57 protein-coding genes and 1 riboswitch (1 of these 58 only partly in view) are annotated in these 54495 nt (G+C 72.1%); of the genes, 29 read left to right on the top strand and 28 right to left on the bottom strand.

What is annotated here, in order from left to right; all coding sequences use genetic code 11:
- Window positions 1-661 carry the 5' portion of a histidinol-phosphatase gene (gene hisN / locus AC068A_RS27645; protein ID WP_478588954.1) on the bottom strand. It extends 146 nt beyond the left edge of the window, so the window shows 661 of its 807 coding nt (coding positions 1-661); it begins with the start codon at window positions 659-661; the stop codon falls past the left edge of the window.
- A 123-nt stretch (window positions 662-784) separates the two neighbouring features.
- On the opposite strand from hisN, the gene AC068A_RS27640 reads away from it, so the two are divergent.
- Window positions 785-1360 carry a TetR/AcrR family transcriptional regulator gene (locus tag AC068A_RS27640; protein ID WP_478588953.1) on the top strand — a complete coding sequence of 192 codons (576 nt, stop codon included), beginning with the start codon at window positions 785-787 and terminating at the stop codon, window positions 1358-1360.
- On the opposite strand, the gene AC068A_RS27635 is transcribed toward AC068A_RS27640, so the two are convergent.
- From AC068A_RS27635 to AC068A_RS27620, 4 genes are all read right to left on the bottom strand, one after another.
- Window positions 1326-1649 carry a DMT family transporter gene (locus tag AC068A_RS27635; protein ID WP_478588952.1) on the bottom strand — a complete coding sequence of 108 codons (324 nt, stop codon included), beginning with the start codon at window positions 1647-1649 and terminating at the stop codon, window positions 1326-1328. The two genes, AC068A_RS27640 and AC068A_RS27635, sit on opposite strands and share 35 nt — an antisense overlap.
- A gap of 101 nt (window positions 1650-1750) precedes the next feature.
- On the bottom strand, window positions 1751-2761 hold the full coding sequence (rsgA, locus tag AC068A_RS27630) for a ribosome small subunit-dependent GTPase A (RefSeq protein ID WP_478588951.1): 1011 nt from the start codon (window positions 2759-2761) through the stop codon (window positions 1751-1753).
- Window positions 2762-2768: 7 nt separating this feature from the next.
- Entirely contained in the window at window positions 2769-4106 is a 1338-nt protein-coding gene (aroA, locus tag AC068A_RS27625; protein ID WP_478588950.1) for a 3-phosphoshikimate 1-carboxyvinyltransferase, read from the bottom strand.
- A gap of 64 nt (window positions 4107-4170) precedes the next feature.
- Window positions 4171-4884, bottom strand: coding sequence for a M50 family metallopeptidase (locus AC068A_RS27620; protein ID WP_478588949.1), 714 nt, complete (start codon window positions 4882-4884; stop codon window positions 4171-4173).
- A 53-nt stretch (window positions 4885-4937) separates the two neighbouring features.
- Between AC068A_RS27620 and AC068A_RS27615 the strand changes: the two genes are divergently transcribed.
- The 6 genes from AC068A_RS27615 to def all read left to right on the top strand — a co-directional run bounded on the left by AC068A_RS27615 (window position 4938) and on the right by def (window position 9785).
- A complete protein-coding gene (locus AC068A_RS27615; protein WP_478588948.1) occupies window positions 4938-5756 on the top strand; it encodes an SOS response-associated peptidase in 819 nt (272 codons plus the stop codon).
- A gap of 56 nt (window positions 5757-5812) precedes the next feature.
- Window positions 5813-6478 (top strand): alpha/beta hydrolase family protein, encoded by a 666-nt coding sequence (locus AC068A_RS27610; protein ID WP_478588947.1) that lies wholly within the window; start codon window positions 5813-5815, stop codon window positions 6476-6478.
- Between the two features lie 296 nt (window positions 6479-6774).
- Window positions 6775-7419, top strand: coding sequence for a sigma-70 family RNA polymerase sigma factor (locus AC068A_RS27605; RefSeq protein WP_478588969.1), 645 nt, complete (start codon window positions 6775-6777; stop codon window positions 7417-7419).
- Window positions 7416-7718: a mycothiol system anti-sigma-R factor gene (rsrA, locus tag AC068A_RS27600; RefSeq protein ID WP_383504660.1), complete on the top strand. Its 303-nt coding sequence runs from the start codon at window positions 7416-7418 to the stop codon at window positions 7716-7718. Before AC068A_RS27605 ends, rsrA begins: the two co-directional genes overlap by 4 nt.
- 376 nt (window positions 7719-8094) lie before the next feature.
- Window positions 8095-9084: a tetratricopeptide repeat protein gene (locus tag AC068A_RS27595; RefSeq protein ID WP_478588946.1), complete on the top strand. Its 990-nt coding sequence runs from the start codon at window positions 8095-8097 to the stop codon at window positions 9082-9084.
- Window positions 9085-9149: 65 nt separating this feature from the next.
- Entirely contained in the window at window positions 9150-9785 is a 636-nt protein-coding gene (gene def, locus AC068A_RS27590; protein ID WP_478588945.1) for a peptide deformylase, read from the top strand.
- A 76-nt stretch (window positions 9786-9861) separates the two neighbouring features.
- On the opposite strand, the gene AC068A_RS27585 is transcribed toward def, so the two are convergent.
- From AC068A_RS27585 to AC068A_RS27575, 3 genes are all read right to left on the bottom strand, one after another.
- Window positions 9862-10875: a ribonucleotide-diphosphate reductase subunit beta gene (locus tag AC068A_RS27585; RefSeq protein ID WP_478588944.1), complete on the bottom strand. Its 1014-nt coding sequence runs from the start codon at window positions 10873-10875 to the stop codon at window positions 9862-9864.
- Window positions 10875-13277, bottom strand: coding sequence for a ribonucleoside-diphosphate reductase subunit alpha (locus tag AC068A_RS27580; protein ID WP_478588943.1), 2403 nt, complete (start codon window positions 13275-13277; stop codon window positions 10875-10877). Before AC068A_RS27580 ends, AC068A_RS27585 begins: the two co-directional genes overlap by 1 nt.
- A gap of 147 nt (window positions 13278-13424) precedes the next feature.
- Window positions 13425-13553, bottom strand: a riboswitch (cobalamin riboswitch).
- 60 nt (window positions 13554-13613) lie between these two features.
- The gene (locus tag AC068A_RS27575) at window positions 13614-14111 is read right to left on the bottom strand and encodes a GNAT family N-acetyltransferase (RefSeq protein ID WP_478588942.1); all 498 of its coding nucleotides are present in this window, start codon (window positions 14109-14111) and stop codon (window positions 13614-13616) included.
- A gap of 78 nt (window positions 14112-14189) precedes the next feature.
- Here AC068A_RS27575 and AC068A_RS27570 point away from each other — a divergent pair, with 78 nt between their 5' ends.
- Window positions 14190-14774, top strand: a complete 585-nt coding sequence (locus tag AC068A_RS27570; protein WP_478588941.1) for a Uma2 family endonuclease — start codon at window positions 14190-14192, stop codon at window positions 14772-14774.
- A 58-nt stretch (window positions 14775-14832) separates the two neighbouring features.
- On the opposite strand, the gene AC068A_RS27565 is transcribed toward AC068A_RS27570, so the two are convergent.
- The 3 genes from AC068A_RS27565 to AC068A_RS27555 form a co-directional block, all read right to left on the bottom strand.
- Entirely contained in the window at window positions 14833-15036 is a 204-nt protein-coding gene (locus AC068A_RS27565) for a YbdD/YjiX family protein (RefSeq protein WP_360630894.1), read from the bottom strand.
- Window positions 15033-17186: a carbon starvation CstA family protein gene (locus AC068A_RS27560; protein ID WP_478588940.1), complete on the bottom strand. Its 2154-nt coding sequence runs from the start codon at window positions 17184-17186 to the stop codon at window positions 15033-15035. Before AC068A_RS27560 ends, AC068A_RS27565 begins: the two co-directional genes overlap by 4 nt.
- 192 nt (window positions 17187-17378) lie before the next feature.
- A complete protein-coding gene (locus AC068A_RS27555) occupies window positions 17379-18143 on the bottom strand; it encodes a GntR family transcriptional regulator (protein ID WP_478588939.1) in 765 nt (254 codons plus the stop codon).
- A gap of 302 nt (window positions 18144-18445) precedes the next feature.
- On the opposite strand from AC068A_RS27555, the gene AC068A_RS27550 reads away from it, so the two are divergent.
- The 4 genes from AC068A_RS27550 (at window position 18446) to AC068A_RS27535 (ending at window position 23310) form a co-directional block, all read left to right on the top strand.
- The gene (locus AC068A_RS27550; protein WP_478588938.1) at window positions 18446-19732 is read left to right on the top strand and encodes an extracellular solute-binding protein; all 1287 of its coding nucleotides are present in this window, start codon (window positions 18446-18448) and stop codon (window positions 19730-19732) included.
- 153 nt (window positions 19733-19885) lie between these two features.
- Window positions 19886-20944 (top strand): carbohydrate ABC transporter permease, encoded by a 1059-nt coding sequence (locus AC068A_RS27545; RefSeq protein ID WP_478588937.1) that lies wholly within the window; start codon window positions 19886-19888, stop codon window positions 20942-20944.
- A gap of 32 nt (window positions 20945-20976) precedes the next feature.
- Window positions 20977-21813, top strand: a complete 837-nt coding sequence (locus AC068A_RS27540; RefSeq protein ID WP_478588968.1) for a carbohydrate ABC transporter permease — start codon at window positions 20977-20979, stop codon at window positions 21811-21813.
- A 6-nt stretch (window positions 21814-21819) separates the two neighbouring features.
- Window positions 21820-23310 carry a glycoside hydrolase family 3 protein gene (locus tag AC068A_RS27535; RefSeq protein WP_478588936.1) on the top strand — a complete coding sequence of 497 codons (1491 nt, stop codon included), beginning with the start codon at window positions 21820-21822 and terminating at the stop codon, window positions 23308-23310.
- Between the two features lie 155 nt (window positions 23311-23465).
- Here AC068A_RS27535 and nagB read toward each other — a convergent pair whose 3' ends face one another.
- Entirely contained in the window at window positions 23466-24251 is a 786-nt protein-coding gene (gene nagB / locus AC068A_RS27530) for a glucosamine-6-phosphate deaminase (RefSeq protein WP_478588935.1), read from the bottom strand.
- 154 nt (window positions 24252-24405) lie between these two features.
- The gene (locus tag AC068A_RS27525) at window positions 24406-25167 is read right to left on the bottom strand and encodes an SDR family oxidoreductase (RefSeq protein WP_478588934.1); all 762 of its coding nucleotides are present in this window, start codon (window positions 25165-25167) and stop codon (window positions 24406-24408) included.
- Between the two features lie 84 nt (window positions 25168-25251).
- On the opposite strand from AC068A_RS27525, the gene AC068A_RS27520 reads away from it, so the two are divergent.
- A complete protein-coding gene (locus AC068A_RS27520; protein ID WP_478588933.1) occupies window positions 25252-25845 on the top strand; it encodes a TetR/AcrR family transcriptional regulator in 594 nt (197 codons plus the stop codon).
- Window positions 25846-26196: 351 nt separating this feature from the next.
- A complete protein-coding gene (locus AC068A_RS27515; protein WP_478588967.1) occupies window positions 26197-27666 on the top strand; it encodes a sensor histidine kinase in 1470 nt (489 codons plus the stop codon).
- Between the two features lie 217 nt (window positions 27667-27883).
- On the opposite strand, the gene AC068A_RS27510 is transcribed toward AC068A_RS27515, so the two are convergent.
- A complete protein-coding gene (locus AC068A_RS27510; protein ID WP_003953983.1) occupies window positions 27884-28141 on the bottom strand; it encodes a WhiB family transcriptional regulator in 258 nt (85 codons plus the stop codon).
- Between the two features lie 323 nt (window positions 28142-28464).
- On the bottom strand, window positions 28465-29430 hold the full coding sequence (locus tag AC068A_RS27505) for a diacylglycerol/lipid kinase family protein (RefSeq protein WP_478588932.1): 966 nt from the start codon (window positions 29428-29430) through the stop codon (window positions 28465-28467).
- A 121-nt stretch (window positions 29431-29551) separates the two neighbouring features.
- Between AC068A_RS27505 and AC068A_RS27500 the strand changes: the two genes are divergently transcribed.
- Window positions 29552-29983 carry a hypothetical protein gene (locus tag AC068A_RS27500; protein ID WP_478588931.1) on the top strand — a complete coding sequence of 144 codons (432 nt, stop codon included), beginning with the start codon at window positions 29552-29554 and terminating at the stop codon, window positions 29981-29983.
- 88 nt (window positions 29984-30071) lie between these two features.
- Here AC068A_RS27500 and AC068A_RS27495 read toward each other — a convergent pair whose 3' ends face one another.
- The 3 genes from AC068A_RS27495 to AC068A_RS27485 all read right to left on the bottom strand — a co-directional run bounded on the left by AC068A_RS27495 (window position 30072) and on the right by AC068A_RS27485 (window position 31972).
- A complete protein-coding gene (locus AC068A_RS27495) occupies window positions 30072-31076 on the bottom strand; it encodes an RNA polymerase sigma factor SigF (RefSeq protein WP_478588966.1) in 1005 nt (334 codons plus the stop codon).
- Window positions 31077-31093: 17 nt separating this feature from the next.
- Window positions 31094-31507 (bottom strand): ATP-binding protein, encoded by a 414-nt coding sequence (locus AC068A_RS27490; protein ID WP_030291315.1) that lies wholly within the window; start codon window positions 31505-31507, stop codon window positions 31094-31096.
- A 204-nt stretch (window positions 31508-31711) separates the two neighbouring features.
- Window positions 31712-31972, bottom strand: a complete 261-nt coding sequence (locus AC068A_RS27485) for a UBP-type zinc finger domain-containing protein (RefSeq protein WP_478588930.1) — start codon at window positions 31970-31972, stop codon at window positions 31712-31714.
- 75 nt (window positions 31973-32047) lie between these two features.
- On the opposite strand from AC068A_RS27485, the gene AC068A_RS27480 reads away from it, so the two are divergent.
- A complete protein-coding gene (locus tag AC068A_RS27480; protein ID WP_478588929.1) occupies window positions 32048-33628 on the top strand; it encodes a Na+/H+ antiporter in 1581 nt (526 codons plus the stop codon).
- Window positions 33629-33644: 16 nt separating this feature from the next.
- Here AC068A_RS27480 and AC068A_RS27475 read toward each other — a convergent pair whose 3' ends face one another.
- From AC068A_RS27475 to AC068A_RS27460, 4 genes are all read right to left on the bottom strand, one after another.
- Window positions 33645-34583 carry a 1-aminocyclopropane-1-carboxylate deaminase/D-cysteine desulfhydrase gene (locus AC068A_RS27475; protein WP_478588928.1) on the bottom strand — a complete coding sequence of 313 codons (939 nt, stop codon included), beginning with the start codon at window positions 34581-34583 and terminating at the stop codon, window positions 33645-33647.
- Window positions 34584-34690: 107 nt separating this feature from the next.
- Entirely contained in the window at window positions 34691-35281 is a 591-nt protein-coding gene (locus tag AC068A_RS27470; protein ID WP_478588927.1) for an N-acetylmuramoyl-L-alanine amidase, read from the bottom strand.
- 152 nt (window positions 35282-35433) lie between these two features.
- A complete protein-coding gene (locus AC068A_RS27465; protein WP_478588926.1) occupies window positions 35434-36630 on the bottom strand; it encodes a globin domain-containing protein in 1197 nt (398 codons plus the stop codon).
- A 155-nt stretch (window positions 36631-36785) separates the two neighbouring features.
- A complete protein-coding gene (locus AC068A_RS27460) occupies window positions 36786-37244 on the bottom strand; it encodes an RrF2 family transcriptional regulator (protein WP_478588925.1) in 459 nt (152 codons plus the stop codon).
- Window positions 37245-37478: 234 nt separating this feature from the next.
- Between AC068A_RS27460 and AC068A_RS27455 the strand changes: the two genes are divergently transcribed.
- The 5 genes from AC068A_RS27455 to AC068A_RS27435 all read left to right on the top strand — a co-directional run bounded on the left by AC068A_RS27455 (window position 37479) and on the right by AC068A_RS27435 (window position 41728).
- Complete coding sequence (locus AC068A_RS27455) at window positions 37479-38885, top strand: family 2B encapsulin nanocompartment shell protein (protein ID WP_478588924.1); 1407 nt, start codon at window positions 37479-37481, stop codon at window positions 38883-38885.
- A 40-nt stretch (window positions 38886-38925) separates the two neighbouring features.
- Window positions 38926-39990: a family 2 encapsulin nanocompartment cargo protein polyprenyl transferase gene (locus AC068A_RS27450; RefSeq protein ID WP_478588923.1), complete on the top strand. Its 1065-nt coding sequence runs from the start codon at window positions 38926-38928 to the stop codon at window positions 39988-39990.
- A gap of 182 nt (window positions 39991-40172) precedes the next feature.
- Window positions 40173-40781, top strand: coding sequence for a GNAT family N-acetyltransferase (locus AC068A_RS27445; protein ID WP_478588922.1), 609 nt, complete (start codon window positions 40173-40175; stop codon window positions 40779-40781).
- Between the two features lie 70 nt (window positions 40782-40851).
- On the top strand, window positions 40852-41436 hold the full coding sequence (locus tag AC068A_RS27440) for a dihydrofolate reductase family protein (RefSeq protein WP_478588921.1): 585 nt from the start codon (window positions 40852-40854) through the stop codon (window positions 41434-41436).
- Window positions 41437-41497: 61 nt separating this feature from the next.
- A complete protein-coding gene (locus AC068A_RS27435) occupies window positions 41498-41728 on the top strand; it encodes a hypothetical protein (protein WP_478588920.1) in 231 nt (76 codons plus the stop codon).
- A 91-nt stretch (window positions 41729-41819) separates the two neighbouring features.
- On the opposite strand, the gene snpA is transcribed toward AC068A_RS27435, so the two are convergent.
- Window positions 41820-42491: a snapalysin gene (gene snpA, locus AC068A_RS27430; RefSeq protein WP_478588919.1), complete on the bottom strand. Its 672-nt coding sequence runs from the start codon at window positions 42489-42491 to the stop codon at window positions 41820-41822.
- Window positions 42492-42699: 208 nt separating this feature from the next.
- On the opposite strand from snpA, the gene AC068A_RS27425 reads away from it, so the two are divergent.
- From AC068A_RS27425 to AC068A_RS27415, 3 genes are all read left to right on the top strand, one after another.
- Window positions 42700-43635 (top strand): LysR family transcriptional regulator, encoded by a 936-nt coding sequence (locus AC068A_RS27425; RefSeq protein ID WP_478588918.1) that lies wholly within the window; start codon window positions 42700-42702, stop codon window positions 43633-43635.
- A 223-nt stretch (window positions 43636-43858) separates the two neighbouring features.
- On the top strand, window positions 43859-44776 hold the full coding sequence (locus AC068A_RS27420; RefSeq protein ID WP_478588917.1) for a DUF4097 family beta strand repeat-containing protein: 918 nt from the start codon (window positions 43859-43861) through the stop codon (window positions 44774-44776).
- A 1-nt stretch (window position 44777) separates the two neighbouring features.
- Window positions 44778-45719, top strand: coding sequence for a PadR family transcriptional regulator (locus AC068A_RS27415; protein ID WP_478588916.1), 942 nt, complete (start codon window positions 44778-44780; stop codon window positions 45717-45719).
- An 82-nt stretch (window positions 45720-45801) separates the two neighbouring features.
- Here AC068A_RS27415 and AC068A_RS27410 read toward each other — a convergent pair whose 3' ends face one another.
- From AC068A_RS27410 to AC068A_RS27395, 4 genes are all read right to left on the bottom strand, one after another.
- A complete protein-coding gene (locus AC068A_RS27410; protein WP_478588915.1) occupies window positions 45802-46362 on the bottom strand; it encodes a Clp protease N-terminal domain-containing protein in 561 nt (186 codons plus the stop codon).
- The gene (locus AC068A_RS27405) at window positions 46362-46571 is read right to left on the bottom strand and encodes a helix-turn-helix domain-containing protein (RefSeq protein ID WP_054220957.1); all 210 of its coding nucleotides are present in this window, start codon (window positions 46569-46571) and stop codon (window positions 46362-46364) included. The genes AC068A_RS27410 and AC068A_RS27405 overlap by 1 nt, the downstream gene beginning before the upstream one ends.
- An 85-nt stretch (window positions 46572-46656) precedes the next feature.
- Window positions 46657-47619 carry a zinc-binding dehydrogenase gene (locus AC068A_RS27400; RefSeq protein ID WP_478588914.1) on the bottom strand — a complete coding sequence of 321 codons (963 nt, stop codon included), beginning with the start codon at window positions 47617-47619 and terminating at the stop codon, window positions 46657-46659.
- A 478-nt stretch (window positions 47620-48097) separates the two neighbouring features.
- On the bottom strand, window positions 48098-49300 hold the full coding sequence (locus AC068A_RS27395) for an NAD(P)-dependent malic enzyme (protein WP_478588913.1): 1203 nt from the start codon (window positions 49298-49300) through the stop codon (window positions 48098-48100).
- A gap of 525 nt (window positions 49301-49825) precedes the next feature.
- Between AC068A_RS27395 and AC068A_RS27390 the strand changes: the two genes are divergently transcribed.
- The 4 genes from AC068A_RS27390 to AC068A_RS27375 all read left to right on the top strand — a co-directional run bounded on the left by AC068A_RS27390 (window position 49826) and on the right by AC068A_RS27375 (window position 53454).
- Window positions 49826-50788: an ABC transporter substrate-binding protein gene (locus AC068A_RS27390; RefSeq protein WP_478588912.1), complete on the top strand. Its 963-nt coding sequence runs from the start codon at window positions 49826-49828 to the stop codon at window positions 50786-50788.
- Between the two features lie 58 nt (window positions 50789-50846).
- Entirely contained in the window at window positions 50847-51788 is a 942-nt protein-coding gene (locus tag AC068A_RS27385; protein ID WP_478588911.1) for an amino acid ABC transporter permease, read from the top strand.
- Window positions 51788-52552, top strand: a complete 765-nt coding sequence (locus AC068A_RS27380; protein WP_308428408.1) for an amino acid ABC transporter ATP-binding protein — start codon at window positions 51788-51790, stop codon at window positions 52550-52552. Before AC068A_RS27385 ends, AC068A_RS27380 begins: the two co-directional genes overlap by 1 nt.
- Window positions 52553-52824: 272 nt before the next feature.
- Window positions 52825-53454 carry a CGNR zinc finger domain-containing protein gene (locus tag AC068A_RS27375; protein ID WP_478588910.1) on the top strand — a complete coding sequence of 210 codons (630 nt, stop codon included), beginning with the start codon at window positions 52825-52827 and terminating at the stop codon, window positions 53452-53454.
- On the opposite strand, the gene sodX is transcribed toward AC068A_RS27375, so the two are convergent.
- Complete coding sequence (gene sodX / locus AC068A_RS27370) at window positions 53358-53783, bottom strand: nickel-type superoxide dismutase maturation protease (protein ID WP_478588909.1); 426 nt, start codon at window positions 53781-53783, stop codon at window positions 53358-53360. The genes AC068A_RS27375 and sodX overlap by 97 nt on opposite strands.
- A gap of 183 nt (window positions 53784-53966) precedes the next feature.
- On the opposite strand from sodX, the gene sodN reads away from it, so the two are divergent.
- Window positions 53967-54362 (top strand): superoxide dismutase, Ni, encoded by a 396-nt coding sequence (sodN, locus tag AC068A_RS27365; RefSeq protein WP_403565683.1) that lies wholly within the window; start codon window positions 53967-53969, stop codon window positions 54360-54362.
- The last annotated feature ends 133 nt before the right edge of the window (window positions 54363-54495 follow it).

Genomic DNA, 54495 nt, shown 5'->3' with positions numbered 1-54495 from the left:
TGTCCCACAGGTTCAACTCCGGCTCGGCGCACAGGTCGAGCGAACCCTCCGCGACCATCATGTACGGCCAGAAGTCCCCGTAGCCGCGGGTCCGCCAGCACTGCCGGGTCAGCTCCAGGAACCCGTCGAGCCGGCCCTGCTCCTCCCAGCCGCCCAGCGAGGAGTACGCGAACGACGCGTCGCCCAGGGAGCCCACCTGCGACACCCCGATGCGCTGCGGCTCGCCGCCCAGCGCACCGCCCGCGTACGCGCCCCCGCCCTGCGCCGCCCACCAGCGACGGCCCAGCGCGGGCGCCGAGACCACCCCGACCACGGGCCGGAACACCCCGTCGGAGCCTTCCGCCATCAGCGAGATCAGGGTCGCCCAGACGGGCACCCCGCGCACGTAGTTCTTCGTGCCGTCGATCGGGTCCACGACCCAGCGGCGCGGGCCGGCCCCCTTCAGGCCGTACTCCTCGCCCAGGATCGCGTCCTCGGGCCGCGCGGCCTCGATGCCCGCCCGGACGACCTCCTCGGCGGAGCGGTCCGCCTCGCTCACCGGGGTCATGTCCGGCTTCGTCTCGACCTTCAGGTCCAGTGCGCGGAACCGCTCCATCGTGACGGCGTCCGCCGCGTCGGCGAGTTCCAGGGCAAGGCGCAGATCATCTTCATACTCGGGCATGCTCGAACAGTATCGGGACGCGCGGGGGGCGGGCGAGCGGCGTCCACAGTGCGACCGGCACGCGCCCTTGACAGGATCTGTCGACCCGTCAACTCTGGCGGGGAGTCGAGCGGGGAGGCGCGGATGCCGGCAGCCCGGGAGTCCTTGCTGGAAGCGGCATCGGTGGCGCTCTTGGCGCGCCCTTGGCCGTCCGTGCGGATGGTCGACGTGGCGGCCGCCGCCGGGGTGTCCCGGCAGACCCTCTACAACGAGTTCGGCGGCAAGGCGGGCCTCGGCCGCGCCCTCGTGCGCCGCGAGGCCGACTGGTACCTCGACGGGGTCGACCAGGTGCTGCGCACCCCGGCCGCCAGCGGGGGCGACCGGCTCGCCTCGGTCGCGGAGTGGACCGCACGGGCGGCCCGCGCGCGTCCCCTCGTACGGGCCCTGCTGACCGGGTCCTGGGACGGCAACCTGCCGGTGCCGCCCGGGCAGGGCACCCGGCCCGGCGTGCCCGCGCCCGCCCCCGGCGAGCTGGCCCGGGCGGTGCGGGAGCGGGCGGCGGCCGTGCTGGGCCCGGGCGAGGGGGCGCAGCGGTGCGAACTGGCCGTGCGGCTGGCGCTGTCCTACGTGATCGCCCCGGCGCGGGAGCCGGGGCTCGGGGAACTGCTCGGGCTGCTGCGGCTGCTCAGTGGGCCGACCCGGACAGCTGGAGGCCGATGACCCCGAGGATGACCAGCGTGATCGAGACGATCTTGAGGGTGGAGACCAGGTCACCGAGGAAGACCATGCCGTAGATAGCGGTCCCGGCCGCGCCGATGCCGGTCCACACCGCGTACGCCGGTCCCACGTCCAGCTTCTTCAGGGCGAGCGTCAGCAGGCCGAAGCTGCCGATTGCGAAGGCGGCGAAGGCGATCGTCGGCCAGAGCCGGGTGAACCCGTGGGACAGCTTGAGGCAGACCGCGAACCCGGTCTCCAGGAGTCCGGCGACCACGACCAGCAGCCACGCCATGGTGAATGCCTCCCCGCATCACGTGACATCGCGTCACTCGGTGCGAGTATGCATTCACCAGACCACGACCCCGGCAAACCCTCCCGGACTCCGCCGGACGATCAGTCGCCCTCGCGCCGCTCCCGCGTCCCCAGCAGCCGCCGCAGCGAGTCCAGCCGGGCCGGATCGGCGTGTCCCTCCGCCACCCAGGCGTCGAGCGCGCAGTCCTGCTCGTCGTGGCTGCACGCGCGCGGGCAGTCCTCCGTACCGGGCACCAGGTCCGGGAAGGCCAGGATCACCCGCGACGGGTCCACGTGGTGCAGGCCGAACGAACGGACGCCCGGGGTGTCGATGACCCAGCCGTCCCCCGACGGCAGCGGCAGCGCGAGCGCCGAGGTGGTGGTGTGCCGGCCGCGCCCCGTCACCGCGTTGACGCGGCCGGTCGCGCGCTGGCGGCCCTCGCCGACCAGCGAGTTCACCAGGGTGGTCTTGCCGACCCCGGAGTGGCCCACGAAGGCGGTGATCCGGCCGGCCAGCCGCTCGCGCACCCGCTCGGCGGCCTCGCCGGCCGCCAGCTCCTCGCGGTTGGTGACCACGTAGTTCAGGCCCAGCGCCGCGTAGACGTCGAGGATCTTGTCCGGGGACGTCAGGTCCGACTTCGTGAGCACCAGCAGGGGCTCCAGCCCGGCGTCGTACGCGGCCACCAGACAGCGGTCGATCATGCGCGGCCGCGGCTCCGGGTCCGCCAGCGCGGTGACGATCGCCAGCTGGTCGGCGTTGGCGACGACCACCCGCTCGTACGGGTCGTCGTCGTCCGCGGTGCGCCGCAGGACGGACTTGCGCTCCTCGATCCGCACGATCCGGGCGAGGGTGTCCTTCTTCCCGGACAGGTCGCCGACGAGCCACACCCGGTCGCCGACCACCGCGGCCTTGCGGCCGAGCTCGCGCGCCTTCATGGCGACGACCGTGCGGTCCTCGACCAGGCAGGTCAGCCGGCCGCGGTCGACGGTGAGGACGAAGCCCTCCGCCGCGTCCTCGTGCTTGGGCCGCTTGCTGGTGCGGGGCCGGTTGCCCTTCGGGTTGGGGCGGGACCGGATGTCGTCCTCGTCGGTGTGCTTGCCGTACCTGCGCATGACGGGCCTACGCTCCCGAGCCCGCGAGCATGTCCGCCCACATCCTCGGGAAGTCCGGCAGCGTCTTCGCGGTCGTCGCCACGTTCTCGATCTGCACGCCCCCGACCGCCAGGCCGATCACGGCGCCCGCGGTGGCCATCCGGTGGTCGTCGTACGTGTGGAACACGCCGCCGTGCAGCGGGCGCGGGCGGATGTGCAGGCCGTCGGCGGTCTCCGTGACCTCGCCGCCGAGCCCGTTGATCTCCGCGGTCAGGGCCGCCAGCCGGTCCGTCTCGTGCAGCCGGAGGTGCGCCACCCCGCGCAGGGTGGACGGGGAGTCGGCCAGCGCCGCGACGGCCGCGATGCCCGGGGTCAGCTCGCCGACCTCGCCCAGGTCCACGTCGATGCCGTGGATCTTGCCGGTACCCGTGAAGACCAGGCCCGCGTCGGTCAGCTCGCAGGAGCCGCCCATCTCCGTGAAGATCCGGCGCAGCTCGTCCCCCGGCTGCGTGGTGCGGCGCGGCCAGTCCGGGATGGTGACCGTGCCGCCGGTGATCAGGGCCGCCGCCAGGAACGGCTGCGCGTTCGACAGGTCCGGCTCCACCACCATGTCGCGGCCCAGCAGCGCGCTCGGCGCCACCCGCCACACGTTCGGCTCGCCGCCCGCCTCCGGCGTGTCGACCTGGGCGCCCGCCGCGCGCAGCATCTCCACCGTCATCCGGATGTGCGGCATCGACGGCAGGGTGGCTCCGACGTGCCGCACCTCCACGCCCTGGTTGAAGCGCGGGGCGGAGAGCAGCAGGGCGGAGATGAACTGCGAGGAGTTGCTGGCGTCGAGCTCGATCGAGCCGCCCTCCAGCGCCCCGCCGCCCTGGACGGTCATGGGCAGTGCGCCCCGGCCGCCGTCGTCGATGCGGGCGCCGAGGCCGCGCAGGGCCTGGATGACCTGGCCGAGCGGGCGCTCGTACGAACGGGGGTCGCCGTCGAAGCGGATGTCGCCGTCGGCGAGGGTCGCGACCGGGGGCAGGAAGCGCATGACCGTGCCGGCGTTGCCGACGTCCACGGTGGCCGGGCCGTGCAGGGCCGCGGGGATGATCCGCCAGGCCTCGCCGCCGGCGCCGTCGCCGGAGCTGGAGGAGACGGTCTCCTCGATGCCGACGCCCAGCGCGCGCAGCGCGTCCGCCATCAGCTGGGAGTCGCGCGAACGCAGCGGGCGGCGCACCCAGCCCGGCTCGGCGGCGAGCGCGGCGAGCACGAGGGCGCGGTTGGTGACCGACTTCGACCCGGGCACGGTGACGGTGGCGTGGACGGTGCCGTCGGCGTGCGGGGCAGGCCAGAGGGCAGGGAGCGCGGGGGTCTCGGTCATGGCCACCACTTTAGTGGCTCCCCGGGAACCCCGATCGTGATCGAGCCGCCGCCGCGGGCCGGTCTCAGAGGTTGAGAAGCCAGCGCCCGCCGCCGATGAGCGAGCACAGGGCGACCGCGTGGAAGAGGAACAGCCACAGCACCGGATGGGTGTGGGTGAGCCGCCCCAGCTGGTCCGCGTCCGAATCCGGCGCCCCGCCGTGCCGGCGCTTGGCCCCCAGCTCGAACACCGGCCGGACCCCGCCCAGCAGCAGGAACCACACGGCCGCGTACGCGAACGCCGCCTGCACCCCGGCCGGGGCGAGCCAGGACACCAGGACGAACGTGCCGCCGGCCAGCACCACCGTCAGGGCCCCGTACGCGTTGCGGATCATCACCAGCATCGCCAGCAGCAGCGCGGTCGCCGCCCACAGCAGCAGCGTGATCCGGTGGGCCGACAGCAGCGCGGCCCCGCCGAGCCCCAGCAGCGAGGGCGCCGTGTACCCGGCGGCGGCCGTCAGGATCATCCCGGGGCCGGTCGGCCTGCCGCGGCTGACGGTGACCCCGCTGGTGTCCGAGTGCAGCCGTATCCCGTCCAGGCGGCGCCCCGTCAGCAGGGCCAGCAGGCCGTGCCCGCCCTCGTGCGCAATGGTCACGGCGTTGCGGGACACCCGCCACACCGGGTGCGGCGCCACGAGCGCCAGCGCGGCCAGGGCCGTCACGATCACCAGCCACAGGGCCGGCGGGGTCTGTATGCCCGTGAGCCGGTCCCACAGGCCGGCCGGCGTGGTGCTGTCCATAGAGTGGCGGACTCCTTGCGGTGAGGGTCGGATGACATGGCAGTGTGGCAGCCATGTGCGGACGGTATGCAGCGGGCCGCGGGCCCGAGGACCTGGCCCGGATCTTCGGCGTCGAGCGGTGGGAGCCCGAGGAGACCCTGGCCCCCGACTGGAACGTGGCGCCGACGAAGGAGGTCCACGTCGTCCTCGACCGCCCCCTCAAAGACGCCTCGAACCCGCGTCCGGTTCGCCAGCTGCGCGTCCTGAGGTGGGGCCTCGTCCCGTCCTGGGCCAAGAGCCCCGACGGCGCCGCCCGGATGATCAACGCCCGGTCCGAGACCCTCGCCGAGAAGCCGTCCTTCCGCCGCCCCTTCATGCAGCGCCGCTGCATCATCCCCGCCGACGGGTACTACGAGTGGGTCACCGCCCACGACGAGCGCCACCTCGAGGTCGAGGGGAAGCGGAAACGGGCGCGCAAGCAGCCGTACTTCGTGCTCCCCGCCGACGGCTCCGTCTTCGCCATGGCCGGCATCTACGAGTTCTGGCGCGACCGGACCCTGCCCGACGAGCACCCGCAGGCCTGGTGGGCCACCTGCTCGGTGATCACCGCCGACGCCGAGACCGCGCCGCTGGCCGTCGCCCCCGCCGACGGGCCGCGCTCGCTCTCCGAGATCCACCCCCGGATGCCGCTGATGCTGACCCCCGACCGCTGGGACGCCTGGCTGGACCCGGCGAACACCGACGCCGACGGCTCGCTCCGGGAGCTGCTGGCGCCGCCGCCCGGCGGGCTGATGCGCGCCTTCCCGGTCTCCACCGCTGTGAGCAACGTGCGCAACAACGGGCCGGAGCTGCTGAAGGAGCTGGACGCGCCGGAGGAGGGCACCCTCTTCTGAGCGGCCGCCCGCCGCGCCGGGCGGGACGGGGGCAGGACGGCGGGCAGGATGGGGGCATGACCACGCTTGCGCGCACCGAGAGCGTCCCCACCCCGGCCGGCGAGGCCCGCATCACCTGGCACCCCGCGCCCGAGGCCCGACTCGTCCTGGCCCTCGGCCACGGGGCGGGCGGCGGCATCGAGGCGCGCGACCTGAAGGCGCTGGCCGCCGCCCTGCCCGCCCGCGGGACCACCGTGGCCCTGGTCGAGCAGCCCTGGCGGGTCGCCGGCAGGAAGGTGGCCGCCGCCCCCAAGGTGCTCGACGAGGCCTGGCACGGGCTGTGGCCGGCGCTGGCGCGGCCCGGACTGCCCGTGGTGGCGGGCGGGCGCAGCGCGGGGGCCCGGGTGGCCTGCCGGACCGGCGCCGTACTGGGCGCGGCCGGGGTGCTGGCGCTGGCGTTCCCGCTGCACCCGCCGGGCCGGCCCGAGAAGTCCCGGGCCGGGGAGCTGACCGGGGCCGGGCTGCCCACCCTGGTCGTCCAGGGCGGCCGGGACCCGTTCGGGCGGCCGGAGGAGTTCCCGCCGCCGGCCGGCCCCGAGCCGTACGAACTCGTCGAGGTGGAGCACGGCGACCACGGCTTCGCCGTGCCGAAGAAGGCGGACGTCACGCAGGACGAGGCCCTCGCCGTGATCACGGACGCCGTGGCCGCCTGGCTGGAGGCGCTGCCCCGCCCCTCCGCCTGATCCGCGCCCCCTGCGCCCGCCCGACCTGACACAGACCGCGGCCCCGCGCCCCCGGCGGGAATGCGCGGCCCGACGCTTCTGTTGTGCCCGATGTCGGAACGCACGGCATCTCGTCGGAGGAGAGGGAGCGCATGACCCGGGTCATCAGCCAGGACCGTCCGCAGGCTGCTGGGCTGGAATGGACGGTCCTGCCCGCGCCCAAGCGCAGCCCGCTCCGGGCGGCGGAGGGCCGGGATGGTCGACTATTCTCCGATTCGAGCGGGTCCGCTTTCGGAGCCGCCGCGCAGTCGGAGGAGGTGGGTCCTGTCGCTGGGACCGGGGAAGGCCACGCGGAGGAGACGACCGCCGAGCGCAACGCGCGCTTCGAACGGGACGCCCTCGGTTACCTCGACCAGATGTACTCGGCCGCGCTGCGCATGACGCGCAATCCGGCCGACGCCGAGGACCTGGTCCAGGAGACGTATGCCAAGGCGTACGCGTCCTTCCACCAGTTCCGCGAGGGCACCAACCTCAAGGCGTGGCTCTACCGCATTCTGACCAACACCTTCATCAACTCCTACCGCAAGAAGCAGCGCGAGCCGCAGCGCAGTGCGGCGGAGGAGATCGAGGACTGGCAGCTGGCGCGCGCCGAGTCGCACATGTCGACGGGACTCCGCTCCGCCGAGTCGCAGGCGCTCGACCACCTGCCCGATTCCGATGTGAAGGAAGCGCTTCAGGCCATCCCGGAGGAGTTCCGCATCGCGGTCTATCTTGCCGACGTAGAGGGCTTTGCGTACAAGGAGATCGCGGACATCATGGGTACACCCATCGGTACGGTCATGTCGCGACTGCACCGTGGCCGCCGTCAACTCCGCGGAATGCTGGAGGACTACGCCCGCGAGCGCGGGCTGGTCCCGGCGGGCGCGGGAGAGTCGAACGACCTGAAAGGCTCGGGCTCATGAGCTGCGGAGAGCCGCACGAGACGGAGTGCTCGGAGGTACTTGACCACCTCTACGAGTTCCTGGACCACGAGATGCCGGACAGCGACTGCACGAAGTTCGAGACGCACTTCGGCGAGTGCAACCCCTGTCTGGAGAAGTACGGTCTGGAGCAGGCCGTGAAGAAGCTGGTGAAACGCTGCTGCGGCTCGGACGACGTGCCGAGCGACCTGCGCTCCAAGGTGATGGGGCGGATCGAGCTGATCCGCTCGGGCCAGGCGGTGCCCGACCACGACGTCACCGCCGATCCCGCCACCGGCTGACACGACGACGTCCGAGGGTGACTCCGCCCCCGGGGAAGGCCCTTCGTTCACCCGAAGGCGCCAATCCCGGGGGCGTTCGTCTGAGCGCCCGCCCCCCGCCCGCCCCCCGCTTGCCCCCGCCCGGCCCCCGCCCGGCCGCGGTCGCGGCCCGCCGGAGCACGGGCCGGGCCGGAGGCCGCGGAGGGCCCCGCCCGGGTTCCGGCCGGGGGCGGACGTGACAGAGTTGATCCCGTCCCACCTGGGTAACCCATGGGTAATGAGCGGCCGTCCGAGTGGGCATGGTTGGATGCCAGTAGGAGCGTCCGTGAGGGTGTCCGCAAGGCTGCACCGTTGTCCCCCAGCCACCGCTGGGGGCGCCCCCAAGCAGGCGGGAATCGTGAGGATCTTCGGGAAGGTACGGCATAGGCCATCCGCCTCGTGGCGGCAGGCCACCGACCGCGCGTTCACGCTGATCGGCGACGGCCGGTACGAGGACGCGGGTGCGCTGCTGACCAGGGCCGCCGACCTGGAGCCCTGGCTGTCGGAGTCCTGGTTCAACCTGGCCCTGCTGCACAAGTTCCGGCACGACTGGGAGCAGGCGCGCGCCGCCGGCCTGCGGGCCGTGGCCCTGCTGGACCGCGAGACCGGCGCCCCGGACTGGTGGAACGTCGGCATCGCCGCGACCGCGCTCCAGGACTGGCCGCTGGCCCGGCGCGCCTGGCAGGCGTACGGGCTGAAGGTGCCCGGGGATCCGCACGGCAAGGGCGGCGAACCCGTCGGCATGGAACTCGGCAGCGCCGCCGTCCGACTGTCCCCGGAGGGCGAGGCCGAGGTGGTCTGGGGCCGCCGCCTGGACCCGGCCCGCATCGAGGTGCTGTCCATCCCGCTGCCCTCGTCCGGACGACGCTGGGGCGAGGTCGTCCTGCACGACGGGGTGCCCAACGGCGAGCGGGTCACCGCGGCCGGCCCCGCCTACCCCGTCTTCGACGAGATCGAGCTGTGGGCGCCGTCGCCGGTGCCGACCTGGGTGGTGCTGCTGGAGGCGGCCACCGAGACCGACCGGGACTCCCTGGAGCAGCTCGCCTCGGACGCGGGCTTCGCCGCCGAGGACTGGTCGTCCTCGGTGCGGCTGCTGTGCCGGACCTGCTCGGAGAGCGTGATGCCGAGCGGCGAGGGCGACGGCGAGCACCTGGACCCCCACGACCACAGCGAACCCGGCCACCCGGGCCCGCTGGGCCACCGCACGGCCGGCTCCGGCTCGCTGTGGGTCCCCGAGCGCGAGTGCGGGATCGCCGCCCCGGCCGGCCTGGTGCGCGGGCTGCTCGACGGCTGGGTCGCCGACAGCCCGGACACCCGGGAGTGGCGGGATCTCGAAGAAGTCTGCTGACGGGGCACCGTAGGCTGTACCGGCACATTGTGAACGGGTGGACTTACGGAAGGCGTACGGCGGAAATGGCGCAGCAGGAGAACGAGGTCATCGCGGTGGACGACGACGGCTACCTCGTGGACACCGAGGACTGTGAGGCGCGCGAGCTCGCCCACCGCGAGCGCGGCACCACCCGTCCGATCACGGTCGTGGGCAACCCGGTGCTGCACCGCGAGTGCAAGGACGTCACCGAGTTCGGCGACGAGCTGGCGCAGCTGATCGACGACATGTTCGCCAGCCAGCGGGCAGCGGAGGGCGTGGGCCTGGCCGCGAACCAGATCGGCGTGGACGCCAAGGTCTTCGTCTACGACTGCCCGGACGACGAGGGCGTCCGCCACACCGGCGTCGTGGTCAACCCGAAGCTCGTGGAGCTGCCGGCCGCGTCCCGCGTGCTCGACGACTCCAACGAGGGCTGCCTGTCGGTCCCGACCGCGTACGCCTCGCTGGCCCGCCCGGACTACGCCGAGGTCACCGGCCAGGACGCCAAGGGCAACCCGATCAAGGTGCGCGGCACCGGCTACTTCGCCCGCTGCCTGCAGCACGAGACCGACCACCTGTACGGGTACCTGTACATCGACCGGCTCTCGAAGCGGGACCGCAAGGACGCCCTGCGCCAGATGGCCGAGGGCACCCCGCGCTACGAGACCGTCCCGAACGACTGACACGCGCCGCACACGCCGAGGGGCCCGCTCCGGATCGCATCCGGAGCGGGCCCCTCGGGCGCTCGGCCGGTACGGCTCAGAAGTCCTCGTCCAGGTCGACCGTGCCCTCGACGGCGACCTGGTAGGCCGACGGGCGGCGCTCGAAGAAGTTCGTCAGCTCCTGGACACCCTGAAGCTCCATGAAGGAGAACGGGTTCTGCGAGCCGTACACCGGCGGGAAGCCGAGGCGGACCAGGCGCTGGTCGGCGACGCACTCCAGGTACTCGCGCATCGACTCGGTGTTCATGCCCGGCAGGCCGTCACCGCACAGGTCGCGGCCGAACTGCAGCTCCGCCTCGACGGCCTCCTTCAGCATGTCCGTGACCTGCTGCCGGAGCTCGTCGTCGAAGAGGTCGGGCTCCTCCTTGCGGACCGTGTCCACGACCTCGAACGCGAAGTTCATGTGCATGGTCTCGTCCCGGAACACCCAGTTGGTGCCGGTGGCCAGGCCGTGCAGCAGACCGCGCGACCGGAACCAGTACACGTAGGCGAAGGCGCCGTAGAAGAACAGGCCCTCGATGCACGCCGCGAAGCAGATCAGGTTCAGCAGGAAGCGGCGGCGGTCGGCCTTCGTCTCCAGCCGCTCGATCTTCTCCACCGAGTCCATCCACTTGAAGCAGAACTGCGCCTTCTCGCGGATGGAGGGGATGTTCTCCACCGCCGCGAACGCCGCCGCACGGTCGTCCGGGTCGGGCAGGTAGGTGTCCAGCAGCGTCAGGTAGAACTGGACGTGCACGGCCTCCTCGAACAGCTGGCGCGACAGGTACAGGCGCGCCTCCGGGGAGTTGATGTGCTTGTACAGCGTCAGGACCAGGTTGTTCGCCACGATCGAGTCGCCCGTCGCGAAGAACGCGACCAGCCGGCCGATCATGTGCTGCTCGGCGGGCGTCAGCTTCGCCAGGTCCGCCACGTCCGAGTGGAGGTCGACTTCCTCCACCGTCCACGTGTTCTTGATCGCGTCCCGGTAGCGCTCGTAGAAGTCCGGGTAGCGCATCGGGCGGAGCGTCAGCTCGAAGCCGGGGTCGAGGAGGTTCTTGTCGGGGGTCGGCATTACTGGCAGGCCTCGCAGGACTCGGGGTTCTCAAGGGAGCAGGCCAGTGCCTCGGCGTCGAGGGCCTGCGGGAGGGGGGTGGCGGCGGCCGGGACGGCGGCACCGCCGGACGCGGCGCGGGCGATCCTCGTCGCCGGGCGCGAGCGCAGGTAGTACGTGGTCTTCAGACCCTGCTTCCAGGCGTACGCGTACATCGACGACAGCTTGCCGATGGTCGGCGTCTCCATGAACAGGTTCAGCGACTGCGACTGGTCCAGGTACGGCGTACGGGCCGCCGCCATGTCGATCAGGCCGCGCTGCGGGATCTCCCACGCCGTGCGGTACAGCTCGCGGACCTCGGCCGGGATCCAGTTGAAGCCCTGGACGGAGCCGGAGGAGTCGCGCAGCGCCTCGCGGGTCTGCGCGTCCCACACGCCGAGCTTCTTCAGGTCCTCCACCAGGTAGCCGTTGACCTGGAGGAACTCACCCGACAGCGTCTCGCGCTTGAACAGGTTGGAGACCTGCGGCTCGATGCACTCGTACACGCCCGCGATCGAGGCGATCGTCGCGGTCGGCGCGATGGCCAGCAGCAGCGAGTTGCGCATGCCGGTGGTCGCGATCCGGGCGCGCAGCGCGTCCCAGCGCTCCGGCCAGGTGAGCTCGACGCCGTAGTGGTCGGGGTGCAGCACGCCCTGCGCGGTACGGGTCTGCTCCCAGGCCGGGAGGGTGCCGTGCTTCTCGGCGAGGTCGGCGGAGGCCTCGTACGCGGCGAGCATGATCCGCTCGGCGATCCTCGTGGAGAGGGCCTTGGCCTCGGCGGAGTCGAAGGGCAGGCGCAGCTTGAAGAAGACGTCCTGGAGGCCCATCGCGCCCAGGCCCACCGGGCGCCACTTGCCGTTGGAGCGGCCGGCCTCCTCGGTCGGGTAGAAGTTGATGTCCACGACCCGGTCGAGGAAGGTCACGGCGGTGCGGACGGTCTCGTCGAGGCGCTCCCAGTCCATCTCGCCCGTCTCGGCGAGCACGAAGGCGCCGAGGTTGACCGAGCCGAGGTTGCAGACGGCGGTCTCGCCGTCGTTGGTGACCTCGATGATCTCGGTGCACAGGTTGGAGGAGTGGACGACCGTGCCCGGCAGGGCCGTCTGGTTCGCGGTCCGGTTGGAGGCGTCCTTGAACGTCATCCAGCCCTGGCCGGTCTGCGCGAGGGTGCGCATCATGCGGCCGTACAGCTCGCGGGCCGGCATGGTCTTCTTGGCCAGGCCCGCCTGCTCGGCCTTGACGTAGGCGGCGTCGAACTCGTCGCCGTACAGGTCGACCAGCTCGGGCACGTCGGCCGGGGAGAACAGCGACCACTCGGCGTCGGAGTTCACGCGGCGCATGAACTCGTCGGGGATCCAGTGCGCCAGGTTCAGGTTGTGCGTACGCCGGGCGTCCTCACCGGTGTTGTCGCGCAGCTCCAGGAACTCCTCGATGTCCGCGTGCCAGGTCTCCAGGTAGACGGCGGCGGCGCCCTTGCGGCGGCCGCCCTGGTTCACGGCGGCGACGGAGGCGTCGAGGGTCTTCAGGAACGGGACGATGCCGTTGGAGTGGCCGTTGGTGCCGCGGATCAGCGAACCGCGGGCGCGGATGCGGGAGTACGACAGGCCGATGCCGCCGGCGTGCTTCGACAGGCGCGCGACCTGGTGGTAGCGGTCGTAGATCGAGTCGAGCTCGTCCAGCGGGGAGTCCAGCAGGTAGCAGGAGGACATCTGCGGGTGCCGGGTGCCGGAGTTGAACAGCGTGGGGGAGGACGGCAGGTAGTCCAGGCGGCTCATCAGCCGGTACAGGGACGCGACTTCCTCGACGGCCTCGATGCTGTCGTTCTCGGCCAGGCCGCAGGCCACGCGCAGCATGAAGTGCTGCGGGGTCTCGATGACCTGGCGGGTGATCGGGTGGCGCAGCAGGTAGCGGCTGTGCAGGGTGCGCAGGCCGAAGAAGCCGAAGCGGTCGTCGGCGCCCTCGGCGAGGGTGTGCTCGACCAGCGCGTCGAGGCGGCTCGCGTGCAGCCGGACGAACTCGGCGGTGCGGTCCGCGATCAGGCCCTCGCGGTGGCCGACCTCGACCGAGGCGGAGAAGGAGGTGGCGCCCTGGCCCGCGGCCTCCTCGGCGACGGCGATCGTCAGCAGGCGGGCGGCGAGCCGGGAGTAGGCCGGGTCCTCGGAGATCAGACCGGCCGCGGCCTCGGTGGCCAGCCCGCGCAGCTCGGCCTCGTCGGCGCTCGCGCTGCGGCCGCGCAGGGCGGCGGCGGCGACCCGGCCGGGGTCGGTGTCGGGAAGGTCGGCGGTCAGCTCGGTGAGGGTGCGCAGCAGCGCGGCCCCGGGGCCCCCCTCAGTTCCGTTGTCGGACGGGTCGGACTCGGCGCGCGGTGCGGAAGGCGCGATGGTCACGGGGGGAGCTCTCCCTCGCTCGGCTCCGGGACGGCGGCGGCGCGGGCGCGAGCGGGCGCGCGCGGGCAGGGGCCCGTCAGGGCAGCACCGCGCGATGTCCGCCGGCCCTACCGCGAGGCCCGGACGTGGTCGGCACCCGGTTCGGTCGAGCCGGGCGCGCCGTCGGCAGGTCGTCGGACTTCGGTGACACCGATGGGTGTACTTCATACCGTTGCGGGACAGTTCCGGATTCGCACCGGATTCCCCTGCGGCGACAGCGAGGATGAGCATACATGTGGGGGGAGGTTTCTGTGCGACCCCCTAGATGTTGTGTCCGGGCCTTTGCTGAGCGTGGCCTCACAGCTCCAGTCGGTAGGTGAGCAGCGTCAGTGCGGGGATCGGGGACCAGTCCAGTTCCGGGGTGCGGACGAAGCCCAGGCGGGCGTAGATCCGCTGGGCGCCCCGCATCGCCGGCTGGGTGGACAGGGTCAGCGCGGTGACCCCGTCGAGGGCGCGGGCCCGCTCGATGCACGCCCGTACGAGGGCCTCCCCGACGCCCGTGCCGCGCGCCCCGGGTGCGACGGCCAGCATGCGGAACTCGGCCTCGTGCGGCCCGGCGACGTCGGCGAGCGGGCTCCCGGGCGGGGCGAAGGTCACCCCGCCGAGCACCTCCCCGTTCCGTACGGCGACCAGCACCTCGCCGTCGGCGGCCCGGCCGGCCACATCGCGCAGGACGTTCAGGTAGGTGTCGTCCTCGTTCTGGTCGAGCAGCCCGTCCCCGGTGTAGGCCTGCCCGGTGATCTCGCCCAGCCGCTCGAACTCGGCGGGCACGGCAATACGGATGTCGATGTCCATGCCGCCGAGTGTGCCGGACGGGGGCGGCCGCCCGGCGCTATCGTCGGGAGCAGCACCGTCGAGGAAGGCGAGCGAGGCATGACCGTGATGACTGACCGCCCCCAGATGCTGACCGAGGATTTCGAGACTCTCGCCCGCATAGGCGCCAGGGAGCTGGAGGGGCTGCGACTGGAGTTTGTCGACGGAAAGCTGAGGCTCAAAGCAGTGCCGGATGGGGATCACGACCGGATCATCGTGTGGCTCGCCCGCATCTGCATGCAGCACCGGCCCGAGCAGTGGCTTCACGTCGAACGCGGGCTGAAGGTCGAGCAGTACCGCTCGGGTCGCGCGCGGCCGGACGCCTCGCTTGCGCCGGACGGCGCATTCGAGGGCCAGGGGGAGTGGGCCGATCCTGCCCCGGTCCTGATGGTCGTCGAAGTCACTTCGTACGATTCGGACACAGACGAGCGTGATCGCAAGGAGAAGCCGCGCGCGTACGCGGAGACGGGCATCCCCGTCTTCGTCCTGATCGACCGGGACAACTGCCAGGTGCGCGTCCACAGCGAGCCCGACGGGCAGCTGTATGAGACCGTGCGCACCATCCCCTTCGGCAAGGACGTCGAGCTGCCCGACCCGGTCGGCTTCTCCTTCTCGACCGAGCCGCTCAAGGACTGGGTGCGCTGAGGCCGCGCACGGCGAAGGGGGCCGCCGTGACCGGCGGGCCCCTTCCCTGCGGCAGCGCTCAGCAGCAGCGGAAGCCCTCGCGGGGGTCCGCCTCGCGGGCGTCGGTACGGGCGCGTTCGAAGGCGCGGCGGGTCATGACCTCGGCGTCCGGGTCGTGGGAGCGGGCGTGCGCGACGTACCGGTCGTACGCCGCCTCGCCGGAGAACTCCCGCACGTAGAACCGCGCCTTCGCCAGCGCGCCGCGCACCCCGCCGCCGCTCATGCCACGGGCTCCTTCGCGCGGCCGCCGCCCGAGTCGAGGCCGGCGGCGGCGAGTTCGGCCCGCTCCTCCGGGGTCGCGATGAGCCCGGCCGGGGCGATGATCTTCGACTCGGTCCACGGGACCTCGGTCAGCCGGACCGTCTCGGGGCTGCGGACGGCCTTGATGCAGGTGCGGGCCGCGTCCAGCAGCACGATGACGATCAGGACCGCGAACAGCCCGGCCAGGACGCCGTCGACGGTGGCGTTGATGACCACCGTGTGCATCTCGTCCATGTTCTTCGCGGGGGCGAGGACCTTCCCCGCGTCGATGCCGTCCTGGTACTTGTCGCGCTGCGCGAAGAAGCCGACCTTCACGTCGTCGGAGAAGATCTTTTGCCAGCTCGCGGTGAGGGTGACGGCCACGTCCCAGGCCAGCGGGACGCCGGTCACCCAGGCCCACTTCAGCCGCCCGGACTTGACGAGCAGGGTCGTGCAGACGGCCAGGGCCACCGCCGCGAGCAGCTGGTTCGCGATGCCGAACAGCGGGAAGAGCTGGTTGATACCGCCCAGCGGGTCCTTGACGCCGACCCACAGGAAGTAGCCCCAGCCGCCGACGACCAGAGCGCTGGCCAGCCAGACGCCGGGCTTCCAGCTGACGTCCTTGAAGGACTTGTGCACGTTGCCGAGGGTGTCCTGGAGCATGAACCGGCCGACGCGGGTGCCCGCGTCCAGCGTGGTCAGGATGAACAGCGCCTCGAACATGATGGCGAAGTGGTACCAGAAGGCCTTCATGCCGGCGCCGCCGAGGACGGCCGAGAAGATTTCCGACATTCCGAGTGCGAAGGTCGGCGCGCCGCCCGTGCGGGACAGCAGGGTGGCCTCCTCGACGTCCTTCGCGGCCTGGGCGAGGAACTCCGGCGAGACGGAGAACCCGAAGTTCGTGACGGCCTGCGAGGCGGTCTGGACGGTGGTGCCGACGACCCCGCCGGGGGAGTTGACCGCGAAGAACAGACCGGGCTCGATGACGGACGCGCAGATCATCGCCATGACGGCTACGAAGGACTCGGTCAGCATGGAGCCGTAGCCGATGACCCGGACCTGGGTCTCCTTCTGGATCATCTTCGGGGTGGTGCCCGAGGAGACCAGGGAGTGGAAGCCGGACAGCGCGCCGCAGGCGATGGTGATGAAGACGAAGGGGAACATCGACCCGGCGAAGACCGGGCCGTCCCCACGGGCGGCGAAGTCGGTGATCGAGGGCATCTTCAGCGTCGGCATGGCGATGACCACGCCGAGGGCGAGCATCGCGATCGTGCCGATCTTCATGAAGGTGGAGAGGTAGTCGCGGGGTGCGAGCAGCATCCACACCGGCAGCACCGAGGCGATGAAGCCGTACGCGACCATCCAGATGATCAGCGTTTCCTTCTCCAGGGTGAAGGTGTCGGCCAGCGAGGACTCGGCGACCCAGCCGCCGGCGACGATGGCGAGCAGCAGCAGGGCGACGCCGATGACGGAGACCTCGGTGACCCGGCCGGGCCGCAGCACGCGCAGGTAGAAGCCCATGAACAGGGCGATCGGGATGGTCATGCCGATGGAGAAGACGCCCCAGGGCGAGTGCGCCAGCGCGTTGACGATGACCAGGGCGAGCACCGCCAGCAGGATGATCATGATGGCGAACACGGCGACGAGGGCGGCGGCTCCGCCCACGGGGCCGATCTCGTCCCGGGCCATCTGGCCGAGCGAGCGGCCGTCGCGCCGGGTGGAGAAGAACAGGGTGACCATGTCCTGGACGGCGCCCGCGAAGATCACGCCGGCGACGATCCAGATGGTGCCGGGCAGGTAGCCCATCTGCGCGGCGAGCACCGGGCCGACGAGCGGTCCGGCGCCGGCGACGGCGGCGAAGTGGTGGCCGAAGAGCACCCGCCGGTCGGTCGGGTGGAAGTCGACGCCGTTGTCGAGGCGTTCGGCGGGCGTGGCCCGGGTCTTGTCGACCCGGAGGACCCGGTGGGCGATGAAGCGCGCGTAGAAGCGGTAGCCGATGGCGTACGAGCCGAGCGCTGCGGCGAGCAGCCAGGCGGCGGAAACCTCCTCGCCGCGGGAGAGTGCGAGCACGGCCCAGCCGATGGCCCCGACGAGGGCGACGAGCACCCACACGGCGATCGACTTCGGGGTCATGCGGCCTGGTGCGGAAGGCGAGTCCGGTGCCGTGCCCGAACTCGCCGCGTTCCGTTGGGTGCCTGTTGCTTCCGGTTCCGGCATGATCCTCGTCCCCTCGTTGATCATCTGCGCAAGCGCAGGGAATCTACGGGGGCCCGACCGGTGAACGTAAGCCCCCGTCCGTATAGCGGAACGAGAGTCAACTACGGATCAGACGGCAGGGCGCTGGAGTCGGGCAACGAACTTGTATCGATCTCCGCGGTAGACCGACCGCACCCACTCGACCGGCTCCCCGTCGGCGTCCAGGGAGTGCCGGGAGAGCAACAGCATCGGCAGGCCGACGTCCGTGCCGAGCAGCCCGGCCTCGCGCGGGGTGGCCAGGGAGGTCTCGATGGTCTCCTCGGCCTCGGCGAGCCGTACCCCGTACACCTCGGCGAGGGCGGTGTAGAGCGAGGTGTACTTGGCCAGGGAGCGGCGCAGGGCGGGGAAGCGCTTGGCCGACAGGTGGGTGGTCTCGATGGCCATGGGCTCGCCGCTGGCCAGGCGGAGCCGCTCGATGCGCAGGACGCGCCCGCCCGGGGCGATCTTGAGCAGTCCGGCCAGGGTGTCGTCGGCGGTCACGTAGCCGATGTCGAGGAGCTGGGAGGTGGGCTCCAGGCCCTGCGCCCGCATGTCCTCCGTGTAGGAGGAGAGTTGCAGCGGCTGGGAGACCTTCGGCTTGGCCACGAAGGTGCCCTTGCCCTGGATGCGCTCCAGCCGGCCCTCGACGACGAGCTCCTGGAGGGCCTGGCGCACGGTGGTGCGGGAGGTGTCGAACTCGGCCGCGAGGGTGCGCTCGGGCGGGACGGGCGTGCCGGGGGGCAGCGTTTCCGTCATGTCGAGCAAGTGCCGCTTGAGTCGGTAGTACTTGGGCACGCGCGCGGTGCGCGTGGCCGCACCGCCCTCCGGCTCGGTGGTCGCCCCTTCGGTGGCCATCGCCGCCCGCCTTCCCGACTCCAGTTTCGCTGCCGTCACCGGCTCCTCCGATATGTGCGGTCACATGGTGACACGGGTGGGGGGACGGGCCTTCAGTCCTCCCCCCAGGTGTCGGTCCTGTAACGGACCCGGCACCCGATCATTAGACCCTTGACACCCCTAAAGGTCTAGGCCAAGCTCCGGTTACTGGTCTACACCAATATGGATCAGATCCCGGCCCCACGGGCAGTACTCGTGCAGTACTCGGTGCATCACCGCGGCGGGCGAGGGAAGTTGCAGGCAGCATCCCTGAGGAGGGTGGCGTGAAGCGCAAGCTCATCGCGGCGGTCGGTGTCGCGGGCATGATGGCCGGTGTCGCGGCGTGTGGCAGCGGGGGCGGCGACGGCAAGGGCACGGCCGACGCGGGCGGCGCCAAGGAGATCACCGTCTGGGTGATGGACGGATCCGCGCCGAAGGCCTGGATCGACGAGGTCAACAAGGAGTTCTCGGCCAAGCACCCCGGTGTGACGGTCAAGGTCGAGGTCCAGGCGTGGAAGGGCATCCAGGAGAAGGTCACCACGGCCCTCTCGGAGAACACCCCGCCGGACGTCCTGGAGCTCGGCAACACCCAGACCGCCGGCTACGCGGTCACCGGCGGCCTCGCCGACCTGACCAAGGAGAAGGGCAGGCTCGGCGCCGACGCCTGGCAGAAGAGCATGCTCGCCTCCGCCGAGTACGAGGGCAAGCTCTACTCCGCCCCGTGGTACGCGGCCAACCGCGTCGTCGTCTACGACAAGAAGGCCTTCGAGAAGGCCGGCGTCACCCCGCCGAAGACCCGCGACGAGTGGATCGCCGGCCTGGAGAAGCTCAAGGCCTCCGACCCCTCCACCCAGCCGATCTACCTTCCCGGCCAGAGCTGGTACGTCCTCGCCGGCCTCGTCTGGGACGAGGGCGGCGACCTCGCCGTCAAGGACGGCGGCAAGTGGAAGGGCGGGCTCGGCACCCCCCAGGCCGCCTCCGCGATGGAGTTCTACAAGAAGCTCCAGTCCTACTCCACCGCCCCGAAGGACAAGGACGAGGCCACCCCGCAGCAGTCCACCGACATCGTCCCCAAGGGCGGCGTCGCCTCCTGGATCGGCCTGGGCTGGGAGGCCGGCGGCGCGGAGAAGGCCCTGAAGGAGGCGGGCAAGGAGGCCGACTTCGGCTACTTCCCGATCCCGGGCAAGACCGCCGACAAGCCCGGCACCGTCTTCCTCGGCGGCTCGAACCTCGCCGTCGCCGAGCGTTCCAAGAACAAGGAGCTCGCCAAGGAGTGGCTGGCCCTGGCCACCGGCAAGGACCAGATGGCGAAGTACGCCGCCGAGGTCAAGGGCTCGCTGCTGCCGAACCAGGCCGCCGCCAACTTCACCCCGGCCGCGGGCTCCTTCGCCGAGGCGATGGGCAAGGGCGGCGTCAACGGCAAGATCACCCCGGTCACCCCGGGCTGGGCGAACGTCGAGACCGAGCCCAACCCGATCAAGGAGTTCATGACCAAGGTCCTCAAGGGCGAGGACGCCGCCAAGGCGGGCGCGGAGGCGGACAAGGACATCGCGAGCCGCATCAACAAGTAACACCCGCACCACACCCGCACCGGGGGGTGCGGCAGGCGCCCGGCTGCGCCCGCCGCACCCCCGGTCGCACGGACAGACGTACGCGACGCCCGCCCGCTGCCGACCGGGTGGGACGGACGCCGGTCGCCACAGCCAACCGCGAGGAAACAAGACATGACCGTGCACTCCCAGGGAGCGGCGACCGCTCCACAGGACGCACCACACGAGTCCGGCGGGCCGCACGCATCGGGGGCGCCACAGCAGCCGCAGCCCGCCGGGGCCGGGAAGAAGGCTCCGAAGAAGGCTCGGAAGAGGGCCCCGTCTCCTCGCGGGGCCAGGCCCTCGCCGCCCTCGGGATGGCTGCCGTACCTGCTGATCGCGCCGGCGGTGCTCAGCATGGCCGCGCTGCTGCTCTACCCGCTGGCCAAGAACGTCGTCCTGTCCTTCCAGAAGGTCGACCGGATCGAGTTCATCCGGCGCGAGGCGCCCTTCCACGGCGTGGAGAACTACACCCAGCTGCTGGGCGACGCGCACTTCTGGACCGTGGCCGTCCGCACCTTCGCCTTCACCGCCGCCAACGTCGCGCTCATCATGGTGGCCGGCAGCCTCCTCGGCCTCCTGCTGAACAGGCTGGGCAGATGGATGCGCCTGGTCCTGTCGCTGGCCCTGGTGATGGCCTGGGCCATGCCGATCGTCGCGTCCGTGACCGTCTTCCAGTGGCTGTTCGACGAGCAGTTCGGCGTCATGAACTGGGTCATGCGCACGCTCGGCTTCTCCGGTTACGAGCAGCACAACTGGTTCGAGACCGGCTGGTCGACCCTGGTGATCGTCACGATCCTGGTGGTCTGGGGCTCCGTCCCCTTCGTCGCCCTCAACATGTACGCCGGCCTGACCACCGTCGGCGCCGAACTGTACGAGGCCGCGCGGATGGACGGCGCGAACGGCTGGCAGACCTTCTGGCAGGTCGTCTTCCCCAACCTCAGGCCCTTCTTCCTCGTCACCACGTTCCTCGAGGTGATCTGGGTCTTCAAGGCCTTCACCCAGGTCTACGCGATGAACCGCGGCGGCCCCGACCGCGCCTCCGAAACCCTGCCCGTCTTCGCCTTCGTCGAGGGCCAGAGCCAGGGCCACTACGCGCTCGCGGCAGCGATCTCCGTCCTGACGATCGTGATGCTCGTGGTCGTCATGTCCTTCTACTTCCGCCTGATCCTGAAGCAGGAGGAGGAGCAGTGAGCACCACCACCGCCCCGAAGCGCGCGCCGCGGCTGCGCACCCGCCGCCCGGTCCGCCCCGGAGCCGTCGTGAAGAACCTCGGCGCCCTGGTCCTGGCCGCGGTCTTCGCCTTCCCCGTCTACTGGATGTTCTCCTCGGCCCTCAAGCCGTCCGGCGAGATCCTCACCAAGGACCCCGTCTTCGTCTTCACCCCGACCTTCCACAACTTCACCAAGGCCACCGGCGTCGAGCTGTTCTGGACGTACGTGCGGAACAGCCTGCTGGTCACCGTCGGAGCCGTCCTGCTGGCGCTGCTCGTGGCCCTCGCCGCGAGCTTCGCGATCGCCCGCATGAAGTTCCGCGGCCGCAAGGGCCTCGTCCTCGGCGTGATGATGGCGCAGATGGCCCCCTGGGAGGTCATGGTCATCGCGATGTACATGATCGCCCGCGATGCCGAGATGCTGAACAGCCTGGGCCTGCTGACGGCGATCTACTTCGTGATGGTCCTGCCCTTCACCATCTGGACCCTGCGCGGCTTCATCGCCGCCGTCCCGGTGACGCTGGAGGAGGCCGCCCAGATCGACGGCTGCACCCGCGGCCAGGCCTTCCGCAAGGTGATCTTCCCGCTGCTGGCCCCGGGCCTGATGTCCACCTCGCTCTTCGGCTTCATCACCGCCTGGAACGAGTTCGCCATGGTCCTGATCCTGAACAAGGACAAGACGGCGCAGACCCTGCCCCTGTGGCTCACCCAGTTCCAGACCGCCTTCGGCAACGACTGGGGCGCCACCATGGCCGCGTCCTCGCTCTTCGCGGTCCCCGTCCTGGTCATCTTCGTCTTCCTCCAGCGCAAGGCCGTCGGCGGCATGACCGCCGGCGCCGTGAAGGGATAACGGCCCATGACTGTCCTTGCGCACCCCGCCGACACCCTGACCCGCGACGCGCTCGCGGTCCTCCAGCCCGGCTTCGAGGGCACCACCGCCCCCGCCTGGGTGCTGCGCCGGGTCGCCGAGGGCCTCACCGCCGTCGGCCTGTTCGGCCGCAACATCGGCTCGCCGGAGCAGCTCGCCGCGCTCACCGCGCAACTGCGGGCCGAGCGGGACGACGTCCTCGTCGCCATCGACGAGGAGGGCGGCGACGTCACCCGCCTGGAGGTCCGCGGCGGCTCCTCCTTCCCCGGCAACCTGGCCCTCGGCTCCGTCGACGACACCGACCTGACCCGCGGTGTGGCCCGGGAGCTGGGCCGCCGCCTCGCCGAGTGCGGGGTCAACCTCAACTGGGCCCCGTCCGCGGACGTCAACTCCAACCCCGACAACCCGGTCATCGGCGTACGGTCCTTCGGCGCCGACACCGGCCTCGCCGCCCGGCACACCGCCGCGTACGTCGAGGGCCTCCAGGCCGCCGGCGTCGCCGCCTGCACCAAGCACTTCCCGGGCCACGGCGACACCAACGTCGACTCGCACCACGCGCTGCCGCGCATCGACGCGGACCTGGAGACGCTGGCGGTCCGCGAACTGGTCCCGTTCAGGGCCGCCATCGAGGCCGGCACCAAGGCCGTGATGAGCGCGCACATCCTGGTGCCCGCCCTCGACCCCACCCGGCCGGCCACCCTCAGCCCGCAGATCCTGACCGGACTGCTGCGCAAGGAGCTCGGCTACGAGGGCCTGATCGTCACCGACGGCATGGAGATGAACGCCATCGCCGGGACGTACGGCATCGAGTGCGGCTCGGTCCTCGCCATCGCCGCCGGCGCCGACGCGATCTGCGTGGGCGGCGGGCTCGCCGACGAGGCCACCGTGATCCGGCTCCGCGACGCCTTGGTCGCCGCCGTACGCGAGGGCACGCTCCCCGAGGAGCGGCTCGCCGACGCGGCCGCCCGGGTCCGGGAGCTCGCCGAGTGGACCCGCTCGGCCCGCCCCGCCTCCGCCGTGCCGGGCGCGCCGGAGGGGGGCGCGCCCGGCATCGGCCTGGAGGCGGCCCGCCGTGCGCTGGTCGTCTCCGGCAGCCGGACGCCGGTCTCCGCGCCGTACGTCGCCACCCTCGCCCCCGTCGCCAACATCGCGGTGGGCGACGAGACCCCGTGGGGCGTGGCCGCCGAGCTGGCCGCGCTGGTGCCGGGGACCGGGTCGGGCGTGTACGCGCAGGGCGCCGCGGCCGGGGACGTCCTGGCGGCGGCGGGCGACCGCACGGTGGTCGCCGTGGTCCGCGACGCGCACCGGCACCCGTGGATGGCCGAGGTCCTCGACGCGCTGGTCGCGGCCCGCCCCGACACGGTCGTGGTCGAGATGGGGCTGCCGCGCGCCGAGCCGCGCGGCGCCCTGTACATCGCCACGCACGGTGCCGCGCGGGTGTGCGGGCGCGCGGCGGCGGAGGTCATCGCGCGCGGGTAGCCGGAGCGCCGCCCGCCCGGCCCGCCCCGCCCGCCCGGTCGTTCACCCGTCCGCCGGTGCGTGGGGCGCCGGCGGGCGGGCGGCGCCGGAACGGACGGAAGGCCGGGCCCTGTGGAGGGGGCCCGGCCTTGCCGTCCGTGCGGTCGTCCTGCGGCCTACAGGCCCTGCCAGGAGGGCTTGTTGGCGTAGGTGTGGCGGAAGTAGTCCGCCAGCTTCAGCTTGGCGGCGGCGGCCTCGTCCACGACGACGGTCGCGTGCCGGTGCAGCTGCAGCGCGGAGGCCGGGACCAGGGCGGACAGCGGGCCCTCGACGGTCTGTGCGACGGCCTCGGCCTTGCCCTCGCCGGTGGCCAGCAGGACCAGGTGGCGGGCGTCGAGGATGGTGCCGATGCCCTGAGTGATGACGTGGTGCGGTACCTGCTCCAGGTCGTCGTCGAAGAAGCGCGCGTTGTCGACGCGGGTCTGCTCCGTCAGCGTCTTGATGCGGGTGCGGGAGGAGAGCGAGGAGCACGGCTCGTTGAAGCCGATGTGCCCGTCGGTGCCTATGCCCAGCAGCTGGAGGTCGACGCCGCCCGCCCCGGCGAGCGCGCGGTCGTACTCCTCGCAGGCGGCCACGAGGTCCTCGGAGGAGCCGTCGGGGCCCATGAAGGAGGCCTCGGACAGGCCGAGGGGCTCGACGACCTCGCGGAGCACGGTGGCCCGGTAGGACTCGGGGTGTCCGGCCGGCAGGCCGACGTACTCGTCGAGCTGGCAGACGCGGGCCCGGGCGGCGTCGACCTCGCCGGCCTTCACCTTGGCCGTGAGGGCCTCGTAGACGGGCAGCGGGGTAGAGCCCGTCGCCACGCCGAGCAGGGCGTCGGGCTTGCGGCGCAGCAGCGCGGCGATGGCCTCCGCGATGAGCTCTCCGCCTGCCTTGGCGTCCGGGACGATGACAACTTCCACGCGGGGCCTGCCGATCTCGAGTACGGTATGTGGTATAGACCAATCTAGCAGAGCCGGGCCGCTCCGGCCGCGGATTCCGCCCCGAATCCATGGTGGTCCCGAGCCCCGCCCCCGGCCTCCCGGCGGCCCCGCTCCCGGCCCCTCGGCGACCCCCTCAGAGCAGGGCCAGTCGGAGGCCTCCCGTCGCGTCCAGGTGCTGGCCCGTCACCCAGCGGGAGTCCGGCGAGGCCAGGAAGGCCACCACGTCCGCGACCTCCTCCGCGGTGCCCAGCCGGTTGAAGACCGACCGGGAGGAGGCGTGCGCCCGCGCCGCGGGGTCCGCCAGCCAGCCCGCGTTCAGGTCGGTGTCCGTGATGCCCGGGCCCACCGAGTTCACGGTGATCGCGCGCGGGGCCAGCTCGGCGGCGAGGGACCGGGTCAGCGCGTTGACCGCGCCCTTCGCCGCGATCGTGGCCAGGATCGCCGGCAGGGCGATGTCCGGGGTGCCGGTCACGTTGACGATCCGGCCGCCGTCCCGCAGCCGGGCCAGCCCGTGCCGGATCACGAAGAACGGCGCCTTCGCGTTGAGTGCCTGCACCCGGTCGTAGGTCTCCTCGTCCGTCTCCGCGATGCCCGCGAAGGCCGGGGCGCCGGCGTTGTTGACCAGGATGTCGACCTTCTCCGTGTGCAGCGGGTGGGCCTCGTACGCCGCCCAGAGCGCCTCGGCGTCGCCGGGCACCCCGAGCTCCGCGCGGATCGCGAAGGCCCGCCCGCCGGTCGCGGTGATCGCCGCGACCGTCTCCCCGGCCGCCGCCTCGTTGTGCCCGTAGTGCACCGCGACCAGCGCCCCGTCCTGCGCGAGCCGCTGCGCGATCGCCCGTCCGATGCCCCGGCTGCCGCCCGTGACCAGTGCCGTCTTCCCCTTGAGCACGCCCATGACGCGCCCCCCTTCCGATTCCATAGTGGTCGCTACAGAAAGGGACCGTATCAGATTCCATAGCGACCGCTATAGAATCTGGGCATGGTGACCGGACAGCGCGGCAGGCCCCGCTCCTTCGACCGCGATGCCGCCCTCGACAAGGCGATGCTCGCCTTCTGGGAGAACGGGTACGAGGCGACGTCGATCTCCGACCTGACCGCCTCGCTCGGGATCAGCGCGCCCAGCCTGTACGCGGCCTTCGGCGACAAGCGCAAGCTCTTCGACGAGGTCGTGGTCGTCTACGGCGGCCGGTACGGGGACTTCGCGAGCGTCGCCCTGGCCGAGGAGCCCACGGCCCGGGCCGCGATGGAGCGCATCCTGCGCGAGGCCGCCGAGGTGTACACCGACCCGTCGCACCCGCCGGGCTGCATGGTGATCAGCGCGGCCGTCAACACCACCTCGCAGGAGGTGGCGGACGCCCTGCGCGAGCGGCGCGCGGCCAATGTGGCGCTGTTCGAGGGCCGGATCCGGGCGGACGTCGCTGCCGGCGTGCTGCCCGCGGACACGGACGCGCGGGCGCTCGCCCGGTACGTGGTGTCGGTGCTCCAGGGGATGTCGCAGCAGTCGCGTGACGGGGCGACCCGTCAGGAGCTGGAGGCGGTCGCGGAACTCGCGGTGCGCGCCTGGCCGCAGTGATGGCTTCCTCTGGGCCACGGTGCCGGGGCGGGACCCTCAACCCGCCCGGCACCGTAGCCCGGAGTACTTACGGCCGGCGGGTGTGCGGTTCCCGGCGGCCGGTTGGGAGGTTGCCTGCGCGGTCAGGGCAGAGCGCGTGGCCCACCTCGATCCGTCCTCCTGTGCGGGGAGGGCGGAAGCTTACGTCAATTGTGGACTAGACCATTCTGTTCTGTCCATCCAATGTCGGGCACCGGAAACCCGTGACTTCCTCCAACAGTACGCGGAGTGGGCCCTTCCTGGATACTCCCGAGTAGTCGCCGTGGGGAAAGTCATGGCCCGAGCCCGAGGTACGCTCGCCACGTGCCCTCCATGAACGACCTCGTACGCCAGCACACCGCTCTCGGTGAAACCGACCTGGAGTGGCTCCACCTGCTGGTCTCGGAGTGGCAGCTGCTCGCCGACCTGTCCTTCGCCGACCTGGTGCTGTGGGTTCCCACCCTCGACGGCACCCGGTACGTCTCGGTCGCACAGATGCGCCCCAACACCGGCCCCACCTCCTACCAGGACGACATGGTGGGCCACCTGGTGCCGCGCGGCCGGCGCCCGCTGCTCGACGCCGCCCTCGACGAGGGGCGGATCGTGCGCGAGGGCGACCCGGAGTGGCGCGAGGAGGTGCCCGTCCGCGTCGAGTCCATCCCGGTGCGACGCGAGGGCAGGGTCCTCGGCGTGATCGCGCGGAACACCAACCTGCTCACGGTGCGTACACCCAGCCGGCTGGAGCTCACCTACCTCCAGTCCGCCTCCGACCTGGCGCAGATGATCGCGGCCGGGGCCTTCCCGTTCCCCGGGCAGCAGGTCGACATGGACGCCTCCCCGCGCGTCGGGGACGGTCTGATGCGGCTGGACGCCGACGGGGTCGTCACCTACGCCTCCCCCAACGCCCTGTCCGCGTACCACCGGCTCGGCCTCGCCTCCGACCTCGTCGGGCAGCACCTGGGCACCATCACCGCCGAACTCGCCCCGTCCCGCGGCCCGGTGGACGAGGCGCTCGTCAAGCTCGCCAGCGGTTGGGCCCCGCGCGAGACCGAGATCGAGGGCAACGGCGGGGTCATCCAGCTGCGGGCCATCCCGCTCAAGCCCAAGGGCACCCGGATCGGCTCCCTCGTCCTGTGCCGCGACGTCACCGAGTTGCGACGTCGCGAACGCGAACTGATCACCAAGGACGCGACCATCCGGGAGATCCACCACCGGGTGAAGAACAACCTCCAGACCGTGGCCGCACTGCTGCGGCTCCAAGCCCGCCGGATGGATTCGGAGTCGGGCCGCGAGGCGCTCAACGAGGCCGTGCGCCGCGTCGGTTCGATCGCGATCGTGCACGAGACCCTCTCCCAGAACCTCGACGAGCGGGTGGAGTTCGACGAGATCGCCGACCGCGTGATCGCGATGGTCGCCGAAATCTCGCCGGGCAAGGTGGACTGCCGGCGCACCGGCCGGTTCGGGATCCTGGACGCGGAGGTGGCCACCCCGCTGTCGATGGTGCTGACCGAGATCCTCCAGAACGCCCTGGAGCACGCCTTCACCCAGGGGGAGGGCGGCACGGTGGAGGTCACCGCGGCCCGCAGCGGCTCCGGCCGGACCGACGGCCGGCTGCTGATCACGATCCTCGACGACGGCTCCGGCCTGCCCGAGGGCTTCGACCCGCAGAAGGCCGGCAACCTCGGGCTCCAGATCGTCCGCACCCTCGTGGAGGGCGAGCTCGGCGGCACGTTCGACATGGTGCGGGCGGAGCCGCGCGGCACCAAGGTCGTCCTCGACGTCCCCGTCAGCCCGCAGAAGTAGCACGAGGGCCCGTCACGGAGAGTGACGGGCCGGGTGGCGGTGCCGGGGCGCCCCGGATGCCGGGCGGGCGCGACCCGGTCAGCGCCCCGGACAGCACTGAGCCCCGGAGGGAACTTCCAGCGGTGGCTGGGGGCGTTCCCGTCCGGGGCTCGAGAGCACGTTGCTGAGCGCTACCAGGTGTTGCTACGCGCTGCGGCTCGAGGCTCGAAAGTCGATGTCAGGCGCTGGCGTTGCGCGCCCGGTTGCGAGCGGCGCGGCGCTTCATGGCGCGGCGCTCGTCCTCGCTGAGACCGCCCCAGACGCCGGAGTCCTGGCCGGACTCGAGCGCCCACTGCAGGCACTGCTCCATGACGGGGCAACGGCGGCAGACGGCCTTGGCTTCCTCGATCTGCAGCAGCGCAGGACCGGTGTTGCCGATGGGGAAGAAGAGTTCCGGGTCTTCCTCGCGGCAAACGGCGTTGTGACGCCAGTCCATGGCTGCTCCATCTCCTTGTATTGCGGGCAGGTTGCTTGTGAATGTGAACGCTTTCACGAATCCCCCCGTGAGGGAAGGGCGGCCGCCCAGGGATGGCGGGAGGTCCGTCTGGAGACTCGTGGTGGGGTTCTGGCGGTCTTCTTGGGAGCCGGTCCTGCGGGCTGTCCCGATCGCCATGAAGAGATTCGCAAACCTCGGACGGGGATACAACCCCTTCCGGAAAGTTTTTTTTGATTCGTCGGTGTCTACTAGGTCACAGCCCTACATCCTTAGGGTGGACTGGCGCGTAAACGTTCGACTGAAAGGACTTTGGGGCCTTCTACTCACACAATCACACGCAGTGCACGGCGAACGCCTGTGAACTGAACGCTGGTCCGCAATCCGAGATGGTCTCCGTCCATCTGGAACGGGAGCGGCACCTTCGAATGCAAGGTGAAGTCGGTCAGATCGTGCAGAGACACGGCATGCTTGCCGTGCGGGCCGCGCTCAGGAGTCGAGGTCAGGAGCTGTGTGGCGTAGCGCGCGACCGCCGGAGTTGACAAACGGCTGAGCGCCAACACGTCAAGTGCGGTGTCGAACGAGGCCTCCGGAGACGCGTACAGGGGCCGATTGCCCAGGTAGGTCCACGGCGAGGTGTTGCAGACTATGGACAGCACCAGGTCCGTCACCGGATCCGCGCCAGGACGCTCCAGCGTCACCGTGCCGCGCCGCCGGTTCGGCTCCTCCCAGAACTGGCGCATCAGCTGCCGCACGTAGAGGGCGTGCGTCGAACGCTTGCCGCGCTCCCGCTGCTGCTCGACCCGCCCCACCACACCCGCGTCGAAACCGAAGCCCGCACAGAAGGTGAACCAGCGGGCCGGGACCGACTCGTCCTCCGAGCCGGGGACGCCCGCCGCCAGACCCAGGCCCACGGTGCGCTCGCGGTGCTCGCGCAGCGCGTCCAGCAGGGCGCCCGTCGCCTCCACCGCATCGTTGGGCAGGCCGAGCGCACGGGCGAACACGTTCGTCGAACCGCCCGGCACCACCGCCAGCCGCGGCAGCCGCTCCGGATCGGGGCCGTCGTGCAGCAGCCCGTTGACCACCTCGTTGACGGTGCCGTCGCCGCCCAGCGCCACCACGAGGTCGAGGCCGCTCTCGGCCGCCCGTCGGCCCAGGTCCCGCGCGTGCCCCCGGTACTCGGTGGTCACCGCCTCCAGCTTCATCTCGCTGGCCAGGGCGTGGATCAGGACGTCGCGCGTGCGCGCACTGGTGGTCGTCGCTGCTGGGTTGGCCACGAGGAGTGCACGCATGACCGCCAGCCTACCGACCCGTTCACACCGGTCCCATACTGCCCGCCCACTGCCCGCCCGCCCCGCCCGGCCGTCGGCCCCGGCCCCGCCGCCGGACCGGCCGCGCGGCTACCCTGCAGGGGTGAGTACGAAGCCCACCCCCGCCCCGGACAAGCCGACCGCCCCGCTGCCCGGCCGGCTCACCGCCGCCGCCGCGCTCACCGCCCTCCAAGGCCTGGCGCTCGCCGGCCTGGGCATCTCCATGCTGATCGTCGGGATCGCCGGCGACCCCGACTCCCCGCAGCAGGCCGAGACGGGCGGGCTGACGCTGCTCGCGCTCGCCGCCCTGCCCCTGATCGCCGCCCGCGGGCTGCGCCTGGCCCGGCGCTGGAGCCGCGGGCCCGCGCTGATCACGCAGCTGATGGCGCTGCCGGTGGCCTGGACCCTGTACTCCACGGGCGGCGCGATGATCGCCGCCGCCGTGGCGCTGGCCGCGACCGCCGTCGCGGTGGTGGCCCTGCTGGTGAACCCGACGGCAACCGAAGCCCTGAGAATCGGAAAGACGGCCTCCTAGGGACTCGACCGCCTCCGGGGCGCAGCGGGCCCGCACCCCGTCGGGTCGATCGCCGGGCGGGGCGGCGGTCGACCGTCAGCGGGGGCGGCTACTCCTCCACCAAGAGCTTTTCGCGGAGCTGGGCCAGGGTGCGGGCCAGCAGTCGGGAGACGTGCATCTGGGAGATGCCGACCTCCTGCGCGATCTGCGACTGCGTCATGTTGCCGAAGAACCGCAGCAGCAGGATCCGCTTCTCCCGCGGGGGCAGCCCCTCCAGCAGCGGCTTGAGCGACTCGCGGTACTCGACGCCCTCCAGCGCCTCGTCCTCCGCGCCCAGGGTGTCCGCGACCGCCGGCGATTCGTCGTCGGTGTCCGGGACGTCCAGGGAGAGCGTGCTGTAGGCATTGGCCGATTCCAGCCCCTCCAGTACCTCCTCCTCCGAGATCCCCAGCCGCTCGGCCAGCTCGTGGACCGTGGGGGAGCGGCCGTGCTGCTGGGACAGCTCGGCCGTGGCCGTGGTCAGCGAGAGCCGCAGCTCTTGGAGGCGCCGGGGGACCCGTACCGCCCAGCCCTTGTCGCGGAAGTGCCGCTTGATCTCCCCGACCACGGTGGGTGTCGCGTACGTGGAGAACTCGACCCCGCGGTCCGGGTCGAACCGGTCCACCGACTTGATCAGGCCGATCGTCGCGACCTGGGTCAGGTCGTCGAGCGGCTCGCCGCGGTTGCGGAACCGCCGGGCCAGGTGCTCGACCAGCGGCAGGTGCATCCGGACGAGCCGGTTGCGCAGCTCCGCCTTCTCCGGCGAACCGTCGGGCAGCGCCCGCAGCTCGACGAACAGGGCCCGCGCGCCGCTGCGGTCGCGCGGATCCGGCAGCGGCGGCAGCGCCGCGTCCGCATCCAGCTCCAGGCCCTCCGCCGTGTCGGCGGCCGCGGGTGGCTGCGACGCCTGTGGTTCTTTGTGCTGGTTCTCGCTCATGGGGCCCGCCCGTCGCTCCGCCGAGTCCAAAAAGCCGTGTTCCGCATCCGCGTCAGCCGGGTGGGGCCGGGCGTGCTGCTGCTCCGGGATGCCGCCGTCGACCTCGTGCCGTACCCGGGGCCGGTCCCCGCCCCGCACCGGGGTCTGCCCGCCGCTCACGCCGGGCCTGGACCCGCGCCGCGCTGTTTGTAGAGGCTGATGCTCACCGTCTTGTCCTCCTCGACCGTGGACTCGACCTTGCCGGCCAGCGCCGACAGGACGGTCCAGGCGAACGTGTCGCGCTCGGGCGCGCGGCCGTCCGTGGTGGGCGCCGAGACGGTCACCTCCAGCGAGTCGTCGACCAGCCGGAACACGCAGCTGAGGACGGAGCCCGGCACGGCCTGCTGGAGCAGGATCGCGCAGGCCTCGTCCACCGCGATACGGAGATCCTCGATCTCGTCGAGGGTGAAGTCCAAACGTGCCGCGAGACCGGCCGTGGCCGTTCGCAGCACCGACAGGTAGGCACCCGCAGCGGGCAGCCGGACTTCCACGAAGTCCTGGGTCCCGGGCTCGCCTGCGATCTGGGACACCCTCACCTCCAAGGTGGTACGTGCTCTCTTCGCCGGTGACGCTACCGCGATCCGGGCGATCGTGTCGCGGCACCCCTCATGGAGCCCGATCGGGACACCCACGCCTACGGCCGGTGACAGATGGTACGCCTACGGGTACGCACAGTGGCTAGGGGTCTGCGGGCCCAAATCCGGGGAACCGGCGGAGGTTTGACCTACCCCGCCTCAGACGATCGAACCGTCGACAAAACACCACCGCCAGGTCTCGCCCGGCTCGAAGCTGCGCATCACCGGATGGCCGGTGCTCCGGTAGTGCGCGGTCGCGTGCCGGTGCGGGGAGGAGTCGCAGCACGCCACGTACCCGCACCACAGGCACATCCGCAGCTGCACCGGGTGACTGCCGAGCGCCAGACATTCGGGGCAGGTCTGGGCAGTCGGCACGGGCTCGGGGCGCGGCAGTTCGGGAACGTGGGTGCACTCGCTCATGATGGCCAGCGTACTGACGTGCGGGCGCCGCGGGACGAAGTCCGATCAGCCACGACGAGCGAGGGTGGGTTGCCGATGGAGGTTTTGCCGCTGGTGGCACTGGTCGCGGTCAGCGCCGCCGTCGCGGGCATCGCACGCCGGACGCCGGTGCCCGCACCGCTGCTGCTGGTCGCGGGCGGGCTCGTGGCCTCGTACGTGCCCGGGGTGCCGGCGTACGTCCTCGACCCGCACATCGTGCTGCCGCTGCTGCTCCCGCCGCTGCTGCACACGGCCGCGGTGGACAGCTCGTACCTGGACCTGCGGGCGAACGCCCGGCCGATCGCGCTGCTGTCCGTCGGGTACGTGCTCTTCGCGACGCTCGTGGTCGGGTACGCCGTGTACCTGGCGGTGCCGGGGCTGTCGCTGCCGGTGGCGCTGGTGCTGGGCGCGGTGGTCGCCCCGCCCGACGCGGTCGCCGCGACCGCCATCGCCCGGCGCCTCGGGCTGCCGAACCGGATCACGACCATCCTCCAGGGGGAGTCCCTCGTCAACGACGCGACCGCGATCACCGCCTACAAGGTGGCGCTGGCCGCCGCGGTCGGCGCCGGCGCCGGCTGGGCCGGCGGCATCGCGGAGTTCCTGCTGGCGTCGGTCGGCGGGGTCGGCATGGGCCTGGTGCTGATGGTGCCGATCCACCACCTGCGTACCCGGCTGCGGGAGCCGCTGCTGCAGAACACCCTGTCGCTGCTGATCCCGTTCGTGGCGTACGCGGCGGCCGAGCGGGTGCACGCCTCGGGCGTCCTCGCGGTGGTCGTGGTGGCGCTGTACCTCGGGCACCGCAACCATCAGGTCGACTTCGCGACCCGGCTGCAGGAGGAGGCGGTGTGGAAGATGGTCGCCTTCATCCTGGAGTCGGTGGTCTTCGCGCTGATCGGGCTCCAGCTGCCGGTGGTCCTGCAGGGGCTGGGGGAGTACGAGGGCGCCGCGGCCGTCTGGTATGCGGTCCTGGTGTTCCTGGTGGTGGTCGTCTCCCGGTTCGCGTGGGTGTTCCCGGCCACCTTCGTGCCGCGGTGGGTCTCGGAGCGGATCCGGGAGCGGGAGCCGGAGACGACGTGGAAGGCGCCGGTGGTGGTGGGCTGGGCGGGGATGCGGGGCGTGGTCTCGCTGGCCATCGCCTTCTCGGTGCCGATGGACGTGCCGCACCGCGACCTGATCCTCTTCCTCACCTTCACCACGGTGATCGGCACCCTGGTGGTGCAGGGGCTCACCCTGCCGCCGCTGATCCGGCTGCTGCGGCTGCCGGCCCCGGACGCCACCGCGCAGACCCTCGCCGAGGCGCAGGCCCAGAGCGAGGCCTCGCGGGCGGCGGAGGAGCGGCTCGCGGAACTGCTGGCCGAGCCCGAGAACGCCCTGCCGCCGCCGCTGGCGGAGCGGCTGCGCACGGTGCTGGAGCGGCGGCGCAACGCGGTGTGGGAGCGGCTGGGCGAGGTCAACCCGCTCACCGGGGAGTCCGCGGACGACGTCTACCGGCGGCTGGCGCGGGAGATGATCGAGGCCGAGCGCGAGGTGTTCGTGGCCCTGCGCGACCGGCGGCGGATCGACGACGAGATGCTGCGCGCGCTGCTGCGCCGGCTGGACCTGGAGGAGGCGGCGGCGTACCGCGAGGAGGCCCCTTAGGAGAGGGGGAGGCCCCTTAGGAGAGGGGGGAGACGGGCCCGGGATCCGCGGGCCGGCCGGTGACGACGGCCGTGACCGAGCTCCCCGCGGGGAAGGCCCCGGCCGCCGCCAGCTCGGCCAGCGCCCACAGCAGCTTGGCCACGTAGATCCGCTCGACGGGGAGGCCGTGGCGGTCCTCGAAGTCCGCGGCGAAGGCCTCCAGGGAGGGCGGGACGCGGGCGTAGCCGCCGTGGTCGAAGCCTTCGGCCAGGCTCCAGCGGCCGGCCGGCCCGCCGAAGGCCTGCTGCTGGAGGGAACGTATCTCCGCAGCCAGGAAGCCGCCCGCCAGGACGGGCACCCCGAGGGCCCGCTGCCCGGGGGCCAGGCCCGCCGCCAGACCGGCCAGGGTCCCGCCGGTGCCGCAGGCCACCGCGACCACGTCGGACACGCCGTGCAGTTCGCGGCCCAGCTCGGCGCACCCGTGCAGGGCGAGCGCATTGCTGCCGCCCTCGGGGACGGGGTACGCCCCGGCCGCCCCGGCCCCGGCGATCAGCTGCCGCGCCACCTCGGCCTCGCCCTTGCGCCGGTACGCGGACCGGGTCACGAAGTGCAGCCGCATCCCGTCGGCGGCACACCGGGCGAGGGACTCGTTGAGCGGCCGCCCGGCCAGCTCGTCGCCGCGCACGATGCCGGTGGTCGCGAGCCCGAGCAGCCGCCCGGCCGCGGCGGTAGCCCGCAGGTGGTTGGAGTAGGCCCCGCCGAAGGTCACCAGCCCCCGGCACCCGCCGGCGAGGGCGGCCCGGAGGTTGGGCGCGAGCTTGCGCCACTTGTTGCCGGGCAGCTCCGGATGGACGAGGTCGTCCCGCTTGAGCAGCAGCCGCACGCCGTGCCGCTCGAACCGCTCGTCACGGACCTCCTGCAACGGGGACGGCGGGCGGGGCCGCAGGAGGGCGTCGGGGTTCGCGGTCCGGTTCACCCGTCCATTGTGCGGTGGCCCGTCCGAGCCGGCGCACCCTCGCGGGGGCGGGCGGCGGGGCTCGGCGGCGGCGGGGTGGGCGGCCCCGGGGGGCCGCCCGGCGGGGTCTACTCCAGGCGTTCCGCCACGCGGTCGCGGAACGAGTCCATCGTGAAGCCCTTCGGGTCGATCTTGCCGGGGCGCCACTCCAGGTGGCCGATGACCGAGCGCTCGGTCCAGTCGTGCACCCGGCACACCGCGGCCGCCGCGCGGGCCATCGCGTCGAGCTGGACCGCCGGCCAGGGGTCCTCGCCGTCGCCGAGGTTCTCGCACTCGAAGCCGTAGAAGTGGCGGTTGCCGTCGGTGTTGGCCTGGTTGTCGGGCGGCAGCCGGTTCTCGGCGATGACGGCCGCCAGGACGTCGGCGTCGCCCGCGCCCGCGTGGTTGGCCCGGCCGTAGCCGACGAGGTGGACCCGGCCGTCCTTGGTGATGACGCCCTGGCAGAGGGGACCGGGCAGGTCCTCGTCGCCGGTCCGGCAGAGCTCGACGGTGTTCGCCGTGCCGCGGGTGACGGTGTGGTGGATCATCACCCCGTGCACCGGGCCCCAGGGGCCCTTGTGGTTGCGGTTGTGGGTGCGCCAGGCGCCGACCTCGACGACGGTCAGGCCCTCGTTGCGCAGTGCGTTGATGAACTGGTCCGCTGACATGGGTGCGGCCATGGCCGCCTCCTTTGCGGGTGCGTGGCGGTCACCTTGCGTGGCCTCCTCGTTGCACCCGGTGTAATGGAGGAGCTCCTTCCGCGGCTAGGGCCTTCGCACAGCGAGCGAGCCGATCCGGACACTCGTCCCGACCGGCCCGCCCGCCACGGCCGTTACTCCGAGGCCAGCCACAGGTCCGGGCCGAACACCTCGTAGTGGATGTCCGAGGCCGGCACGCCCTTGGCGAGCAGCTGCGCGCGCACCACCCGCATGAAGGGCAGCGGCCCGCACAGGTAGGCCTGGGTGCCCGGGGCGACCGGTACGCCGGCCAGGTCCATGCGGCCCTCGCCGTCGCCGGGTCCGGCGTCGGCCTCGTACCAGAACCGGGCGGTGCCGTCGGACAGCTTGAGCGCCAGCGCCCGGTGGTCGGCGCCCAGCGCGTGGTCGGCGGGGGAGCGGTCGGCGTGCAGGACGGTGACCGGTGCGGTGTGCCCGGATTCCGCCAGGTGCTCCAGCATCGACAGCATCGGGGTGCAGCCGATGCCGGCGGAGGCGAGCAGCACCGGGGCCCCGGCGTCCCGCAGGACCAGGTCGCCGTACGGGGCCGACACGCCGAGGGTGTCGCCGACCTCCACCCGGGCGTGCAGGTGGTTCGAGACCTCGCCGTCGGGGCCGAGGGCGGAGGGGCCGTGGATCCGCTTGACGGTGATCGTGTGCACCGGCGAGGCGGGCGCGCCGGTCAGGCTGTACTGGCGGATCTGGCGGGCGCCGTCGGGGAGTTCGACCCGGACCGAGACGTACTGGCCGGGCTTGAAGCCGGGTGCCGGGCCGCCGTCCGCGGGCGCCAGGTGGAAGGTGGTGCAGTCGGCTGTCTCCGCGACGCGGTCGGTGACCGTCCACGGGCGCCAGACCCCGCCGGCGAGTACCTGCTGCTCGGCGTAGAGCCGCTCCTCGATGGCGATGAGCGCGTTGGCCATGAGCCAGTAGACCTCGTCCCAGGCCTCGGCGACCTCGGGGGTGACGGCCTCGCCGAGGACGTCGACGATCGCCTCGAAGAGGTACCGGTGGACGATCGGGTACTGCTCGCGGGTGACGCCCAGGGAGGCGTGCTTGTGCGCGATGCGGTTCAGCATGACGTCGGGGCGGGTCTCGGGCCGGGCGACGAGGTGGGTCGCGAAGGCGGCGATGGAGCCGGCGAGGGCCTGCTTCTGGAGGCCGGCGTGCTGGTTGCCGCGGTTGAACAGGTCCCGGAGCAGCTCGGGGTGGGCCGCGAAGAGCTTCGTGTAGAAGAGCTCCGTGATGTCGCCGATGGCGGCGCCCACGGCGGGCAGGGTGGCGCGTACGGTCTCCGCCGACTTCGCGGTAAGCATCAGATGGTCCTCGCCTCGGTGCGGGTGGTCGGTTTAATTGGTATATGAGATGCAAGTTTTTGTGTACGGGTGTGGGGTACATCCGTTCGGGCCGTCGCCCGGCATCACCGTAGGCCCCCGCCCGGCCGGTCCGAACCGGCCATCCGGCCCCGCGCTCAGGGACTTTCGGCCCGCCCCGCCGCCCCGCTGCCCGAAATGCCCAGCAGGAGGGGTCCGGTGGGTGCCGCGACCAGGTCGTTCACCGTCAGCGGGTCCAGTGTCGCGAAGAACGCCTCCTGCGCCCGGCGCAGTGCGCCGCGCAGGATGCAGGCGCCGCGCAGCGGGCAGGGCGTGGCGCCCTCGCACTCCACGACGTCGCCGGCGCCCTCCAGTTCGCGGACCACCCCGCCCACCGAGGCAGCCCGTCCGGCCGCGGTCAGCGCGAGCCCGCCGCCGCGGCCGCGCCGCGCCTCGACCAGGCCGAGGTGCTGGAGCCGGGCGACGACCTTGGCCGTGTGCGTGTACGGGACCTCCATCGACGCCGCCACGTCGCGCGTGGTGGGGAGGTCCTCCTCCGCGACGGCCAGGCGCATCAGGGTGCGCAGGGCCAGGTCGGTGAATCGGGTCAGCCGCATGGCGCCACCCTAGAAAACTTGCATATTGGATTCAAGTTAAGGTCGGCGCGGACCGGGGGCGGGACCGGTGGCCGGAAAGCGGCTGCGCCGGGAGGGGTCCGTGGGAAGAGGGGCAACTCCAGAGGGTGCCCAGCGCTCCGACGGCGTAGTCCACCCGTTTGTGTAATGGTCCCATCGCGCACCGCGCTGAAAGGCTTCTCCTGCAGATCCGTGGAGTGATCGAAAGGGATGTACATGTCGGTCCAGGCAGGTTCCGAATCCGAGGCCCGGACTCCCCGGCAGAGTCTCGCGACCTCGGCCGCACGGAACTTGGCAACCACGGCCAAGTCCGCACCGCAGATGCAGGAGATCACCTCCCGCTGGCTCCTGAAGACGCTCCCGTGGGTGCCCGTCCAGGGCGGTACGTACCGGGTGAACCGCCGGCTCGGCTACTCCGTCGGCGACGGCCGCGTGGAGTTCGCCAAGACCGGGGCGCAGGTCCGGGTCATCCCCGCCGAGCTCGGCGAGCTCCCGCTGCTGCGCACCTACGAGGACCCGGACGTGCTCGCCGAGCTCGCCCGGCGGTGCCGCCAGATCGACTTCGAGGCCGGCCAGGAGCTGACCTCCTTCGGCAGCCCCTCCGACCGGGTGTTCCTCCTCGCGCACGGCCGCATCGACCAGATCGGCCCCGGCCCCTACGGCGAGGACGCCGTCCTGCGGACCGTCGCCGGCGGCGCCTACTTCGGCGAGGACTCCCTCGTCGACGACGACGCCGTCTGGGAGTACACCGCGCGCGCCGCGACCCCCGGCACCGCCCTCGTCCTGTCCCGCCGGGACTTCCGGCTGCTCGCGGACCGCGCCGACTCGCTGCGCCGGCACGTGGAGTCCGTACGGGCCGAGCCCGAGCGGCGCACCAACGCGTACGGCGAGGCCGCCATCGACCTCTCCGCCGGCCACCGCGGCGAGCCCGCCCTCCCCGGCACCTTCGTCGACTACGAGGCCCGGCCCCGCGAGTACGAACTCTCCATCGCGCAGACGGTCCTGCGCGTGCACACCCGCGTCGCCGACCTCTACAGCCAGCCGATGAACCAGACCGAGCAGCAGCTGCGGCTCACCGTCGAGGCGCTGCGCGAGCGCCAAGAGCACGAGATGGTCAACAACCCGGAGTTCGGCCTCCTCCACAACGCCGACTACGACCAGCGCATCCAACCGCACGACGGCGCGCCCACCCCGGACGACATGGACCGGCTGCTCGGCATGCGGCGCGGCTCCAAGCTCTTCCTCGCCCACCCCGAGGCCATCGCCGCCTTCGGCCGCGAGTGCAACAAGCGCGGCCTCTACCCGGATACGGTCGACGTCGAGGGGACCCGGATCACCACCTGGCGCGGCGTGCCGGTCTTCCCGTGCGACAAGATCCCGATCAGCGGCGCCCGGACGACGTCCATCCTCTGCATGCGCACCGGCGAGGACGAGTCCGGTGTGATCGGCCTGCACCAGCCCGGCATCCCGGACGAGATCGAGCCGAGCATGTCGGTGCGGTTCATGGGCATCAGCGAGCAGGCGATCACCTCCTACCTCGTCACGGCGTACTTCTCCGCAGCGGTACTGGTGCCCGACGCGCTCGGCATCCTGGAGAACGTCGAGATCGCCCGCCGGCACTGAGCGGCCGGGGCCGGAGAGCACCAGGGGATCGGGGGCAGCCATGGGCACCACTGAGGCGATCACGACCAGCGAGGGGCAGGAGGCCGCAGCCCTGCTGGAACGGGCACGAGAGGCGGTCGATCCGGAACTGCGCCGGGCGCTGGAGGGCCTGCCCGGCCCCATGCGCCGCGTGGCCATGTACCACTTCGGCTGGGAGCACGCGGACGGCACCCCGGCCGCGGGCAGCGCGGGCAAGGCCATCCGGCCCGCCCTGGTGCTCGCCGCCGCCCGGGCCCTGGGGGGCGAGGGGGACGGCCCGGCCGGCGGCGTGCCCGCCGGTGCGGTGCGGGCGGCGGCGGCCGTGGAACTGGCGCACAACTTCACGCTGCTGCACGACGACGTCATCGACGAGGACGTGACGCGGCGCGGGCGGGCCACGGCCTGGACCGTGTTCGGACTGCCGGACGCGGTCATCACCGGCGACGCGATGGCCGCGCTCGCACTGCGGCTGCTGGCGCAGGACCCGCACCCCGCCTCGGCGACCGCCTCCGCGCGGCTCACGTCCTGCCTGATCGAGCTGTGCGCGGGCCAGCAGGCCGACTGCGCCTTCGAGCAGCGGCCGCAGGTCTCCCTCGACGAGTGCCTGGCCATGGCCACGGCCAAGACGGGGGCACTGCTGGGCTGCGCCTGCGCGCTCGGCGCGCTGTACGCCGGCGCCGGGCCGGACGAGGTCGACGCGCTGGACGCCTTCGGCCGGGAGGCCGGCCTGGCCTTCCAGCTGATCGACGACCTGCTCGGCATCTGGGGGGACCCCGGCCACACGGGCAAGCCCGCCGGGGCCGACCTGATCGCCCGCAAGAAGTCCCTCCCGGTCGTGGCCGCCCTCGGCTCGGGCACCGCAGCGGGCGAGGAACTGGCCGCCCTGTACGCGGGCCCCATGGCCGGGGACGACGTCCGCCGTGCCGCGGACGCCGTGGAGCGGGCCGGCGGGCGGGACTGGGCGCAGGCCCACGCCGCGGACCGGATGGGCCGGGCCGTCCAGCAGCTGTCGCGGGCGGTCCCGGACCTCGGGGCCGCGGGCGGGCTGCTGGCGCTGGCGGAGTTCGTCACGCGCCGCACCCGGTAAACCCGCCGCACCCGGTGAACCCGCCGGGCGCGTAACCCGTAGCCCGTAGCGCGTAGCGCGGAACGAGCGGTACGCAAGCCCTGTTCCGGCACCGCATGGTGCCGGAACAGGGCTTTCTGCCGTCGTCGGCCCAACTCTAGGATCGCTTGCGGTTGTTGACGCGTGAGCGAAGGGTGTGACCAGTGGTGCTGGAGATACGCCGGGCGGACCAGTCGGACCGGGACGCGGTGGCGCGGCTGCTCGACGAGGCGTTCCGCGAGGACCCGGTGAGCAGCTGGGTCTTCCCGGATCCGGAGCACCGGGCCGCCGTGCACGGCGCCTTCCTCGGGGTCTTCGTCGACGTGGCGCTGGAGGAGGGCCGGATCGACTACGCCGCGGACGGCTCGGCGGCGGCCCTGTGGCTGCGGGTCCCGGCGGGCGAGCCGGAAGGCGGGGCCGCCGAGGACGAGGTCCCGGCCCGCATGCGCGCGGCGGCCGACCCGGACAACGAGCGGTGCGAGCTGGTCGGCCGGCTCACGGGGGCGGTGCACCCGACGGCCGAGGAGCACGAGTACCTGCTGATGATCGCGGTCGCCCCGGGGCGGCAGGGCCGGGGGCTGGGGACCGGGCTGATGCGGCCGGTCCTGGACCGCTGCGACCGGGAGGGCGTCCCGGCGTACCTGGAGGCGAGCAGCGAGCGCAGCATGCGGCTGTACGAGCGGCTGGGCTGGGAGTTCACGGGCGAGGCGGTGCGGCTGCCGGACGGGCCGCCGATGTGGCCGATGTGGCGCAAGCCGCAGCCGCTTGCCTGAATCACTTCAAGTGGAGTACTTTGTTTGACGTGCCCCGGAGCGGTGGCACCCGCCGACGAAAGAGACCCGCTTGCGCAAGCTCACGTACTTCATCGCCACGTCCGTCGACGGCTTCATCGGAGCCGCGGACGGCGATGCCGACTTCCTCAACCAGTGGCTGGACCCCGAGTACACGGCCGCCCTCGCGGCGGAGTACCCCGAGACCCTGCCCACGCCCGCCCACGCGATGTTCGGCATCCCCGAGGACTTCCGGGCCCGCCACTTCGACACCGTCGTGATGGGCCGCGGCACCTACGAACCGGGGCTCAAAGTCGGGTTCACCAGCCCGTACGCGCACCTCGACCAGTACGTGGTCTCCCGGTCGCTCACCACCGCGCCCGACCCGGCGGTGAAGGTGATCAGCGGCGACATCGTGGCGCGGGTGCGCGAGCTGAAGGAGGAGCCGGGCCTCGGCATCTGGCTCTGCGGCGGCGCCGACCTGGCAGGGCAGCTGGTCGAGGAGATCGACGAGTTCGTCGTCAAGACCTACCCCGTGTTCCTCGGTTCCGGCATGCCGATGTCCCGCGCCGGCTTCGGGCTGCGGGCGCTGGAGCTGACCGGCTTCACGGCCTACGGCGGCGGCCAGACGATCGCCACGTACGCGCGCAAGCGCTGAACCCGCGGACCGGCGGGCCCGCGAGCCCGCCGAACGCACGGAACCGGCCTACCGTGGAGGTATGGCCGGTGAACAGCGACACTCCGAGCGCCACCCGCCGCCGCACACGCCCGCGGTGGTCGCCCCGCACGCCGGGCACGAGCAGCGCACGTGCCCGGCCTGCGGGCGCCCCGTCGAGACGCTCGTCCGGCGGCGCAAAGCGCTCGGGATCTTCATCCCGGAATGGGTGCCGGGCCCTTGCCGGAACCCGGACTGCCCGGAGTACGCGCCCGAGGCCGGCAGTCTGACCTAGCCCCGGGCCGGTGCAGGGTGCCGCCGTCCCGGAAATCCCGGAAGGCCCCGGAAGGACCCGGGTGGCGGCCCCCGCTTCGTGCTGCCGGGTGTCAGCCCTTCGTGCCCAGGCCCGAGGCGGCGAACCCGTTGGCCCACAGCTGGTTCACCCGGGCCCGCTCGGTGCTGTTCGGGTAGGCGTTCGTGCACGAGGTGCCCGGCCCGCCGCCCGACATCAGCTCGGAGCAGGGGCCCGAGTAGTGGTCCGGCAGGCCCAGCACGTGGCCGGTCTCGTGCGAGGTCACGCGGGTGGAGTTGTAGATCTGGTTCTGCCGGTAGTCGAGGAAGATGTAGCCGCGGCCGTGGCCGTCCGTGCTGGCGTACGAGCCGCGCGGGTCGTTGCCCTCGCGGTACGAGAAGCTCCCGCCGGAGGAGACCTCCTGCAGCTTCACGTTCGTCACCGAGCTGTTCCATATCTGCGTGGAGCGGGCGATCTGCGTTCGGAAGCTCGGTGCGTTGCGGGTGTTGTACGTGACGGTCACGACCAGGGCGCCCGGGTTCGCGGCGCGCTGCTCGGCCACCGAGCGCTGCACGGCGTCGAAGAACGCCTTGTTGGCGGCCTGGTTCTCCTGCGAACGCTCGTACGCGGCGTAGGTCTCGGCGCTGCCGGCGGCCGGGGCGGAGGCGGCGCCGGCGGTGGGGACGACACCGCCGAGGGCGGCGGCGAGGGCCAGGCCGACGACGGCGGCCGACAGGCTCTTCCGGGGCATGCGGGAGTGGCGCATGTGGGGGGCTCCTACTCAATCCGGTGTGGGGGGTGGGTCGTTCGGTACCGGAGTCTGAGGGAGCCGGAGGGGCCGGCGGATGATGTCAGCCAGCGATAGCACCGCCCTATCGCGAGCCTGTCGACAGGCCAACTCCCTTGAGAATGGCGTGATTCGATGGGGTGTCAGTGGCTGGTGAAGTGCGCAGGGCCCGCCCTACCCTCGGGACATGGAGCTCGAGGTGAGGCACCTGCGCGCGCTGTGCGCCATCGCCGACGCCGGCAGTCTGCACAAGGCGGCGCGGCAGCTCGGCGTGAGCCAGCCCTCCCTGACGACCCAGCTGCGCCGTATCGAACGCGCCCTGGACGGCGAGCTGTTCCTGCGGGAACGGACCGGATGCCGACCCACCCCTTTCGGCCGCACCGTCCTCGGCCGGGCCCGCCCGCTCGTCGACGGCATGGCCGCCCTCGTCGCCGAGGCCCGGGCGACGGCCCGCGGGCCGCGGCTGCGCATCGGCTCGACGGCCAGCCGCGCCCTGCCCGGCTGGCTGCGCCGGCTGCACCGGCGCTGGCCCGACACCGAGACCTCGCTGGTCGTGGACGTGTCCCCGAACGCCCTGCTGCGGATGACGGCCTCGGGTCAGCTGGACGTGGCGTTCGTGCACGAGGTGGAGGGCAGCCCGCTGCGGGTGCCGGCCGGCCTTCAGGTCCGGGTCCTGATGGAGCGGGAGCCGCAGTTCGTGTCGATGTCCCCGGACCACCCGGCGGCCGCCCGGCCGGTGGTCGACCTGCGCGACCTCGCCGAGGACCGGTGGACCGTCGACCCCTCCGTGGACGGCGAATGGGACGGCCTGCGGCGGGCGTTCGCCGAGGCCGGGGTCGACCCGCCCGTCCTGCACGCCGACTACCACACCGCGTCCTCGCTGATCGTCTCCGGCGAGGCCGTGGCCCCCTGCCAGCCCACCTCCGGGCCGCGCACCGACATGGCGATCCGGCCGCTGGCCGGCGACCCCCTGGCCGTGCGGCTGCTGCTGGCGACCCGGCCCGGCGAGCACGCCGAGGCCTACGAGGACCTCCGCGCCGCCTACCGCGAGGCCGCCCTGAGCGCCCCGCCCTACCGGGCCTGGCTGCGCCACCACGCGAGCCCCCTCCTGGCCGCCTCGTAACCCGCCCCCGCTTCGGGCACCCCGGCGCTTCTCGATCACCCCCTGGCACACGCCCGCCGCCGCGGACCGGCGCCGGGCGCTTCGGCATGCCGTGCGTCGTGAGCCGCCGCCGCGGATCGCGAGCGGCGCCGCGGTCTTGACTTCCCCCGACCGCGATATATCGTGTTATCCAGAAGACGCGATATGTTGCGTGCTGTGTCCGTACCGGAGGAGGAGCGACGCCATGGCAGAGCAGAAGACGTGGTCGGTGGGTGAACCGCAGAAGCTCGCCTTCGACGAGCCGGTGACCGAGCTGCGCGTCCGCCTCGTCGGCGGCACGGTCAACGTCGTCGCCGACGAGGGCCCCGCCCGCCTGGAGGCGACCGCGGTCGACGGGCCGCCCCTGTACGTGGTCCAGGAGGGCGGCACGCTCACCGTCTCCTACGAGGACGTCCCCTGGAACGGCTCGCAGGGCTTCAAGGAGTGGCTCGAGTCCAAGCCCTGGAAGGCCTGGACCGGCTCCCACGAGGGCGGACGCAAGGCCTGGGAGCGCAGCGCCACCGTCACCCTCGCCGTCCCCGCCGCCACCCGCGTGCACCTGACCACAGCCGGAGCCGCCTCCGTGGTCTCCGGCATCCGCGGCGGCACCGACGTCCACAGCCTCTCTGGGGACTCCACCCTGGTCGGACTGTCCGGCCGGGTCTCCGCGCACACCGTCTCCGGCGGCGTCGAGGCCCAGTCCGTCACCGGCGAGCTCGGCTTCCGCTCGGTCTCCGGCGGGCTGACCGTGGTCGAGGGCGCGGGCCTGACCGTACGGGCCGACTCGGTCAGCGGCGACATGCTGATCGACCTGGACGCCGACCCGGCGTCGCCCCCCGGCGTGGACATCACCCTGAACTCCGTCTCCGGCCAGCTCGCGATCCGCCTGCCGCACCCCGCCGACGCGCGGGTGGAGGCCAACACCGCCACCGGAGGCGTCTCCAACGCCTTCGAGGACCTGCGGGTCTCCGGCCAGATGAGCGCCAAGCGGATCACCGGAACCCTGGGCGCGGGCACCGGCAGCCTGCGGGCCACCACCGTCTCGGGCTCCATCGCCCTGCTGCGCCGCCCGGCCGCCGACGCCCCGGCCACCCCCCTCGTGCTCGACAAGAAGGTGCTCTGACATGCCGCCCGTCTTCGCCCACGGACGTCTCCGCCTCTACCTCCTCAAGCTCCTGGACGAGGCCCCGCGCCACGGCTACGAGGTGATCCGCCTGCTGGAGGAGCGCTTCCAGGGCCTGTACGCGCCCTCCGCGGGCACGGTGTACCCGCGGCTGGCCAAGCTGGAGGCCGAGGGGCTGGTCACGCACGCCACCGAGGGCGGGCGGAAGGTGTACTCCATCACCGACGCCGGCCGCGCCGAACTGGCCGACCGCGGCGGTGAGCTCGCCGACCTGGAACTGGAGATCCGCGACTCGGTCTCCGAACTGGCCGCCGAGATCCGCGACGACGTACGCGGTGCGGCCGGCGCCCTGCGGCGCGAGATGCAGGCGGCGGCGTCCGCCTCGGCGACCCGCGTGGAGGACGAGTCCTGGGCGGCGGCCAAGGAGGAGCTGCGCCGGGCCAGACAGGAGTGGAAGGAGCAGGCGCGCCGGGCGAAGGACGAGAGCCGCCGGGCCCGCGAAGAGGCCCAGCAGGCCCGCCGCCAGGCCAAGGAGGCGCAGGAGCGGGCCCGAGAGGAGGTCATGCGGATCGCGAGCCAGCTCCAGGAGCAGTTCGCGAGGTCCGGCGGCGTCCTCGGCAGCCTGGCCGGGAGCTGGCTGGGCGGCACCACGAGCGGCGCATCCGGCGCGTCCGGCATGTCCGGGGCGGCCACCGCCACCACCACCGCGGACGCCGACGCCACCGCCGCCCCGGCCGCCGGCCCGCACCCGCGCTGGGCCGAGGACCTCGCGCCCACCGGCGACCCGGCCCGCGACTTGGACCGGCTGCTGGACCGCTTCCGCGACGACATCCGCGACGCGGCCCGCGACCACGGCGTCACCCGGGACCAGCTGGCCGAGGCCCGGGCCCGCCTGGCGGCCGCGGCCGCCCACATCGCGGCCGTCCTGAAGCCGGTCCGCTAGCTGTATTGCCCAGTGAGGTTGGGGACGCGGCTGGCGGGTGGGGGCTGGTCGCGCGGTTCCCCGCGCCCCTGCGGGGCGCCGCTCAGGCGGCCGAAGCCGCCTCGGCCGCCGCGTAGGTGATGCCGTGGTCGGCCAGCACCTCGGCGGCCGTGCCCGGCCGGGAGAGCAGGGCGAGCAGCAGGTGCAGGGCGGTGAGGTGGTTCTCGCGGCGGCCGAGCGCAATGCGCAGGGCCTCTTCGAGGGTCTTCTTGGCGCCCTCGCCGAAGGGGACGTGGCGTTTCGCCGGCCCGGGGCGGCCGAGGGCCGAGCGCAGCGCGGACCCCAGGGTCCGCCGCCGCGGTGCGGCCGAGGCGAGCGCGCCCGCCCCGTGGACCTCCTCGACGCGGGAGACGATCTCGGCGAGGTCGATCCCGAGGCCGGCGAGGGCCTCCTGGTCGGCGCGGGTCAGGCCGCCCCGGCGGCGGGCCGCGGCCAGGTCCGCGGCCACGGCGGTCCGGTCCACGCCGAGCGGGTCCAGTGCGCCCTGCTCCAGGAGCGCCCGCAGCAGGTGCTCCTCGGTGACCGTGGCCTCCCCGGACCGCCGGGCCTCGGCCACGGCGCCGATCACGATGTCCCGGGCGTCCCGCGTGAAGCGTTCGAACATCAGGCCCTCCCGTGCTTCTTGTGCACGGCCTGCCGGCTGACGCCCAGCTCGGCCGCGATCTCCTGCCAGGACCACCCCTGTGCGCGGGCACTGCGTACCTGTACGGCTTCCAGCTGCTCCAGCAGCCGCCGGAGCGCGGCCACGGCGCGCAGCCCCACCCGGGGGTCGCGGTCGCCGGCCCGCTCGGCGAGATCGGTCGCTTCCGTCATGCATGTCAATGTAGGTTGACACCCGAAGGGGCGTCAACCGTGATTGACAAGCGGCGCCGGTTCCCGCGGCCGCGCCCGGAGCCGGCTACACGGTCAGGACGACCTTGCCGAAGAGGTCCCCCGACGCGAGCCGCTCGAAGCCCTCCCGGGCCCGGTCCAGCGGCAGCACCTCGTCGATCACCGGCCGCAGCCCGGTCGCCGCGCAGAACGACAGCAGGTCCTCCAGCTCGTCCTTGGAGCCCATCGTGGAGCCGACCACCTTGAGCTCCAGGAAGAAGATCCGGGTCAGCTCGGCGTGCGCCGGGCGGTCGCCGCTCGTGGCACCCGAGATGACCAGGGTGCCGCCCGGGCGCAGGGACTTCACCGAGTGCGACCAGGTGGCCGCCCCGACCGTCTCGATCACCGCGTCCACCCGGTGCGGCAGCCGTGCACCCGGCTCGAAGGCCTCCACGGCGCCCAGTTCCACGGCCCGCCTGCGCTTGGCCTCGTCGCGGCTGGTGGCGAACACCCGCAGGCCGGCCGCCTTGCCCAGGGCGATGGCCGCGGTGGCGACCCCGCCGCCCGCGCCCTGGACCAGGACCGAGTCGCCGGGCCGCACGCCCGCGTTGGTGAAGAGCATCCGGTACGCCGTCAGCCAGGCCGTCGGCAGGCAGGCGGCCTCCTCGAAGGACAGCTCGGCGGGCTTGCGCAGCACGTTCCACGCGGGGACGGTCACCTGCTCGGCGAACGTGCCCTGGTAGCGCTCCGTCAGGATCGACCGGGGCTCGTCCGGTCCGACGCCGTGCCCGCTCTGGCCGATCACGGAGTGCAGGACGACCTCGTTGCCGTCCTGGTCGACGCCGGCGGCGTCGCAGCCGAGGATCATCGGGAGTTTGTCCTCGCCGAGGCCGACTCCGCGCAGCGACCAGAGGTCGTGGTGGTTGAGGGAGGCGGCCTTGACGTTCACGGTCACCCAGCCGGGGCGGGCCTCGGGGGCCGGGCGCTCGCCCAGCTCAAGGCCGCTCAGCGGCTGGTCACGGTCGATTCGGGCGGCGTAGGCAGCGAACATGCCGCGACGCTACCGCCCGGTAGGCCGAGGGGCCAGCCTTGACGTGCGTCCGGTCGGTGAGGTCTTCGTCGCACCGGCCGGCCCCGGGGGCGGGTTCGGCCGCGGGGCGCAGCCGGGAACCGAGGCGGTATCCCGCTGCGTCCGGGAAGGTGGTGAACAGCCGGCACCCGGATCAGTAACGGAACTGTCCGTCATGCATTCAACTACGGGCTGTACCTGCGGTCTTGGGTCACGGGAAGCGATAAGCGGAACGGCAAGATCAGGCCTGGGGGAGGGGTAGTATTCAGGCCGGGCAGCGGCTGGTCATGAGCCTGACATCCGTTGTTCTCCTCTTCCGAGGCTTGCCTCGCACGACTCGCCGACGCGGCGCGACCCCTCCCGGTTCGGGGGCCGGGAGGGTGCGCCCGCGGGTGGGCCCGCACGTGAAGGGGCCCGGCCGGATCACTCCGGCCGGGCCCCTTCACGCACAGCGGTACGGTCAGCCCAGGCGGGCCACGCCGTCGGCCCTGGCGGCAGCCGCCACCGCGGCCGCCACCGCGTCGGCGACTCGCTCGTCGAACGGCGACGGGATCACGTGGTCGGCGGCGAGCTCGTCACCCACGACACCGGCGATGGCGTCGGCGGCGGCGATCTTCATGCCCTCGGTGATCCGGCTGGCGCGGACCTTCAGGGCGCCCGCGAAGATGCCCGGGAAGGCCAGCACGTTGTTGATCTGGTTCGGGAAGTCCGAGCGGCCCGTGGCCACGACCGCCGCGTACTTGTGCGCGACGTCCGGGTGGACCTCCGGGTTCGGGTTGGCCATGGCGAAGACGAAGGAGTCCTTCGCCATGGAGGCCACGGCCTCCTCGGGCACGGTGCCGCCCGAGACGCCGATGAACACGTCCGCGCCGGCCAGCGCCTGCTCCAGCGAACCGGTGAGCCCGGACTTGTTGGTCAGGCCCGCGATCTCGGCCTTGACGTCCGTCAGGTCGCCGCGGCCGGCGGACACGACGCCCTTGCGGTCGGTGACGCACACGTCGCCGATGCCCGCGTCCACGAGGATCTTGGCGATGGCGATGCCCGCCGCGCCCGAGCCCGAGATCACGGCGCGCAGGTCGCCGAGCGTGCGCCCGGTGAGCTTGGCGGCGTTGCGCAGGGCGGCCAGCGTCACGATGGCCGTGCCGTGCTGGTCGTCGTGGAAGATCGGGATGTCGAGCGCCTCCTGGAGGCGGCGCTCGATCTCGAAGCAGCGCGGCGCCGAGATGTCCTCCAGGTTCACCCCCCCGAAGGAGGGCGCGAGGCGGACGACGGTGTCGACGATCTCGTCCGTGTCCTTGGTGGCGAGTGCGATCGGAACCGCGTCCACACCACCGAACTGCTTGAAGAGGATGGCCTTGCCTTCCATCACCGGAAGGGAGGCCTCGGGCCCGATGTCGCCGAGTCCGAGCACGGCCGTGCCGTCGGTGACGACGGCGACCACGTTGGACTTCCAGGTGTATTCGTCGACCAGCTCGGGCCGCTCCGCGATCGCGGTGCAGACCTTTGCCACGCCGGGCGTGTAGGCGAGGGACAGGTCGTCCTTGTTCTGGACCGGCACCGTGGCCTGGATGGCCATCTTGCCGCCCCGGTGCAGTGCGAACACCGCGTCCGGGTTGTTGTCCGTATCGCTGTCGCTGCGAGGATTGACGATCTCCGCTGCCACTGTTCTAGACCCCTTAAGTCTTCTGTCGTTGAGGGTGGCCACTCCTGGTTAAGGGGTGGGCGGGCACCGCGTACGTACTCCGCATCGACGGTTGGCCCGTCTCCGCGAAGGGGAGGCTCGTACGCGCGGGGCGCGCCGCACGCGCGCCCTGAGCCCCGGATGAGGGGTGTAAGGATCCGTTGTACCCGAAGAACACTCACCCAGACGAGTCACTTCCGGCGGGTCTGGAGGTCTCTTGTCCCGATTTCGGCGAAAGGTCCAAACGGGTCTGTCCATTTGGCGAGACGCGCCGCAAATAATCCATCAAAAAGGCCAGGTCACGGCGGTTTCTTCGGTTCGCGGCCCTGCTCTCCGCAGGGCTGTTGGACACTCCGGGACACCCGTTATCCGATTTTGACCTGACGAACTGCCTGAATGCGTCAGTCCGAATGGCAAGATGCGGAATCACACGAGGTCGCGACACTCGAAGGTGCGTGCCCGACCGCTCTCGCTTGCTTTTGCCCAGTCAGCCGGAGGAACCAGCTCATGACCGCAAGCACCACCCGTCGTACGACCGCCGCCCGGTCCCGGATTGCCGCGGTCGGCGCGATCGCGGTCGCCGGCGCCCTGATCCTGACCGGTTGCGGCGACCAGACCGACAAGGCCTCCACGGCCCCGTCGGGCCAGGCCGCGAACAGCTCCGCCCCGCTCTTCGCCAAGCTGCCGAAGAAGATCCAGGACGCGGGCGTGATCAAGGTCGGTACGGACGCGACGTACGCCCCGATGGAGTTCACCGAGGGCGGCAAGATCGTCGGCGTGGACCCCGACGTGGCGGCGGCCCTGAGCAAGCAGCTCGGCGTGCAGTTCAAGTTCGAGTCCGGCACCTTCGACACCCTGATCGGCAGCATGCAGACCGGCCGCAGCGACGTGGTCATGTCCTCGCTGACCGACACCAAGGCCCGCCAGGAGGGCCTGGACGACAAGGGCAACAAGACCGGTGCGGGCGTCGACTTCGTCGACTACTTCTCCTCCTCCACCGCCCTGCTGGTCAAGAAGGGCAACCCGGAGGGCCTCAAGACCCTCGCCGACCTGTGCGGCAAGAAGGTCGCCGTCCAGCGCGGCACCACCTACGAGCAGGCCGCCAAGGACCTGGCCGAGAAGTGCAAGACGGACGGCAAGGGCGAGCTCTCCATCGAGTCCTTCCCGACCGACGCCGAGGCCCAGACCCGCGTGAAGGCCGGCGGCGCCGCCGCCGACCTGAACGACTCCCCGGTCGCCGCGTACATCGCGAAGACCGCGGGCGGCGGCAACGACTTCGAGGCGATCGCCGACCCGACCGACGCCGGCCTCTTCGGCATCGCCGTGGACAAGAAGAACACCCAGCTGCGCGACGCGCTGAAGGAAGCGCTGGACGCGATCATCAAGGACGGCACCTACAAGGCCGCCCTGGACAAGTGGAACGCGGGCTCCGGTGCCGTGACCGAGGCCAAGGTCAACGCCGGCCAGTGACCCTGCGGAGTACTCCCCTCGTACTTCGTCTTCCTTGCACCATCGAAGGGCAGTCACTGTGACTGACAAGCTCGACAAGGCCTCCGGCCCGGCGGACAACCCGCCGGCCGGGGCCGTCCCCCATGAGGCGATCCGCGCCATCCCGGTGCGCCACTACGGCCGGTGGATCAGCGCCGTGGTCGTCCTCGCCCTCGCCGCGGCGCTCGTCTACGCCTTCTCCGAGGGCAACGTGCGCTGGGCCACCGTGCCCGAGAAGATGTTCGACCCCACGATCCTCAAGGGTCTGGGCAACACCATCTGGATCAGCATCGCCTCGATGGCGCTGGGCCTGGTCCTCGGTGTCGTCTTCGCCGTGATGCGGCTCTCGAAGAACCCCGTGACCAGCACGATCGCCTGGTTCTACATCTGGTTCTTCCGCGGTACCCCGGTCTACGTCCAGCTCCTCATCTGGTTCAACCTCGCCCTGATCTTCCCGATCCTGAACCTCGGGTTCTACAAGGACGAGATGACCCAGGTCATGACGCCGTTCCTGGCCGCCCTGCTGGGCCTCGGCCTGAACGAGGGCGCGTACATGGCGGAGATCGTCCGGGCCGGCATCCAGTCCGTCGACGAGGGCCAGACCGAGGCCTCGCACGCCCTGGGCATGACCCAGACGCAGACCATGCGCCGTGTGGTCCTCCCGCAGGCCATGCGCGTGATCGTCCCGCCGACGGGCAACGAGTTCATCAACATGCTCAAGACCTCGTCGCTGGTCGTGGCGGTGCAGTACTTCGACCTGCTGCGGGCCGCCCAGGACATCGCGTCCACCTCGTTCGCGGTCATGGAGATGTTCTTCGTCGCCTCGATCTGGTACCTGGCACTGACCAGCGTCTTCTCGATCGGCCAGTACTACCTGGAGCGGCACTACGCCCGCGGTGCGCTGCGCGCCCTGCCGCCCACGCCGTGGCAGAAGCTCAAGGCGAACCTCTCCCGCTTCTCGAACCGCAAGGCGGTGGCCTGATGACGACTGCCATGGTGAAGGCCGAGGGCGTCCACAAGTCCTACGGCGCTGCGCACATCCTCAAGGGCATCGACCTGGAGGTCGCCCCGCGTGAGGTGTTCTGCCTGATCGGCCCCTCGGGCTCCGGCAAGTCGACCTTCCTCCGGTGCATCAACCACCTGGAGAAGGTCAACGGCGGCAAGCTGTACGTCGACGGCCAGCTCGTCGGCTACCGCCAGAAGGGCGACAAGCTCTACGAGCTGAAGGACAGCGAGGTCGCGGCCCAGCGCCGGGACATCGGCATGGTCTTCCAGCGCTTCAACCTCTTCCCGCACATGACGGCCATCGAGAACGTCATGGAAGCGCCGGTGATGGTCAAGCGCGAGTCCAAGGCGGTGGCCCGCGAGCGCGCCATCAAGCTGCTCGACCGGGTCGGCCTCGGCGACAAGGGCGGGAACTACCCCTCCCAGCTCTCCGGCGGCCAGCAGCAGCGTGTGGCGATCGCCCGCGCGCTGGCCATGGAGCCGAAGCTGATGCTCTTCGACGAGCCCACCTCGGCGCTCGACCCCGAGCTCGTCGGTGACGTCCTCGACGTCATGCGGGACCTGGCCGAGTCGGGCATGACCATGGTCGTGGTCACGCACGAGATGGGCTTCGCCCGCGAGGTCGGCGACAACCTCGTCTTCATGGACGGCGGTGTCGTGGTCGAGTCCGGCCACCCGCGCGACGTCCTGGGCAACCCGCAGCACGACCGGACGAAGGCGTTCCTGTCCAAGGTGCTCTGAGCCGGCCGGGCCGCTGCCCGACACGCCGGGAGGGGCGGTACGGATTCCCGTACCGCCCCTCCCGCATGTCGTGGCGCGGTCGGCCTCGTCGATCCGCGGGGCCGAGGCGCCGGGCATGTGGTCGGCTGCGCCTCCTGCCGACGGTCCCGGCCCTCCTGCCGGGCCTGCCGGTCGGTCGTCGTGCGCGGCACCGCGGACCCCTCCACTCGTAATACCCTCGAATGCGTAGCAGCCGTTACCCGAGACCTCATCCGCATCCGTAAGGACTACAAGTGGAACTGGCCCATTACTCGGACTTTGCCGTGCGCCTGGTCAACACCGAGGAGCCGGCCCGCAACAAGGACGCGCTCACCTCGGTCGAGGCCGTGCGCGCCCTCTTCGGCGCCAGCACGCAGATGGCCCGCCGGGTCACCGACACCGACGTGACCCGCTTCCGCAACGTCCGCGGCAGGCTGCGCGCCGTCTTCGAGGCCGCCGACAGCGGCGACCACGTCCTCGCCGTCGACCTGCTCAACTCCCTGCTCATGGAGTTCCCGGTCAGCCCCCAGGTCTCCGGCCACGAGACCCTGGACGAGGACGGCACCCCCAAGTGGCACATCCACCTCGCCGACCACCCCTCCAACGCCTCCGCCGGCTACGCGGCCATCGCGTCCTTCGGCCTGGCGTTCCACCTCACCCAGCACGGCCCCGACCGCCTCGGCCTGTGCCAGGCACCGCCCTGCCGCAACGCCTACCTGGACACCTCCACCAACCGCTCCCGGCGCTACTGCTCCGACCGCTGCGCCACCCGGGCGAACGTCGCCGCCTACCGCGCCCGCAAGCGGCTGGAGGCCGATGCGTCCGCCCACAGCGGCCGCAGCGCCGAGACCGCCCAGGACAGCCGCGCCCTCAGCGAACTCTGATCCTCCGGGCGCGGCCGGAACCGCAGTACCGCCGTCGCCAGCACCAGGTCCTCGGGCACCGCCCCGTAGTCGGTGCTGTCGCCGGTCTCGTTGAACGGGTTGTCCCCGAGCACCCACCAGCCGCCCGGCCGCCGCTCCACCGCCCGCTTGACCACCAGCAGGTCCTGCTGGAACGGGTGGCGCAGCACCACCACGTCACCCGGCCGGACGGCAGCCCCGTACCGCACCACCAGCCGGTCGCCGTGCAGCAGGGTCGGCGCCATCGACGGCCCCGACACCTCCAGCACCTCGAACCGGGAGCGGCCCCTGCCCGCCGTCCTGCCCGCCATCCGCGACCTCCTCGCCCGCTCATCCCTCACCGGGCATGCTGCCGCACCCCGCCGTACATTCACCCACCACGGCGCGACCCGCCCCGGACTTTTGTCCCAAGCCCACGGGGCCGCTCGCGAAATCCGCATTCCCACGGAGTACGCTCCCCTCCTGAGAAGACGATCACGAGGAGGAGAATCTCCATGCTTTCCCGCCTCTTCGCCCCCAAGGCGAAGGTCTCCGCCCACTGCGACCTGCCGTGCGGCGTGTACGACCCTGCCCAGGCCCGCATCGAGGCCGAGTCGGTCAAGGCCGTCCAGGAGAAGTACCAGGCAAACGAGGACCCCGACTTCCGCGCCCGCGCCATCACCATCAAGGAGCAGCGCGCCGAGCTCGCCAAGCACCACGTCTCCGTGCTGTGGAGCGACTACTTCAAGCCGCCGCACTTCGAGAAGTACCCGCAGCTGCACACCCTGGTCAACGACACCCTGAAGGCCCTCTCGGCCGCCAAGGCGTCCCACGACCCGGCGACCGGCCAGAAGGCCCTCGACCTCATCGCCGAGATCGACCGCATCTTCTGGGAGACCAAGGCCGCCTGAGGCAGCCCTCACCATGACGCCGGAGGGGGGGGGGGGGCGCGGGGGGTTGGCCGCGGGCGCCGCCGCGGGGGTGGGGCTCGGGGGCTGGGCGCCGCGGGCTGCGCTTGACTCTCCGCTGTTTTTCTCTTCTTTC

This window comes from Streptomyces sp. NPDC043854, assembly GCF_056436005.1.
The sequence above is the reverse complement of the archived record's forward strand: the minus strand, read 5'-3'. Positions and strand labels throughout refer to the sequence as shown.

Bases quoted from the DNA above. Each gene is read 5' to 3' on its own strand.
- AC068A_RS27465 (WP_478588926.1), bottom strand. From the start codon at position 36,630: ATGCTTACCGCGAAGTCGGCGGAGACCGTACGCGCCACCCTGCCCGCC.
- AC068A_RS27425 (WP_478588918.1), top strand. From the start codon at position 42,700: ATGGAGCTCGAGGTGAGGCACCTGCGCGCGCTGTGCGCCATCGCCGAC.
- AC068A_RS27525 (WP_478588934.1), bottom strand. From the start codon at position 25,167: ATGGGCGTGCTCAAGGGGAAGACGGCACTGGTCACGGGCGGCAGCCGG.
- rsrA (WP_383504660.1), top strand. From the start codon at position 7,416: ATGAGCTGCGGAGAGCCGCACGAGACGGAGTGCTCGGAGGTACTTGAC.
- AC068A_RS27455 (WP_478588924.1), top strand. From the start codon at position 37,479: ATGTCGGTCCAGGCAGGTTCCGAATCCGAGGCCCGGACTCCCCGGCAG.
- AC068A_RS27400 (WP_478588914.1), bottom strand. From the start codon at position 47,619: ATGTTCGCTGCCTACGCCGCCCGAATCGACCGTGACCAGCCGCTGAGC.
- AC068A_RS27470 (WP_478588927.1), bottom strand. From the start codon at position 35,281: ATGGCCGCACCCATGTCAGCGGACCAGTTCATCAACGCACTGCGCAAC.
- snpA (WP_478588919.1), bottom strand. From the start codon at position 42,491: ATGCGCCACTCCCGCATGCCCCGGAAGAGCCTGTCGGCCGCCGTCGTC.
- AC068A_RS27575 (WP_478588942.1), bottom strand. From the start codon at position 14,111: ATGGACATCGACATCCGTATTGCCGTGCCCGCCGAGTTCGAGCGGCTG.
- AC068A_RS27485 (WP_478588930.1), bottom strand. From the start codon at position 31,972: ATGAGCGAGTGCACCCACGTTCCCGAACTGCCGCGCCCCGAGCCCGTG.
- aroA (WP_478588950.1), bottom strand. From the start codon at position 4,106: ATGACCGAGACCCCCGCGCTCCCTGCCCTCTGGCCTGCCCCGCACGCC.
- AC068A_RS27515 (WP_478588967.1), top strand. From the start codon at position 26,197: ATGAACGACCTCGTACGCCAGCACACCGCTCTCGGTGAAACCGACCTG.
- sodX (WP_478588909.1), bottom strand. From the start codon at position 53,783: ATGGCGGGCAGGACGGCGGGCAGGGGCCGCTCCCGGTTCGAGGTGCTG.
- AC068A_RS27570 (WP_478588941.1), top strand. From the start codon at position 14,190: ATGACCGTGATGACTGACCGCCCCCAGATGCTGACCGAGGATTTCGAG.
- AC068A_RS27390 (WP_478588912.1), top strand. From the start codon at position 49,826: ATGACCGCAAGCACCACCCGTCGTACGACCGCCGCCCGGTCCCGGATT.
- AC068A_RS27405 (WP_054220957.1), bottom strand. From the start codon at position 46,571: ATGACGGAAGCGACCGATCTCGCCGAGCGGGCCGGCGACCGCGACCCC.
- AC068A_RS27565 (WP_360630894.1), bottom strand. From the start codon at position 15,036: ATGAGCGGCGGCGGGGTGCGCGGCGCGCTGGCGAAGGCGCGGTTCTAC.
- AC068A_RS27535 (WP_478588936.1), top strand. From the start codon at position 21,820: ATGACTGTCCTTGCGCACCCCGCCGACACCCTGACCCGCGACGCGCTC.
- sodN (WP_403565683.1), top strand. From the start codon at position 53,967: ATGCTTTCCCGCCTCTTCGCCCCCAAGGCGAAGGTCTCCGCCCACTGC.
- AC068A_RS27435 (WP_478588920.1), top strand. From the start codon at position 41,498: ATGGCCGGTGAACAGCGACACTCCGAGCGCCACCCGCCGCCGCACACG.
- AC068A_RS27510 (WP_003953983.1), bottom strand. From the start codon at position 28,141: ATGGACTGGCGTCACAACGCCGTTTGCCGCGAGGAAGACCCGGAACTC.
- rsgA (WP_478588951.1), bottom strand. From the start codon at position 2,761: ATGCGCAGGTACGGCAAGCACACCGACGAGGACGACATCCGGTCCCGC.
- AC068A_RS27615 (WP_478588948.1), top strand. From the start codon at position 4,938: ATGTGCGGACGGTATGCAGCGGGCCGCGGGCCCGAGGACCTGGCCCGG.
- AC068A_RS27520 (WP_478588933.1), top strand. From the start codon at position 25,252: ATGGTGACCGGACAGCGCGGCAGGCCCCGCTCCTTCGACCGCGATGCC.
- AC068A_RS27545 (WP_478588937.1), top strand. From the start codon at position 19,886: ATGACCGTGCACTCCCAGGGAGCGGCGACCGCTCCACAGGACGCACCA.
- AC068A_RS27640 (WP_478588953.1), top strand. From the start codon at position 785: ATGCCGGCAGCCCGGGAGTCCTTGCTGGAAGCGGCATCGGTGGCGCTC.
- AC068A_RS27480 (WP_478588929.1), top strand. From the start codon at position 32,048: ATGGAGGTTTTGCCGCTGGTGGCACTGGTCGCGGTCAGCGCCGCCGTC.
- AC068A_RS27460 (WP_478588925.1), bottom strand. From the start codon at position 37,244: ATGCGGCTGACCCGATTCACCGACCTGGCCCTGCGCACCCTGATGCGC.
- def (WP_478588945.1), top strand. From the start codon at position 9,150: ATGGCGCAGCAGGAGAACGAGGTCATCGCGGTGGACGACGACGGCTAC.
- AC068A_RS27585 (WP_478588944.1), bottom strand. From the start codon at position 10,875: ATGCCGACCCCCGACAAGAACCTCCTCGACCCCGGCTTCGAGCTGACG.
- AC068A_RS27410 (WP_478588915.1), bottom strand. From the start codon at position 46,362: ATGTTCGAACGCTTCACGCGGGACGCCCGGGACATCGTGATCGGCGCC.
- AC068A_RS27620 (WP_478588949.1), bottom strand. From the start codon at position 4,884: ATGGACAGCACCACGCCGGCCGGCCTGTGGGACCGGCTCACGGGCATA.
- AC068A_RS27560 (WP_478588940.1), bottom strand. From the start codon at position 17,186: ATGACCCCGAAGTCGATCGCCGTGTGGGTGCTCGTCGCCCTCGTCGGG.
- AC068A_RS27610 (WP_478588947.1), top strand. From the start codon at position 5,813: ATGACCACGCTTGCGCGCACCGAGAGCGTCCCCACCCCGGCCGGCGAG.
- AC068A_RS27505 (WP_478588932.1), bottom strand. From the start codon at position 29,430: ATGCGTGCACTCCTCGTGGCCAACCCAGCAGCGACGACCACCAGTGCG.
- AC068A_RS27555 (WP_478588939.1), bottom strand. From the start codon at position 18,143: ATGGCCACCGAAGGGGCGACCACCGAGCCGGAGGGCGGTGCGGCCACG.
- AC068A_RS27420 (WP_478588917.1), top strand. From the start codon at position 43,859: ATGGCAGAGCAGAAGACGTGGTCGGTGGGTGAACCGCAGAAGCTCGCC.
- AC068A_RS27380 (WP_308428408.1), top strand. From the start codon at position 51,788: ATGACGACTGCCATGGTGAAGGCCGAGGGCGTCCACAAGTCCTACGGC.
- AC068A_RS27450 (WP_478588923.1), top strand. From the start codon at position 38,926: ATGGGCACCACTGAGGCGATCACGACCAGCGAGGGGCAGGAGGCCGCA.
- AC068A_RS27635 (WP_478588952.1), bottom strand. From the start codon at position 1,649: ATGGCGTGGCTGCTGGTCGTGGTCGCCGGACTCCTGGAGACCGGGTTC.
- AC068A_RS27415 (WP_478588916.1), top strand. From the start codon at position 44,778: ATGCCGCCCGTCTTCGCCCACGGACGTCTCCGCCTCTACCTCCTCAAG.